The organism is Galbitalea soli (genome assembly GCF_010686725.1).
Lineage (GTDB): Bacteria > Actinomycetota > Actinomycetes > Actinomycetales > Microbacteriaceae > Galbitalea > Galbitalea soli.
The window spans coordinates 863342-919447 of record NZ_JAAGWZ010000001.1; the positions used below are offsets into that span (position 1 = coordinate 863342).

57 protein-coding genes, 1 tRNA gene and 1 other RNA gene (2 of these 59 only partly in view) are annotated in these 56106 nt (G+C 69.0%); 18 read left to right on the forward strand and 41 right to left on the reverse strand.

From position 1 onward, the window contains the following. From rsgA to G3T37_RS04055, 3 genes are all read left to right on the forward strand, one after another. Positions 1 to 45: the end of a ribosome small subunit-dependent GTPase A gene (gene rsgA, locus G3T37_RS04045; protein ID WP_163472166.1), read on the forward strand. The gene continues 984 nt to the left of window position 1, outside the view; 45 of the gene's 1029 nt are visible here — the last part of the coding sequence; its start codon lies beyond the left edge, outside the window; its stop codon occupies positions 43 to 45. 70 nt (positions 46 to 115) lie between these two features. Next, positions 116 to 907: an inositol monophosphatase family protein gene (locus G3T37_RS04050; RefSeq protein WP_163472167.1), complete on the forward strand. Its 792-nt coding sequence runs from the start codon at positions 116 to 118 to the stop codon at positions 905 to 907. After that, on the forward strand, positions 904 to 1395 hold the full coding sequence (locus G3T37_RS04055; protein ID WP_163472168.1) for a septum formation family protein: 492 nt from the start codon (positions 904 to 906) through the stop codon (positions 1393 to 1395). The genes G3T37_RS04050 and G3T37_RS04055 overlap by 4 nt, the downstream gene beginning before the upstream one ends. 32 nt (positions 1396 to 1427) lie before the next feature. Here the strand turns inward: G3T37_RS04055 and G3T37_RS04060 are convergent, their stop codons facing one another. Next, positions 1428 to 2834 (reverse strand): MFS transporter, encoded by a 1407-nt coding sequence (locus tag G3T37_RS04060; RefSeq protein ID WP_338401173.1) that lies wholly within the window; start codon positions 2832 to 2834, stop codon positions 1428 to 1430. Between the two features lie 74 nt (positions 2835 to 2908). Here G3T37_RS04060 and G3T37_RS04065 point away from each other — a divergent pair, with 74 nt between their 5' ends. Next, on the forward strand, positions 2909 to 3313 hold the full coding sequence (locus G3T37_RS04065) for a hypothetical protein (RefSeq protein ID WP_163472169.1): 405 nt from the start codon (positions 2909 to 2911) through the stop codon (positions 3311 to 3313). Positions 3314 to 3334: 21 nt separating this feature from the next. Here G3T37_RS04065 and aceB read toward each other — a convergent pair whose 3' ends face one another. Together aceB and aceA are read right to left on the reverse strand one after the other, a co-directional pair. Continuing rightward, entirely contained in the window at positions 3335 to 4963 is a 1629-nt protein-coding gene (aceB, locus tag G3T37_RS04070) for a malate synthase A (RefSeq protein WP_163472170.1), read from the reverse strand. Between the two features lie 46 nt (positions 4964 to 5009). Beyond that, entirely contained in the window at positions 5010 to 6299 is a 1290-nt protein-coding gene (aceA, locus tag G3T37_RS04075) for an isocitrate lyase (RefSeq protein WP_163472171.1), read from the reverse strand. A gap of 168 nt (positions 6300 to 6467) precedes the next feature. Between aceA and G3T37_RS04080 the strand changes: the two genes are divergently transcribed. Beyond that, positions 6468 to 7943 (forward strand): helix-turn-helix transcriptional regulator, encoded by a 1476-nt coding sequence (locus G3T37_RS04080; RefSeq protein ID WP_163472172.1) that lies wholly within the window; start codon positions 6468 to 6470, stop codon positions 7941 to 7943. A gap of 65 nt (positions 7944 to 8008) precedes the next feature. On the opposite strand, the gene ssrA is transcribed toward G3T37_RS04080, so the two are convergent. From ssrA to prfB, 6 genes are all read right to left on the reverse strand, one after another. Continuing rightward, positions 8009 to 8380, reverse strand: a transfer-messenger RNA (tmRNA) gene (gene ssrA / locus G3T37_RS04085). A 119-nt stretch (positions 8381 to 8499) separates the two neighbouring features. Further along, positions 8500 to 8925 carry a Dabb family protein gene (locus G3T37_RS04090; RefSeq protein ID WP_163472173.1) on the reverse strand — a complete coding sequence of 142 codons (426 nt, stop codon included), beginning with the start codon at positions 8923 to 8925 and terminating at the stop codon, positions 8500 to 8502. 2 nt (positions 8926 to 8927) lie between these two features. Further along, a complete protein-coding gene (gene smpB, locus G3T37_RS04095; RefSeq protein ID WP_163472174.1) occupies positions 8928 to 9404 on the reverse strand; it encodes an SsrA-binding protein SmpB in 477 nt (158 codons plus the stop codon). A 97-nt stretch (positions 9405 to 9501) separates the two neighbouring features. After that, positions 9502 to 10419 (reverse strand): permease-like cell division protein FtsX, encoded by a 918-nt coding sequence (ftsX, locus tag G3T37_RS04100; protein ID WP_163472175.1) that lies wholly within the window; start codon positions 10417 to 10419, stop codon positions 9502 to 9504. After that, positions 10416 to 11153: a cell division ATP-binding protein FtsE gene (gene ftsE, locus G3T37_RS04105; RefSeq protein ID WP_163472176.1), complete on the reverse strand. Its 738-nt coding sequence runs from the start codon at positions 11151 to 11153 to the stop codon at positions 10416 to 10418. Before ftsE ends, ftsX begins: the two co-directional genes overlap by 4 nt. A 94-nt stretch (positions 11154 to 11247) precedes the next feature. Next, the gene (gene prfB / locus G3T37_RS04110) at positions 11248 to 12354 is read right to left on the reverse strand and encodes a peptide chain release factor 2 (protein ID WP_163472177.1); all 1107 of its coding nucleotides are present in this window, start codon (positions 12352 to 12354) and stop codon (positions 11248 to 11250) included. Positions 12355 to 12422: 68 nt separating this feature from the next. Between prfB and G3T37_RS04115 the strand changes: the two genes are divergently transcribed. Beyond that, positions 12423 to 13733: an MFS transporter gene (locus G3T37_RS04115; protein WP_163472178.1), complete on the forward strand. Its 1311-nt coding sequence runs from the start codon at positions 12423 to 12425 to the stop codon at positions 13731 to 13733. On the opposite strand, the gene G3T37_RS04120 is transcribed toward G3T37_RS04115, so the two are convergent. From G3T37_RS04120 to G3T37_RS04135, 4 genes are all read right to left on the reverse strand, one after another. After that, entirely contained in the window at positions 13711 to 14268 is a 558-nt protein-coding gene (locus G3T37_RS04120; RefSeq protein ID WP_163472179.1) for a TIGR03086 family metal-binding protein, read from the reverse strand. The two genes, G3T37_RS04115 and G3T37_RS04120, sit on opposite strands and share 23 nt — an antisense overlap. A gap of 85 nt (positions 14269 to 14353) precedes the next feature. After that, positions 14354 to 14776 (reverse strand): pilus assembly protein TadG-related protein, encoded by a 423-nt coding sequence (locus tag G3T37_RS04125; protein WP_163472180.1) that lies wholly within the window; start codon positions 14774 to 14776, stop codon positions 14354 to 14356. A 59-nt stretch (positions 14777 to 14835) separates the two neighbouring features. Next, positions 14836 to 15267 carry a hypothetical protein gene (locus G3T37_RS04130; RefSeq protein ID WP_163472181.1) on the reverse strand — a complete coding sequence of 144 codons (432 nt, stop codon included), beginning with the start codon at positions 15265 to 15267 and terminating at the stop codon, positions 14836 to 14838. Further along, the gene (locus tag G3T37_RS04135; RefSeq protein WP_338401174.1) at positions 15260 to 15643 is read right to left on the reverse strand and encodes a TadE family protein; all 384 of its coding nucleotides are present in this window, start codon (positions 15641 to 15643) and stop codon (positions 15260 to 15262) included. Before G3T37_RS04135 ends, G3T37_RS04130 begins: the two co-directional genes overlap by 8 nt. On the opposite strand from G3T37_RS04135, the gene G3T37_RS14775 reads away from it, so the two are divergent. After that, on the forward strand, positions 15596 to 15790 hold the full coding sequence (locus tag G3T37_RS14775) for a hypothetical protein (RefSeq protein WP_241732264.1): 195 nt from the start codon (positions 15596 to 15598) through the stop codon (positions 15788 to 15790). The genes G3T37_RS04135 and G3T37_RS14775 overlap by 48 nt on opposite strands. Here the strand turns inward: G3T37_RS14775 and G3T37_RS14540 are convergent. The 5 genes from G3T37_RS14540 to G3T37_RS04155 form a co-directional block, all read right to left on the reverse strand. Beyond that, on the reverse strand, positions 15777 to 15953 hold the full coding sequence (locus tag G3T37_RS14540; RefSeq protein WP_174247726.1) for a hypothetical protein: 177 nt from the start codon (positions 15951 to 15953) through the stop codon (positions 15777 to 15779). The two genes, G3T37_RS14775 and G3T37_RS14540, sit on opposite strands and share 14 nt — an antisense overlap. A gap of 49 nt (positions 15954 to 16002) precedes the next feature. Then, positions 16003 to 16938: a type II secretion system F family protein gene (locus G3T37_RS04140; RefSeq protein WP_338401175.1), complete on the reverse strand. Its 936-nt coding sequence runs from the start codon at positions 16936 to 16938 to the stop codon at positions 16003 to 16005. Beyond that, entirely contained in the window at positions 16935 to 17798 is an 864-nt protein-coding gene (locus G3T37_RS04145) for a type II secretion system F family protein (protein ID WP_163472183.1), read from the reverse strand. Before G3T37_RS04145 ends, G3T37_RS04140 begins: the two co-directional genes overlap by 4 nt. Next, positions 17795 to 19027, reverse strand: a complete 1233-nt coding sequence (locus G3T37_RS04150) for a TadA family conjugal transfer-associated ATPase (protein ID WP_163472184.1) — start codon at positions 19025 to 19027, stop codon at positions 17795 to 17797. Before G3T37_RS04150 ends, G3T37_RS04145 begins: the two co-directional genes overlap by 4 nt. Before the next feature lie 100 nt (positions 19028 to 19127). Further along, positions 19128 to 20759 (reverse strand): alpha-amylase family glycosyl hydrolase, encoded by a 1632-nt coding sequence (locus G3T37_RS04155; protein ID WP_163472185.1) that lies wholly within the window; start codon positions 20757 to 20759, stop codon positions 19128 to 19130. 106 nt (positions 20760 to 20865) lie between these two features. Between G3T37_RS04155 and G3T37_RS04160 the strand changes: the two genes are divergently transcribed. From G3T37_RS04160 to G3T37_RS04170, 3 genes are all read left to right on the forward strand, one after another. Then, positions 20866 to 21876 (forward strand): LacI family DNA-binding transcriptional regulator, encoded by a 1011-nt coding sequence (locus G3T37_RS04160; RefSeq protein ID WP_163472186.1) that lies wholly within the window; start codon positions 20866 to 20868, stop codon positions 21874 to 21876. Between the two features lie 9 nt (positions 21877 to 21885). Continuing rightward, positions 21886 to 21967 (forward strand) — tRNA-Leu (locus G3T37_RS04165). 134 nt (positions 21968 to 22101) lie between these two features. Then, positions 22102 to 22776, forward strand: coding sequence for a VTT domain-containing protein (locus G3T37_RS04170; protein WP_163472187.1), 675 nt, complete (start codon positions 22102 to 22104; stop codon positions 22774 to 22776). Between the two features lie 27 nt (positions 22777 to 22803). On the opposite strand, the gene G3T37_RS04175 is transcribed toward G3T37_RS04170, so the two are convergent. From G3T37_RS04175 to G3T37_RS04200, 6 genes are all read right to left on the reverse strand, one after another. Then, positions 22804 to 23349: a HEAT repeat domain-containing protein gene (locus tag G3T37_RS04175; protein WP_338401176.1), complete on the reverse strand. Its 546-nt coding sequence runs from the start codon at positions 23347 to 23349 to the stop codon at positions 22804 to 22806. A gap of 9 nt (positions 23350 to 23358) precedes the next feature. After that, positions 23359 to 24624, reverse strand: coding sequence for an Nramp family divalent metal transporter (locus G3T37_RS04180; protein WP_163472188.1), 1266 nt, complete (start codon positions 24622 to 24624; stop codon positions 23359 to 23361). A 16-nt stretch (positions 24625 to 24640) separates the two neighbouring features. Continuing rightward, the gene (rdgB, locus tag G3T37_RS04185; RefSeq protein WP_163472189.1) at positions 24641 to 25210 is read right to left on the reverse strand and encodes an RdgB/HAM1 family non-canonical purine NTP pyrophosphatase; all 570 of its coding nucleotides are present in this window, start codon (positions 25208 to 25210) and stop codon (positions 24641 to 24643) included. Then, positions 25207 to 25932, reverse strand: a complete 726-nt coding sequence (gene rph, locus G3T37_RS04190) for a ribonuclease PH (protein ID WP_163472190.1) — start codon at positions 25930 to 25932, stop codon at positions 25207 to 25209. Before rph ends, rdgB begins: the two co-directional genes overlap by 4 nt. An 88-nt stretch (positions 25933 to 26020) precedes the next feature. Next, positions 26021 to 27364 carry a UDP-N-acetylmuramoyl-L-alanine--D-glutamate ligase gene (gene murD / locus G3T37_RS04195; protein WP_163472191.1) on the reverse strand — a complete coding sequence of 448 codons (1344 nt, stop codon included), beginning with the start codon at positions 27362 to 27364 and terminating at the stop codon, positions 26021 to 26023. Then, positions 27351 to 28697, reverse strand: coding sequence for a MurL-like N-terminal domain-containing (locus G3T37_RS04200; protein ID WP_163472192.1), 1347 nt, complete (start codon positions 28695 to 28697; stop codon positions 27351 to 27353). The genes murD and G3T37_RS04200 overlap by 14 nt, the downstream gene beginning before the upstream one ends. Positions 28698 to 28792: 95 nt before the next feature. Between G3T37_RS04200 and G3T37_RS04205 the strand changes: the two genes are divergently transcribed. Further along, positions 28793 to 30091, forward strand: a complete 1299-nt coding sequence (locus G3T37_RS04205; RefSeq protein ID WP_163472193.1) for a nicotinate phosphoribosyltransferase — start codon at positions 28793 to 28795, stop codon at positions 30089 to 30091. 13 nt (positions 30092 to 30104) lie between these two features. Here the strand turns inward: G3T37_RS04205 and G3T37_RS04210 are convergent, their stop codons facing one another. The 3 genes from G3T37_RS04210 to G3T37_RS04220 are packed head-to-tail and all read right to left on the reverse strand — an operon-like array spanning position 30105 to position 32744. Beyond that, on the reverse strand, positions 30105 to 30365 hold the full coding sequence (locus tag G3T37_RS04210) for a DUF3039 domain-containing protein (protein ID WP_163472194.1): 261 nt from the start codon (positions 30363 to 30365) through the stop codon (positions 30105 to 30107). Positions 30366 to 30369: 4 nt separating this feature from the next. Beyond that, complete coding sequence (locus G3T37_RS04215) at positions 30370 to 31941, reverse strand: hypothetical protein (RefSeq protein ID WP_163472195.1); 1572 nt, start codon at positions 31939 to 31941, stop codon at positions 30370 to 30372. Continuing rightward, the gene (locus tag G3T37_RS04220; RefSeq protein ID WP_338401177.1) at positions 31917 to 32744 is read right to left on the reverse strand and encodes an ABC transporter ATP-binding protein; all 828 of its coding nucleotides are present in this window, start codon (positions 32742 to 32744) and stop codon (positions 31917 to 31919) included. Before G3T37_RS04220 ends, G3T37_RS04215 begins: the two co-directional genes overlap by 25 nt. Positions 32745 to 33296: 552 nt before the next feature. Between G3T37_RS04220 and G3T37_RS04225 the strand changes: the two genes are divergently transcribed. From G3T37_RS04225 to G3T37_RS14780, 6 genes are read left to right on the forward strand one after another with little or no spacing between them, the layout of a single operon-like run. Beyond that, positions 33297 to 33989, forward strand: coding sequence for an NTP transferase domain-containing protein (locus tag G3T37_RS04225; protein ID WP_163472197.1), 693 nt, complete (start codon positions 33297 to 33299; stop codon positions 33987 to 33989). A 50-nt stretch (positions 33990 to 34039) separates the two neighbouring features. Continuing rightward, the gene (locus G3T37_RS04230; protein WP_163472198.1) at positions 34040 to 34873 is read left to right on the forward strand and encodes an ABC transporter permease; all 834 of its coding nucleotides are present in this window, start codon (positions 34040 to 34042) and stop codon (positions 34871 to 34873) included. Then, complete coding sequence (locus tag G3T37_RS04235) at positions 34874 to 35653, forward strand: ATP-binding cassette domain-containing protein (protein ID WP_174247728.1); 780 nt, start codon at positions 34874 to 34876, stop codon at positions 35651 to 35653. Continuing rightward, positions 35650 to 36438, forward strand: coding sequence for a hypothetical protein (locus G3T37_RS04240; protein ID WP_163472199.1), 789 nt, complete (start codon positions 35650 to 35652; stop codon positions 36436 to 36438). Before G3T37_RS04235 ends, G3T37_RS04240 begins: the two co-directional genes overlap by 4 nt. A gap of 38 nt (positions 36439 to 36476) precedes the next feature. Beyond that, the gene (locus G3T37_RS04245; RefSeq protein WP_163472200.1) at positions 36477 to 36773 is read left to right on the forward strand and encodes a hypothetical protein; all 297 of its coding nucleotides are present in this window, start codon (positions 36477 to 36479) and stop codon (positions 36771 to 36773) included. Positions 36774 to 36814: 41 nt separating this feature from the next. Continuing rightward, the gene (locus G3T37_RS14780; RefSeq protein ID WP_241732083.1) at positions 36815 to 39607 is read left to right on the forward strand and encodes a CDP-glycerol glycerophosphotransferase family protein; all 2793 of its coding nucleotides are present in this window, start codon (positions 36815 to 36817) and stop codon (positions 39605 to 39607) included. Positions 39608 to 39684: 77 nt separating this feature from the next. Here G3T37_RS14780 and G3T37_RS04260 read toward each other — a convergent pair whose 3' ends face one another. The 6 genes from G3T37_RS04260 to G3T37_RS04285 form a co-directional block, all read right to left on the reverse strand. Next, positions 39685 to 40734: a glycosyltransferase family 2 protein gene (locus tag G3T37_RS04260; RefSeq protein WP_163472201.1), complete on the reverse strand. Its 1050-nt coding sequence runs from the start codon at positions 40732 to 40734 to the stop codon at positions 39685 to 39687. Positions 40735 to 40833: 99 nt separating this feature from the next. Further along, positions 40834 to 42180 carry a S1C family serine protease gene (locus G3T37_RS04265; RefSeq protein ID WP_163472202.1) on the reverse strand — a complete coding sequence of 449 codons (1347 nt, stop codon included), beginning with the start codon at positions 42178 to 42180 and terminating at the stop codon, positions 40834 to 40836. A 143-nt stretch (positions 42181 to 42323) separates the two neighbouring features. Then, a complete protein-coding gene (locus G3T37_RS04270) occupies positions 42324 to 42992 on the reverse strand; it encodes a hypothetical protein (protein ID WP_163472203.1) in 669 nt (222 codons plus the stop codon). 843 nt (positions 42993 to 43835) lie between these two features. Then, positions 43836 to 44381 carry a hypothetical protein gene (locus tag G3T37_RS04275; RefSeq protein WP_163472204.1) on the reverse strand — a complete coding sequence of 182 codons (546 nt, stop codon included), beginning with the start codon at positions 44379 to 44381 and terminating at the stop codon, positions 43836 to 43838. Positions 44382 to 44967: 586 nt separating this feature from the next. Continuing rightward, positions 44968 to 45537 (reverse strand): hypothetical protein, encoded by a 570-nt coding sequence (locus tag G3T37_RS04280; protein WP_163472205.1) that lies wholly within the window; start codon positions 45535 to 45537, stop codon positions 44968 to 44970. A gap of 592 nt (positions 45538 to 46129) precedes the next feature. Further along, positions 46130 to 46732 carry a hypothetical protein gene (locus G3T37_RS04285; protein ID WP_163472206.1) on the reverse strand — a complete coding sequence of 201 codons (603 nt, stop codon included), beginning with the start codon at positions 46730 to 46732 and terminating at the stop codon, positions 46130 to 46132. A 75-nt stretch (positions 46733 to 46807) separates the two neighbouring features. Here G3T37_RS04285 and G3T37_RS04290 point away from each other — a divergent pair, with 75 nt between their 5' ends. Beyond that, a complete protein-coding gene (locus G3T37_RS04290) occupies positions 46808 to 48007 on the forward strand; it encodes an aminotransferase class I/II-fold pyridoxal phosphate-dependent enzyme (protein WP_163472207.1) in 1200 nt (399 codons plus the stop codon). Positions 48008 to 48026: 19 nt separating this feature from the next. Here the strand turns inward: G3T37_RS04290 and G3T37_RS04295 are convergent, their stop codons facing one another. The 8 genes from G3T37_RS04295 to ptsP all read right to left on the reverse strand — a co-directional run. After that, positions 48027 to 49811 carry an ATP-binding protein gene (locus G3T37_RS04295; RefSeq protein WP_241732084.1) on the reverse strand — a complete coding sequence of 595 codons (1785 nt, stop codon included), beginning with the start codon at positions 49809 to 49811 and terminating at the stop codon, positions 48027 to 48029. Then, positions 49808 to 50182, reverse strand: a complete 375-nt coding sequence (locus tag G3T37_RS04300; RefSeq protein ID WP_163472208.1) for a response regulator — start codon at positions 50180 to 50182, stop codon at positions 49808 to 49810. The genes G3T37_RS04295 and G3T37_RS04300 overlap by 4 nt, the downstream gene beginning before the upstream one ends. Further along, positions 50179 to 50562, reverse strand: a complete 384-nt coding sequence (locus G3T37_RS04305) for a response regulator (RefSeq protein ID WP_163472209.1) — start codon at positions 50560 to 50562, stop codon at positions 50179 to 50181. The genes G3T37_RS04300 and G3T37_RS04305 overlap by 4 nt, the downstream gene beginning before the upstream one ends. A 142-nt stretch (positions 50563 to 50704) precedes the next feature. Beyond that, entirely contained in the window at positions 50705 to 51541 is an 837-nt protein-coding gene (locus G3T37_RS04310; RefSeq protein ID WP_163472210.1) for a carbon-nitrogen hydrolase family protein, read from the reverse strand. 71 nt (positions 51542 to 51612) lie between these two features. Then, positions 51613 to 52758 carry a mannitol-1-phosphate 5-dehydrogenase gene (locus tag G3T37_RS04315; RefSeq protein WP_163472586.1) on the reverse strand — a complete coding sequence of 382 codons (1146 nt, stop codon included), beginning with the start codon at positions 52756 to 52758 and terminating at the stop codon, positions 51613 to 51615. An 8-nt stretch (positions 52759 to 52766) separates the two neighbouring features. After that, positions 52767 to 53204: a PTS mannitol transporter subunit IIA gene (locus G3T37_RS04320; protein WP_163472211.1), complete on the reverse strand. Its 438-nt coding sequence runs from the start codon at positions 53202 to 53204 to the stop codon at positions 52767 to 52769. 46 nt (positions 53205 to 53250) lie between these two features. Further along, positions 53251 to 54786 carry a PTS mannitol transporter subunit IIBC gene (locus G3T37_RS04325; RefSeq protein ID WP_163472212.1) on the reverse strand — a complete coding sequence of 512 codons (1536 nt, stop codon included), beginning with the start codon at positions 54784 to 54786 and terminating at the stop codon, positions 53251 to 53253. A 4-nt stretch (positions 54787 to 54790) separates the two neighbouring features. Beyond that, positions 54791 to 56106, reverse strand: partial view of a phosphoenolpyruvate--protein phosphotransferase gene (gene ptsP, locus G3T37_RS04330; protein ID WP_163472213.1) — the 3' portion only. Its footprint extends 364 nt past the window's final position; only the last 1316 of its 1680 coding nucleotides appear in the window; its start codon lies off the right edge, out of view — the gene reads right to left on this strand; it ends in the stop codon at positions 54791 to 54793.

Consider the following 56106-nt stretch of genomic DNA (forward strand, 5'->3'; position numbering starts at 1 on the left):
CTGCGGCTCGACTCCCTGCAGCGGCTCCTCACCACCCTCGCCTGAGCGGCGTCGACACACCCGGCCGCCACCCGGCGTTGGCCGCCCGGCAACCCGACGCGGATACGCTGGTCTCGTGCCCGATTACACGCTCTCCGACGACCTGAGCCTCGCGCTCGCGCTCGCCGCCGCAGCGGACCTGGTCTCGATCGACCGGTTCCGCGCCGCTGACCTCCGGGTCACGACCAAACCCGATCGCACCCCCGTCACGGACGCCGACCAGGCCACCGAGCGGATCATCCGAGAGGGAATCGAGGCCGCACGACCAGCCGACAGCATCCTCGGCGAGGAGTACGGCGGGGAGCGCAGAGCCGGGCGGCAGTGGATCGTGGATCCGATCGATGGCACGGCCAACTACCTCCGTGGTGTGCCCAACTGGGGAACCCTGATCGCTCTCGCGATCGACGGCGTGCCCGTCGTCGGCGTCGTCTCGGCCCCCGCGCTGCGGCAGCGCTGGTGGGCCGCCCGCGGCCACGGCGCCTTCACCGCCGAGCCGGGAGGCGACCCACGCGCGCTCCGGGTGAGCGGGGTCGCGAGCCTCGCGGACGCCTCGGTCAGCTACAACAGCCTCAAGGGCTGGGACGAGGTCGGTCGCATCGACGACGCGATCGCCCTCTCCCGCGCGGCCTGGCGATCCCGCGCGATCGGCGACATGTGGGCCTACATGCTGCTCGCGGAGGGCGCCCTCGACGTCGTGAGCGAGTTCGACCTGCAGCCCTACGACATGGCGGCGCTCATCCCCATCATCGAGGAGGCGGGCGGGCGCTTCACCTCGGTCGACGGCACACCGGGGCCCTGGGGCGGCAGCGCCCTGGCGACCAACGGACTGCTGCACGAGGAGACCGCGACCCTGCTGGGGAGGGCGTGAGCGCGAGCCGCCCGACGATGGCGACCCTGGCGGGTGCCGTCGTGGGGGGCGTGCTGCTCGCTGCGGCGCTCACGGGGTGCGCCGGGCATCCCGCGACTGCGGTGAGCGGCGAGATCGCGACCGGCCGCCTCACCGTCGGCCAGTGCGTGGATGATCGGCACACCGCCGGCACTCTCGCAACGGTGCCCGTGGTGCCGTGCAGCGCCGCCCACGACAGCGAGGTCTTCGACGTCTTCGCCCTCCCGGACGGGGCATTCCCCGGAGACGCGGAGGTCACCCACCGCGCGATCACCGGCTGCTCCGCGGCGTTCACGACGTTCACGGGTGTCGCCCCGGCATCCACCGTCACGCTCGATTTCTCGTGGTTCTTCCCGACCGCGGCGAGCTGGAAGCGCGGCGACCGCGGGATCCAGTGTCTGGTCTTCTCGGTCGGCTCCGGCGGGGGCCCCACCCGCACGATCGGCACGCTGCAGAACGCGGGTCGCTGAGCGCGGCCGACCCCAGCCGAGAGCAGGCGCGGTCAGACGGAGGGCCGCGACGCCGGCCGGATGCTCCCGCCGGCGTCGCGGCTGAGCCGGAGCGCCTCCACGAGCGCCACCGCGGTCAGCAGCGCGACGATCAGGAACGCGACATGGAACGCGGCGACCGCGTCGGTCGCGCCCGTCAACGCGGCAAGCGGTTCCCCCGCTCGCAGCGCGAGCGCCCCGACCGCGACCCCGAACCCCGCGACCACCTGTTGCACCGTCGAGGCGAGGGTGTTCGCGTCCGTCATCTCGGCCTCGGGCACGTCGGCGAAGGCGAGCGTGTTGTAGACGGTGAAACCGGAGGACCGCGCCACCCCGCTCGCGAACAGCAGCACCACCATCAGCACGACGGGCGTCGCCTGATCGACGAAGGCGAGCAGCACCATGCACGCGACGGACCCCGCGCAGGAGGCGACGAGCACGGGCTTGAACCCGAATCGCCGCAGCAGCGCCGTGGTCGCCACCTTGATCGCGAGGTTGCCGGCGAAGAGCACGAGCACGACGGAGCCCGCGGCGACGGGTGACCAGCCGAGGGCATCCTGATAGAACAGGGCCAGCAGGAACGGCATCGCAAGGATCGTCAGACGGAACAGCGAGCCGCCGGCGTGCGGCACCCGGAAGCTCTCCCGCCGGAAGCTGCCGAGGTCGAGCAGCGGGGTCGTGGCCCGGCGCAGGTGCCCGACGGCGAGAGAGGTCACCACGACGCCGATCGCGAGCGCGAGCGTGCCCGCGATCCACTGGGGTCGAGCCTCCGAGAACACGGCCCCGGCGGTGGCGAGCGCGCCCAGCCCGATGCAACTCAGGGCGAAGCCGAGCCAGTCGAACGGACGGCCGCGCTCCGAGCGGATCCGCGGGACGATCCTCAGCGCCACCACGAACGCGATCACGCCGAGCGGCGCATTGAGCAGGAAGATGATCGGCCAGTGGGCATAGCTCGTGATGAGACCACCGACGAAGGGGGCGACGATGGGCGCGACGAGCGCGGGCCACGTGAGCCAGGCGACCGCGCGAACGATGTCCTTCTTCTCGCTCGACCGGAGCACGGCGAGACGACCGACCGGCACCATCATCGCGCCGCCGAGACCCTGAACCACCCGCAGGGCGGTGAGGACCGCGAGAGAGGGGGCGGCGGCACAGGCGAGCGAGGCGAGCGTGAACACCACGATCGCGGTGAGGAAGACGGGACGAACGCCCACGCGATCGGTGAGCCAGCCGGTCGCCGGGATGAACACGGCCAGTGTCAGCAGATAGGCGGTGATCGCGATGCTGATCTCAGCGGAAGCGACGTGGAACGATCGAGCGATGGCGGGAGCCGCGGTGGCGAGGATGGTGCCGTCCAGGTTCTCCATGAAGAACACGCCGGCGACGAGGAGGGTCAGGCCTCGGCGCGCCCCGGTCGTCACGCTGCCAGCCTACTGCCGCGCATCCGGGGCCCGCGTGCCCGCAGCGGGAGCGCTACCGGCGGTGGAATAGGATTTTGCTGCACACAGTTTCGAACGACAAGGCGGGAATCACGCACATGGCCACCGATCGTCTCAGCTACCCGGTCAACAAGCCCCTCGGCGGCCTCATCTTCGTGCTGTTCTGGGTGATCGCCATCGTGGCGTGGAGCCTCGTCGGCCTCTCGAGCGACCACGCCACCCGCGGCTTCATCGCCGATGTCGGCCTGGTCTTCGCCTTCACCGGGCTCGCCGCCCCGTTCCTCACCCTGCGTCAGCTGCGCTTCGCCCTGATCGCGGCCGCGCTGGGGATCATCCTGTTCGCGGTCTTCGGTTTCACGGGGCTCACCGTCTTCGTCTACGCGCTTCGGATCGCCGCCATCTTCCTCGGCGTCATGGCGCCCGTCTACAAGCTCGTCGGCGGGCTGCGCGTCCTGCCGTAGCGGTCCGCGCAGCCCGTCTGATCACGCCGCGATCGCGGCGCGCTCGTTCTCCTCGACGAGGAACTGGCTGTATGCGCTGAGGGTGAGGAAGGTCGGGAAGTCCTCCCCCAGGGTCACCTGACGGAACACCTCCGCCGCGTCGTCCCAGGTATCGGATTCCGTACGGTACCGGGCCAGGGCCTCGGCCAACTGCCGCTCGACCGACTCGTGGGTGATGCGGGTTCCCTCGCGCGTCACGGTGCCCCGGTGCATCCACTGCCACAGCTGGGACCGGCTGATCTCGGCCGTCGCCGCGTCCTCCATCAGGTTGTCGATCGCGGCGGCGCCCACCCCGCGCAGCCAGCTCTCGATGTAGCGCAGCGCGATGGCGACGTTCGCCGCGACGCCGGCATCGGTGACCGTGCCGTCGATCCGGAAGTCCACGAGATCGCGCGCCTCGACGCGCACGTCCTCGCGAAGCCGATCCAGCTGGTTGGGCCGGTCGCCGAGCACCGCGTCGAACTCCTCGCGGGCGGTCGACACGAGGTCAGGATGCGCGACCCAGGTGCCGTCGAACCCGTCGCCGGCCTCGCGGCGCTTGTCCGCGTGCACCTGCTCCAGAGCGCGCGCCGTCACCTCCGGATCGCGTCGGTTCGGGATGAACGCGCTCATGCCGCCGATGGCATGCGCTCCCCTGCGGTGGCAGGTCGAGACGAGCAGTTCGGTGTAGGCGCGCATGAACGGGACCGTCATGGTGATAGCCGCGCGATCCGGCATCACGAAGCCGTCGCCGCGACCGCGGAAGTTCTTGATGATCGAGAAGATGTAGTCCCACCGGCCCGCGTTGAGTCCCGCACAGTGCTCGCGCAGTTCATAGAGGATCTCCTCCATCTCGAACGCCGCCGTGATCGTCTCGATCAGCACCGTCGCGCGGATGGTTCCGTGCGGGATTCCGATGGCGTTCTCGGAGAACGTGAAGATGTCGTCCCAGAGCCTCGCCTCGAGGTGGTTCTCGAGCTTGGGCAGGTAGAAGTACGGCCCGCTCCCCCGCGCGATGAGTTCGGCGGCGTTGTGGAAGAAGTACAGTCCGAAGTCGACGAGCGACCCCGAGGCCGGGCGGGTGAGCCCGGCCGGGTCGATGTACTGGAGGTGTTTCTCGACGAGGTGCCAGCCGCGCGGCCGCATCACGATGGTCGGCGTCTCCTCGCCCAGGCGGTACTCCTTGCCGTCCGCAGTGGTGAAGTCGATCTGCCGGCGGATGGCGTCGTAGAGGGAGAGCTGCCCCTCGATGATGTTGTGCCAGGTGGGGCTGAGGGCATCCTCGTGGTCGGCGAGCCACACCTTCGCGCCCGAGTTCATCGCGTTGATGGTCATCTTGCGGTCGGTGGGGCCGGTGATCTCGACGCGGCGGTCGTGCAATCCCGGCCCCGCGCCGGCTACACGCCAGCCCGGCTCCTCGCGGATGGCACGCGTCTCCGGCAGGAAGCGCAGGTCTCGTCCGTTGTCGATCGCGCGACGGCGGTCCATCCGGGCCGCGAGACGGTCGTGGCGCCGTCCGGAGAAGGCGTCGTGCAGGTGGGTCAGGAAGCGCAGTGCTCCCGGCGTGAGGATCTCGTCGTAGCGGTCACCCGCGGTCGCGAGCACTCGCATTCGGTCGTGTGAGCTGGTCATGGTCGTGAATCCTTCGGTCTGGTCCGGCTGGTGGGCAGCGCGGGGGTCAATGAAACTGGGCCGACTCGGTGGAGCCGACGAGCGCGAGGGTGGCGCTCTCGGGGTTGAGGACCGTCGAGATGCGGTCGAAGTAGCCGGTGCCGACTTCGCGCTGGTGGCGCGTCGCCGTGTAGCCGGCCGCCTCGGAGGCGAATTCCGCCTCCTGAAGCTGCACGTACGCGCTCATGTGGCGCTGGCTGTAGTCCTGCGCGAGCGTGTACATGGAGTGGTTGAGAGCGTGGAACCCCGCGAGGGTGATGAACTGGAACGCGTAGCCCATCGCCGCGAGCTCCCGCTGGAAGGTCGCGATCTGTGCGTCGTCGAGGTGGCGCTTCCAGTTGAAGGAGGGCGAGCAGTTGTAGGCGAGCTTCTTGCCCGGGAATTCCCGATGGATGCTCTCCGCGAAGGTACGCGCCAGCTCGAGGTCTGGCTCCGACGACTCCACCCAGAGCAGGTCGGCGTAGGGCGCGTAGGCGTGCCCGCGGGCCAGCACCGTCTGGATGCCGGGGGTCGTCTCGTAGAACCCCTCCGGCGTGCGATCCCCGGTGAGGAACGGCCGGTCGCGCTCGTCGACATCGCTCGTGACGAGGTTCGCCGCGAGCGAGTCGGTGCGGCCGATGATCACGGTGGGAACACCGGCGACGTCGGCGGCGAGACGCGCGGCGTTGAGAGTGCGGATGTGCTGCGCCGTCGGCACGAGCACCTTCCCGCCCATGTGGCCGCACTTCTTCTCGGAGGCGAGCTGATCCTCCCAGTGCACCCCCGCGGCACCCGCCGCGATCATCGAGGTCATCAACTCGTAGGCGTTGAGCGGCCCTCCGAAGCCGGCCTCGGCATCCGCGACGATCGGTGCGAGCCAGTCGATGGCCGGCCCGCTGTCGCTCGACTCGATCTGGTCGGCGCGCAGGAGCGCGTTATTGATGCGGCGCACGACGGCGGGCACCGAGTTGGCCGGGTAGAGGCTCTGATCCGGGTAGGTCTGACCGCTGAGGTTGGCATCGGCCGCGACCTGCCAGCCGGAGAGGTAGATGGCCTTGAGGCCCGCGCGCACCTGCTGCACGGCCTGGTTGCCGGTGAGGGCGCCGAGGGCCGGCACCCACTCCTCGGTGTGGATGAGGTTCCACAGGTTCTCCGCGCCGCGCCGGGCGAGCGTGTGCTCCTCCTGCACCCGGCCGCGCAGGGCGATCACGTCCGCGGCGGAGTAGTCGCGCACGACGCCGTCCCAGCGCGGGTCGGCGTCCCACTCGGTCTGCAGCTCGGCGGCGGTCTGCGTCTGGTCGCCGGTCCTGGTGTTCATCGTCTGACTCCTTCGTTGGTAGCCGCTGGGCGGTGAGGTCGAGGGCGGGATGATCACCTCGCCTGAAACGACTCTGCGGCAGATCATCCGAAACTTTTCCGCTCTTGCGGCCAGAAGATCTATGATTCTTCTATTTCGGATAATTCCGGGGAATGGCAGGCTGGGCACATGACCTCCACGGCCTTCGACCTCCCGCACGATGGGGACATGCTCGATTCACTGACGATCGGCCGGCGGATCCGCCAGCTGCGCATCGACCGCGGCATGACGCTCGACGACCTGAGCGCGGCCCTCGGGCGTGCGCCGTCGCAGCTGTCGGTGATCGAGAACGGCAAGCGGGAGTTGAAGCTGACCGAACTGCAGCGACTGGCGCGCGCGCTCGGCATCACGGTGGAGGAACTGCTGCGGCAGGAGGCGCCGAGCAAGCGCGCCGCGCTCGAGATCGCGTTGGAACGCGCACAGCGCGGGCCCCTCTTCGCGAGTCTGGGCCTTCCCCCGCTTCCCGTGCGCAAGACCATGAGCGACGAGGTGATCGAGGCGATCCTCGCGCTCCACGACGAACTGCAGCGCCTGCACAGCGAGCGCGCCCTCACCCCCGAGGAGGCGCGGCGGGCGAACACCGAGCTGCGCCGCGCGATGCGCGCGCGCAACAACTACTTTCCCGACCTCGAGGCGACGGCGGCGCGGCTGCTCGCGGCGGTGGGGCACGACGGCGGGCCCCTCTCGCAGCGCGTGACGGCCGACCTTGCGACGCACCTGGGCTTCTCTCTCCACTACGCCCACGACCTGCCCACCTCGACCCGGAGCATCACCGACCTCGAGAACGGCCGCATCTATCTGCCGGTCACCGAGCACGGATCGACCGACCAGCGATCCACGCTCCTGCAGGCGCTCGCGAGCCACGTGCTCGGCCTCGGCGAGCCGGCCGACTACGCCGACTTCCTGCGACAGCGCGTGGAGACCAACTACCTGGCGGGCGCCCTCATGATCCCCGAGCGGAGCGCGGTGGCCTTCCTGCACGCGGCGAAGGAGAAGCGCGAGCTGTCGGTGGAGGACCTTCGGGACGCCTTCGCGGTCACCTATGAGACGGCGGCCCACCGCTTCACCAACCTCGCGACCGAACACCTCGGTATTCCGGTGCACTTCCTGAAGGTGCACGAGAGCGGCACCCTCTCGAAGGCGTACGAGAACGACAACGTGCAGTTTCCGCACGACGCGCTCGGCGCGATCGAGGGTCAGTCGGTGTGCCGTTACTGGAGCGCGCGGCGGGTGTTCGACGTGGAGGACCGGTTCAGCCCGTACCACCAGTACACCGACAAACCGACGGGAACCTACTGGTGCACCTCGCGCATCCAGTCGACCTCGCGCGGGGCGTTCTCGGTGAGCGTGGGAACACCGTTCGCGCACGTCAAATGGTTTCGGGGGCGTGACACGGGCAACCGCTACACCTCGAGCTGTCCCGACGAGGGCTGCTGCCGCCGGCCGCCCGGCGAGCTCTCCGCGCGATGGCAGGGCCACTCGCTGCCGAGTCCGCGGCTCAACGCCACCCTGCTCGCGGCGATGCCGACCGGGGTATTCCCGGGCGTCGACAGCACCGACGTCTTCCGGTTCCTGGAGGGGCACGCGCCCACGACCGCCGGATGACCGGGCAGAGGGGCCGCGGCCCTCAGCCGACGGGCACCCACTCGACAACGCGCGATAGCGACCGATGGTGGAGATGGGGGGAATTGAACCCCCGTCCACTGCTGTAATCCTGCGCCTTCTACGGGCGTAGCTTGTGATGCGTTCTACTCGGCTCTGACCTTTGCCACAAGCATCAGGGTCAACGAGCCCAGTCTGAGTTAGAGTCCCGCGGCGCCCTCAGGCATAACGTCGCAGCAATCTCTCTGAATGATGCCGGAACCCGGGTAGAGAGCATTCCCGGACCGACAGACTTCTAGTGCGCTCGCTTAGGCAGCGAGGGCGAAGTCAGTGCGTGATTTATTGGCACTTATTGTTTGCAGGTGGCGTTAACGAGATAACCCTGCATCCTCGACCCGCTTCTCGCAGTTTTGCAGGCAATGTCGAAACCGATCATCCCCATGCTCGCGTGGCCCACCGGGGTGGCACCTGCGCGGGTCGCTATCGCGCGCTGTTGAGTTGTCAAACGCCGCGCGCATCGCACGCGGCCTTACAGTCTAGAACACCGGAAGGCCCGGTTTCATGCCTGAAAGTCGAAGACCATGACGTCGGCCAGGAAGGGCGCGACCCAGTCCTTGAACGCGTCGTGCTCCGGGTCGTACCGACCGGGCGTCTCCACGACGGGCCGACCGACGTAGAAGTTGCGGTCGCCGAGGGACGCGAACGCGACCGCGAAGGCCCACTCGAACCCGTGGCCGGCGTCCTCAGAGCTCTGCTGCTCTCCGCTGACGATCGAGAGGATGTACGGCTCGCCGTCCTCGCGCCGGGTCGCCGCCAGCGCGTGGAAGCGACGCCCCACCTCGGCGACCTGCTCCGGCGTTACCCCGTCCGCGAAGCGGAAGAACACCGCGTGGGTGACGAGGCCCGGCCGGTAGTCGCGCGCCACGAACTGCTGCTCCCCGACACGCGCGGCTTCCGCACGCGCGGCCTGTGTCCCCGACTCCACGCTCAATCGCCCAGGTTGCGGCGGGCCGACATCGCGCGGTCGGCCTCCCGCCGGTCTTGGCGCTCGCGGAGGGTCTGGCGCTTGTCGTACTCGCGCTTGCCCTTCGCCACGGCGAGCTCAACTTTGGCACGACCATCCGAGAAGTACAGGCTCAGGGGCACGAGCGTGTAGCCGCCCTCCTTCACCTTGTTGTGGATCTTGAGAATCTGTTGCTTGTGCAGGAGGAGCTTGCGCTTTCGACGGGGCGGGTGGTTGTTCCAGGTGCCCTCGTTGTACTCCGGGATGTGCACGGCGTCGAGCCACGCCTCTCCCGCCTCGACGAAGGCGTAGCCGTCGACGAGGGATGCACGACCTGCCCGCAGCGACTTCACCTCGGTTCCCGTGAGTACCAGACCGGCCTCGTAGGTGTCTTCGATGGTGTAGTCGTGGCGGGCCTTGCGATTGGTGGCCACAACCTTCTGGCCACGTTCCCTGGGCACGATTCACTCCGTCATCCACGCCCGGCCGTGTGCCGGGCAGCCCACCAGTCTACCCCGGCCGAGCAGGATCCCTCAGCCGGTGTCGCTCCCGGCGCGGTTAGACCTTCAGGTAGCGACTGATCGCCGCGCCCGCGGAGAGGGAGGCGAGCACCGCTCCCAGCACCACGAGCACGGGCACCACGATCCACGCGTCCTGCGTGCCGACGAGGGTCGTCGTCTGCCCGAGGGTGTTGCCGAGGTAGCCCTTGACGAAGAACTGCACGATCGCGACGATCGCGCCGCCGGCGAGGACCGAGCCGATGAGGGCCGCGAACACCCCCTCGAGAATGAACGGGGTCTGGATGAAGCGATTCGACGCGCCCACCAGCCGCATGATGCCGATCTCCCGCCGCCGGCTGAAGGCGCTCAGCCGGATCGTCGTGGCGATGAGGAGCACGGCGGCGACGAGCATGAGTGCGGCGAGACCGATCGCGGTGTAGCTCGCCGCGTTCAGCACGGCGAAGATCTGGTCGAGGTACCCGCGTTGATCCTCCACGTCCTGCACCCCGGGGAGCCCCTTGAGGCTGTCGATGAGGATCGCGGCCTGGTTCGGGTTGACGAGGTTCACGCGGAAGCTCTCGTTGAGCATCGACGGCTTCGTGAAACTCGCGAGCGGGCTGTCGGCGAACTGCTTCTTGAAGTTCGCGTACGCCTCCGCGTGCGTCTCGAAGTCGTAGTGCTTCACGTAGGGCTTCAGTGTGGTCGAGTCGAGTTGCGCCCGAACCGCGGCGATCTGGTCCTTCGTCGCCTCCGCCTGCGCGCAGTTGCCGCCCGTGTCCGAACTGGTGCAGAGGTAGACGGCGACCTGCGCGCGGTCGTACCAGTACCCCTTCATCTGCCCGATCTGCATCTGCAGCAGGATCGCAGCGCCCACGAAGGTGAGAGAGATGAAGGTGACGAGGATGACCGAGATCACCATCGCGACGTTGCGCCGCAGCCCCTGCGCCGCCTCGCCGATCACGAGTCCGAGTCTCATGGCTGCACCCCGATCGCCTGCTCGGCTTCGAGCCTCTGGATGGGGATCGTCTGGGTCTGGTAGCCGCCGCGCCGTTCATCCCGAACGATCTGGCCCCCGATGAGCTCGATCACCCGACGCTGCATCTGGTCGACGATGCCCGCGTCGTGGGTCGCCATGACAACGGTGGTGCCGCCCAGGTTGATGCGCTCGAGCAGGGTCATGATGCCGGCGCTCGTGGCGGGGTCGAGGTTGCCGGTGGGCTCGTCGGCGAGCAGGATCGCGGGCTTGTTGACGATCGCGCGCGCGATCGCGACGCGCTGCTGCTCGCCGCCGGAGAGTTCGTGGGGGTAGCGGCCCGACTTGCCCGCGAGGCCCACCATCTTGAGGACGTCGGGGACGGCCTCCTGGATGAAGCCGCGACTCTTGCCGATCACCTGCAGGGTGAAGGCCACGTTGTCGAAGACGGTCTTCTGCGGGAGCAGGCGGAAGTCCTGGAACACGACGCCCAGATTGCGGCGGAAGTAGGGAACCTTGCGGCTCGGCAGCCGGTTGACGTGCTGGCCGAGGACATGGATCTGCCCCTTGGTCGGGAACTCCTCTTTGAGGATGAGCCGCAGGAAGCTCGATTTGCCGGAGCCGGATGCGCCCACGAGGAACACGAACTCGCCCTTGAGGATCTCGAGGTTGACCCCGTTCAGGGCCGGGCGCGACGTGCCGGGGTACGACTTGGAGACGGTATCGAATCGAATCATGACGCTTAGAGACTAGGTTGGCATCCGCTCGATGCCCGCAGGACTCGCGGCGTGGCACTCGACTCTCATGGTCGCGTTGCCAGGCGGAGTCGAGCTATTCCTTCGCGCTCTTGCGCCACTTGATTCCGGCGTTGATGAAGCCGTCGAGGTCGCCGTCGAAGACGTTGGAGGGGTTGTTCACCTCGTACTCGGTGCGCAGATCCTTGACCATCTGGTAGGGCGCGAGCACGTAGCTCCGAATCTGGTCGCCCCAGCTCGCCGTGATGTTTCCAGCGAGTTCCTTCTTCTGGGCGGCCTCCTTCTCGCGCTCCAGAATGAGAAGCCGGGACTGCAGCACCCGCATCGCGGCGGCGCGGTTCTGGATCTGGCTCTTCTCGTTCTGCATGGAGACGACCGTGCCGGTGGGGATGTGCGTGATTCGCACCGCGGAGTCGGTCGTGTTGACCGACTGGCCACCGGGACCGCTCGACCGGAACACGTCGACGCGGATTTCGTTCTCGGGGATGTCGATGGACTCGGCCTGCTCCATCAGCGGGATGACCTCCACCGCGGCGAAGCTGGTCTGCCGCTTGCCGGCCGAGTTGAACGGGCTCATCCGCACGAGGCGATGGGTGCCCGCCTCGACGCTGAGGGTGCCGAAGGCGTAGGGGGCGTCGACCTCGATGGTCGCCGACTTGATCCCCGCCTCTTCGGCGTAGCTCGTGTCCATGACGGTGACGGAATACTTGTGCTGCTCCGCCCAGCGGAGGTACATGCGCAACAGCATCTCGGCGAAATCGGAGGCATCGACGCCGCCCGCGCCCGCTCGAATGGTGATGACCGCGGGGTTGGCGTCGAACTCGCCGTTCAGGAGGGTCTGCACCTCGAGGTCGCCGAGGGTCTTCTGAATGCTGAGCAACTCGGCCCGGGCCTCGGCCGCCGCCTCGGCGTCGGCCTCCGCGTTCGCGAGTTCGACCATGATCTCGAGGTCGTCGAGTCGACTCTGGATGCTCGTGATACGGGCCAGCTCGGACTGCCGGTGGCTGAGCGTGCTCGTCACCTTCTGGGCCTTCTCCGTGTCGTCCCAGAGATCGGGAGCCCCGGCCTGCTCGCTCAACTCGGCGATCTCGGCCGTGAGCCGATCCACGTCGATGACGGAGCGGATGTCGGCGAAGGTGGAGCGGAGGCCGGCAATCTCGGCGGTGAAATCTAGCTCATCCATGTCGACCCCAGCCTACCCGAGCGGCCTGCGGCGCCCTCGCGTGGCGGCGCGGCGTACAGTGGAGCGCGATGTCCGATCACGAGCCGCCCTTCCGCTGGCGCTCCATCGCACTCCCGGCGTTCCTCCCCACGCTGCTGTTCTCCACCGGCGAGGGCGCGATCATTCCGATCATCCCGACCGTCGCGCACGGGCTCGGCGCCACGCTCGCCTTCTCGGGATTCGTGGCCGCGCTCATCATGGTCGGCGAGGTGTTCGGCGACATCCCCAGCGGTTGGCTCGTGAACCGGGTCGGCGAGCGCGCGGCGATGATCGGAGGGGCGCTCGTGGCGATGGGCGGACTCGGGGTCGCGGCGATCGCTCCGAATGAGGGGGTGCTCGCGGTGGGCATCCTGCTGGTGGGCCTCGCGACGGCGGTGTTCGCGCTCGCCCGGCACGCCTTCATGACGAGCTTCGTACCGCAGCAGTACCGCGCCCGCGCCCTCTCGACGCTGGGCGGCACCTTCCGGCTGGGTTACTTCGTCGGCCCCTTCCTCGCCGCGGGCGTCATCGGCCTCACCGGGTCGACCGCGGCCGTGTTCTGGGTCGACGTCGTCGCGTGTCTGGGGGCGGCGATCATCCTGCTGAGCACCGCGGATCCGGCCGCGACGCTGGATGCCCGGCGCGCCGAGCACGCGACCGCCGCGTCACCCCACCGCCCCTTCGCCGAGACGCGCGGCGTGAGCGAGGGCCGCGACTTCGTGGAGGCGGAGGCGCACGGACTCTTCCGCACCATCTGGGCGTCGCGCGCGGTCCTCGCGCGTCTCGGCACGGGTGCGGCACTCGTGGGCGGCGTGCGCTCCAGTCGTCAGGTGATCCTGCCGCTCTGGGCGGTGAGCATCGGGATCGCCGACTCCAACACGGCGCTCATCATCGGCATCGCCGGCGCGATCGACTTCGCGCTCTTCTATGCGAGCGGCCAGATCATGGACCGCTGGGGCCGGCTCGCGAGCGTGCTGCCGTCGATGATCGGGCTCGGGCTCGGGCATCTCGCTCTCGCGTTCTCGCACGACCTGCCCGGCGATGTCGTCTGGTTCATCACGGTCGCGATGTTCCTGTCGCTCGCGAACGGCATCGGGAGCGGGATCCTCATGACGCTCGGTGCCGACCTCGCCGACAAGCGGAACCCGGCCCCGTTCCTCGGCGCCTGGCGGTTCACGGCCGATCTGGGCAGCGCCGCGGCTCCCCTCGCGGTGTCGTTCCTCACCGGCATCGCGTCGATCGCTGTCGCGAGCGGCGTCATCGGGGTGCTCGGACTGCTGGGCGCGGGCATCATGTGGCGGTACATCCCGCGCTACCTGCCGCGCGCGCTCTCCGGGGTCAGCGCGGATCGCGCCCGGTGAGGGCGAGCAGGCGGTCCTGCAGGGGAACGTCGTCGCCCAGCTCGACCGGACTCGCGTAGAGTCCGCTCGCCGCGAGGGTGGCGCGCTGCGGCTCGAAGATCGTCCACGTCGCTTCGACGAGCGCGGGGTCGAGGGTCTCATCAGCTCCGACGGCGCGCGCGAGGTCCCAGCTGTGGATCGTCACGTCGGCGACCTGCTCCTTGAGGTAGTCCTCCATGGTGACGGTGTCGCTGGAGAGCTGCACGGATGATCCGCGCGGGGTCGACGACCACGCCTCGGCGGCGGCCGCCGAGTACTTCGCCCACTCCGCGGCGAGGTCGCTGCCGAGTGGTTCGATGAGCTTCTGTGCCTCGTCGATGCTGAGCCCGCGCAGCAGGTGCGGCACCCACTGCTGCTCTTCTGTAACGTGCCGCACGAGGTCGGCGACGTCCCACTCCGCATCCGGGGTGGGCGCGTGCCAGTCGCTCACCGCGGCGATGCGGGTGGCGAATTCCTGGTGAGCGAGAACCTGGAGGGCCAGCCAGTCGGAAGTCATGCTGCAACGATACCGACCCCGCCGGGAGCGTGACGGTCGGTGGACTGTGGGAGGGCCGCGGCGGTGCAGCAGGGCGAGCTCCACCTCAGTGGAACACGGAGCGCGCTACGGAGGTGACCTCGATCCGGATGCCCCGCCCCAGGATCGGGGAGACGATCGGGGGTCGCCACCACGCCGACAGTGTGACGCTCGCGCTCCCGCCGATCGCCTCCGCGCGCACCACGCGAAGCCCGGGGAGGGACATCGGCGCGGAGTGCCGCAGCAGTTCGCGCACGACGCTGTCGACCCGGTCGCTGCGCAGCGGTGCGGACGGCGTCACCGGGCCATGGGGAACGTCGGTGAGTCGGAACGTCTCCGCGGCGGCGAGGGCGGCTCCGTCGGCGACGGTGAACAGCCGCTTGCGTTCGAGGTAGAGCGAGGTCGCCCCCGCGACGAGAAGAACGACGGTGAGGGCCAGGGCGCAGAAGAACGCCGTGAGCGGCAGGGTGGACCCGTGATCATCGGTCACCCGACCGAGCCCGCGTCGCGCGGAGTCTGGGCGCTCCCGACGCGCGCGGGGCCGCGCCATCAGCGCACCCCCGCGAACTCGGAGACGCGCTGAACCGCCGATGCCTCCACCGGGATCGACATCGGTTCGCGCAGGTTCAGCGCGTCGGGAACGAGCGGGAGAGCGGCGCGCGCGATCACGGTCACCCGCACCGTTCCGCCCCGACTGAGGCATCGTGCGGGGCGGGGGCGGCAGTCGATGCGGATCTCGGTGTCACGGTCGCTGACGCCGAAATCGTGGAGGGCGGTTCGCGCCACGAGCACCGCCTGGGCACGGGCGTCTGCGTCGTCGGACCCCTCGGCGACGACTCGTGCCGCACCGCGGGCGGCACCCTCGACCGCCATCGCGGCGCCCTGAATGCTGCCGATGGCGAGCAGGAGGTAGACGATCGGCACGAGCAGGATGAGTCCCGTCGTGACGAACTCGAGGGGCGCGGATCCGCGATCAGTCACCGAGCGACTCCATGACCCCGTGTCCGTGCACGGTGATGCCGCCGGGGGCGCCGATGAGCCCGACGACGGGCAGCGGTGCGCGAACCGTCACGGTGACGATCGTGAGCGGCGAGCGGCCGGCCGCGGGCGCTCCCGATCGCGGGGTGAGCGACGTCGCCGCGCGCGATTCCGACACGTCCCGCGCGTAGCCGCCGCCGATCGCCGTGGTGATGAGCTCCCGGGTGCGGCGTGCCCCGTCGCCCGGGGCGCTGCCCGCGAGCGAGCCGTACCGGGCGCCCTCGGCCGCGGCGTCGAGGAGCGTGTTGCGCACGAGCAGATCCAGTCCGAATTGCATGACCGCCAGCGTCAGCACGGTGAGCAGCGTGCCGACGAGCACGAAGTCGACGACCGCCGAGCCCCGTTCGTGGTCGTGGGTGTGATCGTGGTCTCGCGCGTGGTCACGGTCTCGCGTGTGGTCGTGGCCGCGGTCTCGCCCGTGGTCGCGCTCGCGACCACGCCGGCGTCCCGTGTCAGAACCCCGTGACCCGCGCAATGGCCTGCTGGAAGACGTTGCTGAGGGCGGGGCCCGCGAGGCCCCAGATGATGACGACGAGGCCCGCGGTCATCAGGGTGATGAGCACCCACCCGGGGACGTCACCCCGATCGTCGTCGAGCCGGAGTCGCGCGAGCGGAAGGCGATCGTGCATGGCTGGTCCTTTCTGTTCGGGCACGAGGCGGGTGGATGATCGCCAGCGGTCAGACGGCGAGCCGAAGCACGGCGATCCCGGGGTAGATCGCGATGACGATCGTGGTGGGCAGGATGAGGAAGACGAGGGGAAGCAGCATCGCGATCTCCTTGCGCCCCGCCGACTCGATCAGTTCGCGCTTGGCGTGATCCCGGCAGTCCTGCGCTTGCGCACGGAGGACGTCGACCAGGGGGCTCCCGCGGTCGAGAGCGGCGGTGAGTTGATCGATGAGTCGACTCAGCGGGTCGAGTCGGAGGTCACGGCCCAGCGTGGTCAGCGATGTGGCGAACGGTATCCCCGCGGCCACGTCGCCCACGACCCCGCGCAACTCCGAGGCGAGTTCTCCCGACGACAGTCGCGAGACGCGCCGCACCGCGTCGAAGATCCCCTCCCCCGCGGACAGGCTGAGGGTGAGGAACTCGAGCAGAGTGGGCAGTTCCTCGGTCATCCGGCGAAGTCGCCCGCGCGCACGGAACTGGAGCAGCCACTCGGGCGCGAGGAAGGCGATCGCGCCGGAGACCACGACGATCAGGAGCTGTAGGGCGAGGGGTGCGGGGGCGAAGAGCGACCAGGTCACGGCGAGTGCGCCGCCCCCACCCACGCCGAGGAGGGCCCACATGAGTTGTCGTGCGCGAAAGCGACGAGTCTCCGTCGCGTCGCCGGCCTGACGAAGGCGAGCCGCGAGCTGGTCGTCTGCGCCGCGGATCCCCGCGAGCAGCGCGGTGATGGTTGCGACGGCGGGCCCGACCGTGGCGGTCAGGACGGGGAGCGGATCGCGGGCGCGCCAGTCCAGGAGATCGCGTGCACCGGGTGAGACGTCGACCACGTACGGCGCGACACGGCCGAGGAGCCGTGGCCGATTGAGACGGGGCACGAGCGTGATGAGCATCCAGAGTCCAACCCCGCCGACCAGCCCCAGGAGGGGAGCGATCGACTGCGGAGTCACCGGAACCACCGTCGCTCCAGGGGCAGTCGCCCGACCCGCAGCATGAGTCGATAGGCCAGGAGCGAGACCCCCAGAGCCGAGGCGATGAGGACCCCGCCGCCCGGCGATCGATAGGCCGCTGCGGCCTCCGGCCGAGTGAAGAGCAGAAGGAGCACCACCCAGGGCGCGCTCACCCCGAGACGGGCCGCATTGACCGTCCAGGACTGCCGCGCCTCGACCTCCGACCGCACCGCGGCTTCCTCGCGTAGGTAGTCGCCCAACGACACCAGCACGGCGGGGAGCGAGGCGCCACCGACGTCACGAGACATTCGGAGAGTCTCGATGATGCGATCCGCTGTGGGATCCACGAGCTCGGCCTTGAGGCGGTCGAGGGACGCTGACAGATTGCCGGACAGCCGGTACTCGCGCTCGAATACCGCGAAGGCGGGCCGCAGCGCGGCCGGACCGGAGCTCGCGAGCGCGACGACCCCTTCCGGCAAAGCGGTTCCCGAACGCACCGCAGAGACGAGGTGATCCACCACATCCGGCCACGACGCCCGGCGGGCGTGGCGCTGTGCCGCCGCGCGACGGGCGATCGTGCCGGCGGGGACGACCGCGCCGAGCACGAATGCGACGGCCGCGAGCGCGGGGACGGGCACCACCACGAGCGAGACCCCGGCGCTGAGCGCACCGAGGAAGACGGAGATCGCGCCGACCACTCCCGGAGTGGTGCGCGGCAGTCCAGCGGCCGTCAGCGACTCCCGCGCGCGAAGCGTGAGAGTGGACGCTGGGCGCCCCCTCCGGCGCTCCGGTGGCCAGAGCACCGGCGAGACGCAGAGGACGATGCCGAGGCCGAGCGCCAGACCCCACAGTGCCGTCACAACTGTCCCCGCCCGAGCGCGGTCAGCGGATCCTGGCCCGCCGCGGCGAACTTGGTCCGGCGCTGCGGCACACTGCCCGTCCACTCCACGCGCCCCGCGCGAGTGTCGACGATGACATCCGCCTCGACGACCGCGCCCGAGACCGCGCCCGTCGGTGCGATCACCTGCGCGACTCGACGCTGACCGTTCGCCAACCGCTCGCAATGCACGACGATGTCGACGGTGTGCGCGATCGTCGGCAGCACGAACGAGGCATCGATGTTCCGGCCGGCCAGCAGGGGCAGCGTGGCGAGCTTCACCAGGGCATCCCGCGCCGAGTTCGCGTGGATGGAGCACAGCCCCGGCACCCCGCTGTTCAGGGCGATGAGCAGGTCGAGCGCCTCGGCCTCGCGCACCTCCCCCACCACGATGCGGTCCGGACGCATGCGCAGGGCCTCCTTGATCAGCCTCCGGAGTGAGATCTCCCCGGCTCCCTCGAGGCTGGGCTGGCGGCCCTGCATCGCGACCACGTCGCGCTGGCCGAGTGCGAGTTCGAAGGTGTCTTCCACCGTGATGATGCGCTGATCGGAGGGGACGAGGTCGAGCAGGGCACCGAGGAGCGTGGTCTTTCCGGCCTGTGTCGCCCCCGAGACGAGGATGTTCTGCCCGCTCAGAACGCAGGCACGCAGAAAGGCGGCGGTGGAGTCGGTGACCGAGCCGTTCTCCCGCAGTTGACTCAGGGTTCGCACCGCGCGACTGAACTTGCGAATGTTGACGGCCCAGTGGCGCGCGGTCACATCGGGGATGACGACGTGCAGCCGCGAGCCATCGGGCAGGGAGGCGTCGACGAAGGGCGAGCTCAGGTCGACCCGCCGTCCGCTCCCCCGCAGCATGCGCTCCACGAGGTCGCGCACCTCCCCCTCGCTCAGGGCGATAGGAAGCCTGCTGCTCCGACCGCCGCGGGCGATGAACACGGCGTCGGGTGCGTTGATCCAGATCTCCTCGACCGAGGGGTCGTCGAGCAGGGGTTGCAGCGCCCCGAATCCCGTGAGCGCATCGAGCACCCGTCGCGCCGCACCCGCCTCATCGCCGAGCATCGGCACTGAACCGCCCAGCGCGCGTTCACTGTAGAGCGCGACCTCGTGGTCGACGTAGCGCGCGGCGAGACCTGGATCGCGGTCGAGATCGACCCCCTCGCTGCGGATGCGCTCGCGCACCCGCTCGGTGATCTGGCTGAGGGCGCTCGACATGCCGACCAGCATGGGTGATCCGTGTCAGGGGCGTCGGGAACTATCCACAGGGGTGCGGCATGCGGTGCGCGGCCCGCCTCGGCCGGGCGGGGTCAGCCGGTCATCCCAGCCAGACGGCCCGGTTGGGCTGAAGCGCACCGTCGACCACGGCGCCGTCATCGCTCGCCACGAGCACCGTCGCGCCCGCGGGCAGGATCACCGGCCGCAACCCGAAGTTCACGAGCACCCGCACGCCACCGTTGCTCAGGTCGAGCAGCGACTCCGTCACCCGGTGCCACTCGATCTCGCCCGTGCCGAGCGCGCGCTCCGCACGCAGGGCCAGTGCCGCGCGGTAGAACTCGAGGGTCGAACCGCGGACCCCGGCCTGCCGGTCGACCGCGAGCTCGGCGAACACCGCGGGCTGCGGCAGCCAGGTCAGGCCGCTCGGCCCGAATCCGTACCCCGGGCGGCTCGAATCCCACGGGAGGGGAACGCGGCAGCCGTCGCGGCCGACCTCCTTGCCGGCGGTGCGGAAGAACGCGGGGTCCTGGCGCAGCTGATCGGGGAGGGCCGTGTGCTCCGGCAACCCCAGCTCCTCACCCTCGTAGACGTAGGCGGAACCGGGCAGGGCGAACATGAGGAGGGTCGCGGCGCGCGCTCGGGCGAGGCCGAGCTCGAACAGGGGCTGCTCCTCGTCGGCGGCGATGCCCCGCGGCCACGAGGTGGGGTCGGAGAGGCCGAAGCGCGAGGCGTGGCGCACGACATCGTGATTGGAGAGCACCCACGTCGTGGTCGCCCCGACCGCTGCGTTGGTCGCGAGCGCTGCGTCGATCGCGCGGCGCATGCCGACCGCATCCCAACCGACCGTCATGAAGTCGAAGTTGAACGCCTGCTGCATCTCGTCGGGGCGGATGTAGCGGCTCAGCCGCTCGGCCGGCGACACCCACGCCTCGGCCACGAGCATCCGATCGCCGTACTCCTCGAGCACGGCGTGCCAGCCGCGGTAGATCTCGTGAACGTCGTCCTGGTCCCACATGGGGCCGCGATTGCCCCCGCCCTCGATCATGCCGGCGTTGACCTCGGTGTCGGGCAGCCCGTCGGCCTTGATCAGGCCGTGCGCGACGTCCACCCGGAATCCGTCGACCCCGCGATCGAGCCAGAAGCGGAGGATGTCCTTGAATTCGTCGACGACCACCGGGTTGCGCCAGTTGAGGTCGGGCTGGCTGGAGTCGAAGAGGTGCAGGTACCACTGCCCGTCGTCGAGGCGGGTCCAGGCCGGGCCGCCGAACACGGAGTTCCAGTTGTTGGGCGGGAGTTCGCCGGCGACGCCGCGTCCCGCCCGGAAGATGTAGCGCTCGCGCTCCGGGCTGCCCGCGGGGGCGGCAAGTGCCGCCTGGAACCAGGCGTGCGCGCTCGAGGTGTGGTTGGGGACGAGGTCGACGATGACCCTCATGCCGCGCGCGTGCGCGTCGGTGAGCATCCGGTCGAAGTCGGCGAGGGTTCCGAACAGCGGGTCGACATCGCGATAGTCGGCGACGTCGTAGCCGGCGTCCGCCTGCGGGGAGACGTAGAACGGGGAGAGCCAGATCGCGTCGATGCCGAGGGCTTCGAGATAGTCGAGGTGCTGGAGGACCCCGATGAGGTCGCCGATGCCATCGCCGTTGCCGTCCGCAAAAGAGCGGGGGTAGATCTGGTAGATGACGGCGTCATCCCACCAGGCGGTCGTCACTGCGGTATCGGTGGCGTTTTTCACCGTCCAATGCTGTCATACCCGTAAGCGCTTACCGTGCACGTGGTCGAGCGCGCGGACCCCGATACGCTTGACAGCATCAGCAGCCGACCAGGGTAGGACGTGGGTGATGACGAGCATCGACGATGTGGCCCGCGCCGCTGGCGTGTCCATCGCGACCGTCTCGCGCGCCCTCCGCGGGCTTCCCAACGTGTCGGACGCCACCCGCAGCCGGGTCAAGACGGTCGCGGATGAGCTCGGGTACGTCGCCTCGGCCGGCGCCTCGGGGCTCGCAAGCGGACGCACGCTCACCATGGGCGTCGTCGTGCCGTCGGTGAGCCGGTGGTTCTACCAGATGGCGCTCGAGGGCATCGACGAGGAGCTGCGCCGGGCGAACTATGACATGATGCTGTTCAATCTGGCCGCGCGGAAGGGCGACCGCGAGCGGGTCTTCCACCGTTCGATCCTGCGCAAGCGCACCGACGCCCTGATCGCGCTCTGTCTCGAGTTCACGCCGAGCGAGCGGGAGCAGCTTCTCTCGCTCGGTCATCCGACGATCGTCATCGGCGGCCCGGTGAAAGGCATCCGTCATATCGGAATCGACGAGCGCGCGACCGCGCGCGCGGCGACCCAGCACCTCATCACGCTCGGCCACCGGCGGATCGCGCATGTCGGCGGAGACGACGACGAGGGCCTCAACCGCCGGGTGCCTCTCGACCGACGACGCGGCTTTCGCGACGCCATGGAGGCCGCCGGGCTCGCGGTTCGACCGGAGTGGCTGCTGAGCGGCCGATTCTCGCTCGCCCCCAGCCGCGCGGTGGTGAACGAGATGCTCGCCTCCGCGGAGCGACCGACCGCGATCGTCGCGAACTCCGATGAGATGGCGATCGGGGCGATCATGGCCGCCCACGACAGCGGCTTGCAGGTGCCCGGCGACCTGTCGGTGATCGGCATCGACAACCACGACCTCGCCGAGAGCTTCGGGCTCACCACGATGGCGCAGGACCCGTTCGAGCAGGGTGCGCTGGGCGCGCGGATCCTCCTCGACGACCTCGGCGGAATCGTGCCACCGCGCCGCACCTCGGTGACTGCGCCCAGCCATCTCATCGTGCGAACGAGCACGGCGCCGCCGATACACTGAACCTCGCCCGCGGGAGTGGTGAAATTGGCAGACACGCAGGATTTAGGTTCCTGTGCTTTCGAGCGTGAGGGTTCAAGTCCCTTCTCCCGCACCGAGCGCCGGGGCCGCCGGCGCCGATCTCCAGCCGCTTCGTAGCCCGCTCATCGGAATGCACGAGTAGCCTGTCAGGAACACCCTCACCCGCCGATTCGCCAACGCCGCGAACCGACATCAGGAGAATATTCCGTGCTCAGCACCGCCAGCCTCATTCCATGGCTCAGTCCACACGCCCTCATCGTCGGGGCGGGTCCCTGGGCCCTGCTGGTGGTCTGCGCGATCATCTTCGCCGAGACCGGCCTTCTCATCGGCTTCATCTTCCCCGGTGACACGCTCCTCCTCATCACCGGTCTGCTGACCTTCGGACCGCACCGCGTGATCGCCGTGGACATCTGGTGGGTCGCTCTCGCGATCGGACTCGCAGCGTTCCTCGGCGGCGAGGCGGGCTACTACATCGGCAAGAAGGCGGGCCCGCGGATCTTCGAGCGCAAGGAGACCGGCCTGATCAGCAAAGAGCAGGTGGTGCGCACGAACGCGTTCTTCGAGAAGTACGGCGCCTTCGCGGTCATCCTCGCCCGCTTCGTTCCCGTCGTGCGCACCTTCGCGCCCGTGGCCGCGGGAGTCGGCCGGATGAACTACCGCCGCTACTCGCTCTACAACCTGGTGGGCGCACTCATCTGGGGCGGCGGCATGACGACCCTCGGATACCTGCTCGGCAACATCCGGCCGGTGGCCATCTTCGTCACGAAGTACATCGACCTCGTGCTGCTGGGGGTCGTGGTCGCGACGCTGATCCCGACGATCTTCCACTACGTGCGGTCGCGCGTGCGTGCGCGCCGCACCGCCGCCGAGGGTGCCGAGTAGCTCGTCTCCGACCTGAGGGGGCCCGGTCTAGTCGTCGATCGGCGCGCCGAGGCGCTCGGTCAGCACCGCCAGCGCCGCTCCCGCCTGCCGGCGGACCTCGACCTCGGGGTCGCGAAGCATCCGTTTGACCAGCTTCGCCTGCTCGGCATCGCCCACGCGGGCGATCGCCCGCGCACCCACCGCCCGGACGCGGGCGTTCTCGTCGGTGAGCAGGCGCACGAGGGTTGAGCCGAGCGGCAGCCCGCGCTCCGCGCAGACCCGGCCGCACATCTCGCGCACGCGCCACGCCTGATTGCGGAGGCCCTGCTCGATCGCGGCCGTCGCGGAGTCATCCCACGCGGTGAGCAGGGCGCGCGCACCCCACACCTCCGGCCAGTACAGCGCGGGCGCGCCGTCGAGAATGCCCTGCGCGTGGTGCCCGCCGACCCAGAGCAGGAACTCCTCTCCCTCGTTCGCGCCCATCAGGAGCGCGGCGGCACGGTCGGCGACCTGCGCCTCGCCGAAGCGCGCGATCGCCTCGGCGATGCGGGCGGCGGGGGCGGCGTCGAGGGGGATGTCGTTGGTCTGTGGCACCCCCCAACCCTAATCGGGTGGGGCGACCCCGGCGGGCGCGATCGTGAGCACGATGAGTGCGAGGTTGAGCGCGACCACAAGTACCACGATCACCGCGAGCAGCACCCGGATGACGGGCCGGTTCACCCGCTCCCCCATGAGCGTGCGGTCGCTCGTGAGGCGCATTACGGCGACGAGCGCGAAGGGAATCCCGAAGCTGAGCGCCACCTGGCTGATCACGAGGGCGAGCGTCGGGTCGATCCCGAGAGCGAGGATGACCAGCGCCGGCACGAGCGTCACGAGTCGCCGCACCACGATCGGCACCCTCCGCTGCAACAGGCCGGCCATGATGGTCGCGCCCGCGTAGCTGCCGACCGATGTCGAGGCGAGCCCCGAGGCGAGAAGGCCGATCGCGAACACGAGTCCGATGGTCGGGCCGAGGGACGACACGATCGCCGCGTGGGCGCCCGAGATGGTGTCGGTGGCTCCCACTCCGCGCAGGTTCACCGCGGCGAGAAGGAGCATCCCCAGGTTGACGATGCCCGCGAGTCCCAGCGCGATCCCCACGTCCCACTTCGTCGCGCGCAGGAGGCCCGCGAGCGCGCGGGGCGTCTCTGACACCCCGTGACGGTCGCGCGCGAGGGCGGAGTGCACGTAGATCGCGTGCGGCATGACCGTGGCACCGAGCATGCTCGCCGCCAGCACCACCGAGGAGGGGCCGGCGAATCGCGGCACGAGGCCGCCGACGATGCCCCCGACACTCGGCGGGCCTACGACGAGGCCCGCGAGGAAGCCGATCGCGATGACGCCGAGCATGCCGACGATCACGTACTCGAACGGCCTCTGCCCGTAGCGGCTCTGCCCGGCGAGGAGCGCCATCGAGACGACGCCGACGATGACCCCGCCGAGCACGAGCGGGAGTCCGAAGAGCAGGTTCAGCGCGATCGCGCCGCCGATGACCTCGGCCAGATCCGTCGCCGCGGCCACGACCTCGGCCTGCACCCAGAAGGCGCGTCGCGTTCGGGTGCCCAGCCGGTCGCCCAGCAACTCGGGCAGGCTGCGGCCCGTGACGAGCCCCAGCTTCGCTGACTGGTACTGGATGAGCCCCGCCATCACGTTGGCGACCACGAGCACCCAGACCAGCAGGTAGCCGTACCGCGCGCCGCCGCTGAGGTTGGCGGCGACGTTGCCGGGATCCACGTAGGCGATCGCGGCGACGAAGGCGGGGCCGAGCAGGCCGGCACCGCGGACAGCGCGACGCAGTAGGGGTACCCGCACCGCCTCCGCCCGCCGCATCGCGATCTGCTCCGCGCTACGCCGCGGGGATGCGGTCGAAGAGGCGCGCGAACGCGATCGCGCGATGGCTGATGGCGTTCTTCTCATCGGCCGTGAGCTCGGCGGCGCTCACCGCGACGCCGTCCGGACGGAAGATTGGGTCGTAACCGAAGCCGCCGATCCCCGCGGGGGCGTCGAGAACGACGCCTGGCCACACCCCGAGTTCGACGAACTCGTGCTCCGCGTCGACGTAGGCGGCCGCGCAGGTGAAGGCGGCGGCGCGGTCGCTGCGGCCGGTCATCCGCTCGATCAGGAGGGCCAGGTTGTCGGCGTCGTTGCGCGTGCCCGCGTAGCGTGCCGAGTGGATGCCCGGCGCCCCGTCGAGCGCGTCGACCGAGATGCCAGAGTCGTCGGCGATCGCCGGCAGCCCGGTGTGCGCGTGGGCGGCGCGGGCCTTGATGAGCGCGTTCGCCGCGAAGCTGTCGCCGTCCTCGATCGGCTCGGGGCCGTCGTAGCCGAGCAGCTCGCGGGCACCGAGCCGGGGGCCGAGGATGCGCCTCAGCTCCTCGACCTTGTGGGCGTTGTGGGTGGCGAGCACGATCCTCACGACTCGAGCGCCGCCCGCTGCACCGCGCTCAGCTGCGTCGCGCCGCCGAGGGCGAGGTCGAGGAGCGAGTCCAGCTCGGCCCGGTCGAAGGGCACGCCCTCTGCGGTGCCCTGCACCTCGACGAAGAGACCGCGACCCGTGACGACCACGTTCATGTCGGTCTCTGCCCGCACATCCTCGACGTAGGCGAGGTCGAGCATGGGGGTTCCGTCGATGATGCCGACCGAGACCGCCGCGACGCTGTCGATCAGCGGCGTCGCCTTCTGGGCGATGAACTTGTGCTCGCGGCCCCACTCGATCGCGTCGACGAGCGCGACATAGGCGCCCGTGATGGCCGCGGTGCGGGTGCCGCCGTCGGCCTGGAGCACGTCGCAGTCGATCACGATCGTGTTCTCCCCGAGCGCCTTCGTGTCGACGACGGCGCGGAGGCTGCGACCGATGAGCCGCGAGATCTCGTGCGTGCGCCCGCCGATGCGGCCCTTGACCGACTCGCGGTCCATGCGGGAGTTCGTCGCGCGCGGCAGCATCGCGTACTCGGCGGTGACCCAGCCCTTCCCCTTGCCGGTGAGCCACCGCGGAACGCCGTTGGTGAACGACGCCGTGCAGAGCACCCGGGTGTCGCCGAAGGAGATGAGCGCGGATCCCTCCGCCTGCGTGCTCCAGCCTCGCTCGATGCTGATCGCGCGGAGCTGGTCTGCCTCGCGGCCGTCGGTTCTGGTCATCTCTCTGCCTGCTTCTCTCGGTGGGTCGGGTGGGACGGGAGCGCCGTCCGGCGTCGCCCACCCGGGGTCGGGATGGGGCGAGACCGGTTCAGGAGGTCGCCCGGATCTGGCGGACGAAGTCGGCCGCGCGATCGGCGAAGTCGCGATACACACCGTAGCTGGGTGCGCCGGGCGAGAGCAGCACCGTCCCGCCGGCGGGCGTCAACTGGCGGGCGAGCACCACCGCCTCTGCCATGTCCGCGACCAGGTGCGACGGGATGCCCGTCCGCGCCAACTCCGCCAGAATCCGCTCCCCGCTCGCCGGCAGCCCGATCACCGTCGCCACCGGGTGCCGGGCGAGGTGATCCGCGAGGGGGGCGTAGTCCACCCCGCGGTCCTGTCCCCCCACCAGCAGGGTGAGCGCGGGCGAATCGAAGGCCTTGAGCGCCTCGATCGTCGCGTAGGGACTCGTGGAGAGGGAGTCGTTCACGAACACGAGGTCGGAGTCGTCGGCGATGCGCTCCAGCCGGTTCTCGAGCGGTCGGAACGCGGCGAGCGCCTCCGCCGCGAGCGCCAGCTCGATGTCGACGCCGGTCGCTTCCACGGCGGCGAGAGCCAGGCAGGCGTTGAGGGCGTTGTGTCGCCCCAGCAGAGCGAGCCGTGCCCGCGCGATCACGGGCTCCGCGGCGCGCATGATCCACTCCTCGCCATCGTGCTCGCGCACACCCCAGCGATGCGCCGCACCGACGAGTTCCGGGGTGAGCTGCGGGTGCAGCGCGGCGAGGGTATCGAGCAGCCGCTCGTCCTCCCCGTTCGCGATGACGACCCGCGGTGAGTGCGCGACCAGGTTGAGCTTGTCGCGGTAGTACTCCTCCACGCCGCCGTGCCAGTCGAGGTGCTCGGGGAAGAGCGAGGTCAGCACCGCGATGTCGGGAGACACGGTGAGGCTCTGCGCCTGGTAGCTGGAGAGCTCCACCACGAGGCGGTGCGCCTCCGGCAGGTCGAGCAGCGGCAGACCGATGTTTCCCCCGAGGGCGGCGTCGCCCCCGAGAGCGGTGGTGAGGTGGGCGATGAGCGAGGCGGTCGTGCTCTTGCCCTTGCTGCCGGTCACGGCGGTGGTGCGGTGCGAGTGGTCGGTCATCCAGAGGTCGGTGCCGCTCGTGAGCGGGATGCCGTCAGCGAGCAACCGGGCGACGAGGGGATGCAACGGGCTCACGCCCGGCGACTTCACGACGACCTCTGCCCACGCGCTCGCCTCCGCGGGGTCGGGCGCGATGAGGACCGGGATACGCTCGCCCCACGCGGCGCGCCAGGCGGCGGCGGAGTCGCCGTCGCGGTCATCCGTCGCCCTGATGGTGTCGGAGATCCGGCTCACGACGCGCGCCGCCGCGGCACCCTCACGGCCGGTGCCGACGATGAGGATGCGGCGCCCCGCCAGCTCAGACAATCGCATGGCGCGCCCTCTCGTAGTCCGCGGGCAGCGACTGGGCCGCCGACTCGGCGAACACCTGTGCCTCGAGCACGGGGTCGCCCTGCGGGAGGCCGGGCACCTCGGCGACGAGAGCGCGGAGCACCACGCTCTCGGACCACTCCGGGTCTCGGCTGGCCATGCTCATCGCCACGGTGCACTCGGCCTCCTCGCCGACGCACTCGAACGGCTTGTGGCTGTCGAGGCCGAGCAGGGCACGGTACCCCTGAAGCTGGGTCGCGTCGTCGAACATGTTCTTTCCGACGATTCCGACCAGCCGCTCGCGCGACATGGAGGGGGCGAAGGCGAGGAAGACGAACCTGCACTTGTCGCAGTCTCCGCACCAGCGGGCCTCCCCCGCGCCCATGCGGTACGCGCGATTGCAACTCACGATCGCGCTGTCGTAGCGGGAGGTGTGCGCGTAGCCCTGTGCGATGCGCAACTCGGAGAACGGCCGCAGCAGGGAGAAATAGGCGCCCCGGAGGCCGGCCTGGTCGTCGAGCGCGGCCGCGAGCGCCTCCTCCGCCTCGAGCGACTTCGACCACTGGTGATTGACCTCCTCGCCCTTCCAGAGAAGGGTCGGGTCGGAGGCGGAGCTCTCGTTCGACATGACCACCGGGCCCAGTCCGAGCAGAAGCGACTGCACGACACCGATGAGCGAGTTCATCGCGGTGACCGGAACGTGCCCGTTTAGCGCGCCGTCGGCGTTGAGCGCGATGAGCAGTGGATCGATGCGTCGGGTGACCTCGACGAGCGGCCAGCCACTCACCTCGGCGACACGGCGGATGATCGAATTCGGGTTGACCGCGAACTGCACGGGTGAGAGCCCCGCAGCGGCCAGCGACTCGACCGAGACGACCGAGTCCTTGCCTCCGCCGATCGGCACCAGCGGCTGGGCCGTCGACAGGTCCACGACCGGCCGCCGCGTCGGCGCGGTGGCTCTCGTCTCGATGACGGGCTCGAGGAAACCGGCGAGACCCGCGCGATAGGCGAACTCGGCGAGGCCGAAGCGAAGGGTACGGGCGAGGTAATCGACGGCGCCGACCGTGAGCGCGGGGTGCTCGATCACGAGGCGGGCTGGTGCGGCGGCCTTGTAGTAGCTGAGCCCGAGCACTGCCCCGAGGAGGTCGACGACGGCGTCGACTCGCTCCCAGTCGACGGCGGAGTCGGAGGCGGGGAGCGCGAACTGAACCGTCTCGGTGAAGGCGTGATCGCCCGCGCCGTCGAACGAGTAGTCGAAGCGGGCGAGACCGGTCCGGCGGTCCAGTCGTGCCGATCGATAGCGGAAGGCCGTCACGTCGTCCACGACAAATGTCATTGCACGCCGTCCGTTCCTCGCGTTGCCAGTGCTCGTCAATCTTAGCCAGCGCCCCCGTCGCGCGACGTCCGGTGGCGCTGGCTAGGCTCGGTGCCATGAGCACCGCCCTTCTCACGGATCGCTATGAGCTGACCATGATCGACGCCGCGATCCGCAGCGGCCTGCACGAACGCGAGTGCGTCTTCGAGGTGTTCGGCCGTCGGCTTCCGGATGGCCGGCGGTACGGCATCGTGGCGGGAACCGGGCGCCTGCTCGACCTCATCGATGATTTCCGCTTCGGAACCGAGGAGGTGGACTGGCTGCGGGAGAACGGCGTCGTGAGCGACGCGACCCTGGCCTGGCTCGCCGACTATCGCTTCACGGGAACCATCAGCGGCTACCGCGAGGGCGAGGTGTACTTCCCGGGCTCCCCGATCCTCGTGGTGCAGGGCGGCTTCGCGGAGTGCGTCGTGCTGGAGACGCTGATCCTGAGCGCCCTCAACTACGACAGCGCGGTGGCCAGCGCGGCGGCGCGGATGGTGTCCGCGGCCGACGGCCGACCGCTCGCCGAGATGGGGTCGCGGCGGGCGAACGAACAGGCCGCGGTGGCGGCGACTCGCGCGGCCTACATCGCGGGCTTCTCGGCCAGCAGCAATCTGGAGGCCGGTCGCGAGTGGGGCATCCCCACGATGGGCACGGCCGCGCACGCCTTCACCCTGCTCCACGAATCCGAGGAGGAGGCGTTCCGCGCGCAAGTCGCGGCGCTCGGCACGGGAACGACGCTTCTCGTCGACACCTACGACGTCACGGCCGCCGTCGATCTCGCCGTGCGCGTCGCGGGCACCGGCCTCGGGGCCGTTCGCATCGACAGCGGCGACCTGCCCTCGCAGGTCGCGGCCGTGCGGGCTCAGCTCGACGGGCTCGGGGCCACCGCCACGAAGATCAAGGTGACGAACGATCTGGACGAGTACACGATCGCGGCCCTGCGAGCGGCGCCCGTCGACTCCTACGGTGTGGGTACGAGCGTCGTGACCGGGTCCGGGTTCCCCGCGGTCGGCCTCGTCTACAAGCTAGTGGCGCACCGAGCGGATGACCGAGGGTGGGTTGCGGTGGCGAAGACATCCACCGCGAAGGCGGGGATCGGCGGCCGCAAGCATCCGGTGCGCGTGCTCGTCGACGGCGTGGCGGTGTCGGAGACCATCGTGGTGGGTGACGCCGCTCCACCGGCCGACGGCGGTCGCGCCTTGCTCGTACCGCTCGTGATCGAGGGCACACCGGTCGCGGAACACCGCGGCGCTACGGGCACGAGACTCGCCCGCCAACACCGGGCCCGCGCGGTGGCGGAACTTCCGCGTGACGCGCTGCGCCTGAGCAAGGGCGAGGCGGCTATCCCGACGGTCTATCTGACGAGCTGAGGCGTCGCCCCGGCTACGGCTTCATCTTCTCGTAGACCTCTTTGCAGCTGGGGCAGATCGGGAACTTCTCGGGATCGCGACCCGGCGTCCAGAGCTTTCCGCACAGCGCCCGCACCGGCTTGCCGGTGAGCGCGGATTCCAGGATCTTGTTCTTCGGAACATAGTGCGAGAACCGCTCGTGGTCGCCGTCTTCGAGGTGCTCCTTGGCAATGAGCTCTTCGAGTTCGCGATCGAGTGTGTCGATTCCGCCTCCGGCGTGGTCGGTGTCGCTCATGCCCCTAGTTTCGCATGGTGAAGGCAAGAATCGCAGGCGAGCGCCGCTCGAAGATCCGCCCGCCCAGAAGCACTCCCGCCACGAGGATGACCGTGCCGAGCGCGATCCCGCTCACCAGCGCCGCCCAGCCCCAGTCTCCGCCCTGGATGAGGAACAGGAAGGCGAAGACGAAGGTCGGCCCGGCCAGGACAGCGGTGACGATGAACGACACCGACTGGATGAACGCGGAGGCCGACCCGGCCGCCTGAGGCTGCGCGAAAGGACTGTCGCCCGGCCGCACCGCCGGGTAGGGGAAGGCCGCCGACATCACGCTGGAGAATCCCAGGCCGCTCAGCAGGAGGCCGAGGCCCACGCCGAGAATCGCCGGAAGGGATGCGGGATCACCGAACAGCGAGGAGCAGGTGACGGAGGCGATGACGATCACCGGGATACCCACGACGAGCGCGGGGATCGCTCTGCCGAGCCGGTCGGCGCGGCCGGGAACCGACGAGGCGATGTGCAGCCAGACGGCGGTGTTGTCGTAGGCGATGTCGTTGTGGATCGACCAGCCGAGGAACAGCGCGATGACCGGCACGGGGAGGAGTGCGAGCACGTTCGTCGGCACGCCGCCGATCATGAGCGGGAGCATGAGGATGAGCGGGACGATCGGGATGATCAGGAGGGAGACGTGGTAACGGGCATCCCGCACCCAGTAGGTGAAGCTGCGCGCTGCGACCGCCGCGGTCGGGCTCGACGGGAGGAGCCGGAAGAAGCCGAGCCCGCCGTACCTGCGCGCGTGGGCCTGGCGTTGCGGAGTGACGAGCATGAGCGCGACGAGCGCGCGCCACGCCAGCCACAGGCCGCCGACGAACGCGATCGCGATGAGTTCTTTCAGGAGTGCGGCGCCTACCTGGCCCGCCGCCGCATCGGCCGGCGCCGCCCAGACCGCACCCAGCGGGGTCCAGCCGACGACGCGCGCGACGTCCTCCAGGATGCTGAGGCCGCGATGCTGCCAGTCGACGGTGAGGAGGGAGATGAATCCGGGCGCGAGCAGCAGCAGAATCACGATGCCGAGCACGCCGGTGGCGTCACGCGAGCGACGGGTGGAGAGCAGGAAGGCGGCGAGCGAGGTCGTCACCCGCGCGGAGAGCAGGCACGTCGCCAGGATGACCGCCGCACCGACCACGGCGAACAGAACGGGGAGCAGCCCGCGCGCCCAGGTGACGATCTGCGCGAGGCCGATGAGCGCGACCGCGACGGCGGGAACCCCCACGAGCGACGCGGTCGCGAGCCCGGTCGCGAGGCGCCCCGTGGGAATGTCGTAGACGGCGAAGGTGCGCGGGTCCATCGCGTCGTCGGTGCCGAATACGAGCGGCACGAGCAGAAATCCCAGAACGAGGATCGCGCCGAACACCGTGACCGCGCTGGCCGCGAGCGAGACCGGCGCGAGGCGGAGCCCGAACAGCGCGGAGGCCACGACGAGCGCCATCCCCAGACCGTAGAGCAGCCCCACGATGAGAGCCACGAGCTGCCAGGGGCTGCGCCGGAACGAGTTGCCGAGCAACCGGAGTCTCAGGCGGAGAAGGTGTGCAACCACTCCATGCCCTCCGTGTCGGTGCGGCCACCGGCGAGTTCGACGAAGCGCTCCTCGAGAGTCTTGTCGCCGCGCACCTTCGCCATCGTTCCCGTGTCGAGGACAGCTCCGTCGACGACGACTGCGACGTAGTCGCAGATGCGCTGGATGAGATCCATGCTGTGGCTCGACAGCACCACCGTGCCGCCCGCCGCGACATAGCGCTTGAGGATGGCCGTCACATTCGCCGCCGAGACCGGGTCGACGGACTCGAAGGGCTCGTCGAGCACCAGCAGCCGCGGCGAGTGGATCAGGGCGGCGGCGAGGGCGACCTTCTTGGTCATCCCGGCCGAGTAATCGGTGACGAGTCGGTCGAGGGCGTCTTCGAAACCGAAGGCGTTCGCGAGGTCGGCCGTGCGGGCCACCACGGTGTCGCGGTCGAGTCCGCGAAGCACGCCGGAGTAGTAGAGCAGCTGCGCGCCGGTCAGGCGGTCGAAGAGGCGGAGGCGGTCGGGCAGCACGCCCATGTTGCGCTTCGCCGTCACGGGATCGCCCCAGACATCGGCGCCGTGAACGGTGACGCTGCCCGCGTCGGGCCTCAGGAGCCCGGTGATCATCGAGAGGGTGGTGGTCTTGCCGGCGCCGTTGGGGCCGACGACGCCGAAGAACGACCCCGCGTACACGTCGAGATCGATGCCCGCGACCGCGATCGTGCTGTCGAATCGCTTGCGAAGGCCGCGAATGGCCAGCACGATCTCGCGGGGTACCGCCGGTTCGGCGACGGGTTCCGGCGCGGGCTGCTCGACGGGGGTGGTCGCGACGGCCACCGCCCGTGAGGGAGTCTTCGCCGCTGGCGCCCGCTTCGCGCGAGCCGGTGCCGAGGGGGCAGCTGCCTTCGCAGCGGGAGTCGTGCGGGCCGGCGCCGCGGTGCGCGGCGATCTCGCGGCGGGCGACTTCGCGGCGGGAGTCCTCGCGGCGGGCGACTTCGCGGCGGGCGTCTTCGGGGCAGGTGTCTTCGGGGCAGACTTTTTCGGGGTGGTCGCCTTCGGAGCCGGCGCGGAGTCAGCATCCGCAGCGCCGGGTACGCTCGCGCGATTCGCCGGCGTGGAGGCTCGTCTCACGGGACGAGAGGCGGCAGAGCGAGACGGTCGAGGAGCTGAGGTCGCGTCAGGTTCTGATTCCACGATTCAACCGTACCAAGGGTTGCCTGAGCAGTCTGGACCGCTGTCACGAATGATTAACGTCTCGCAGTATGTCCTGTTCGTTTACAGCTTCGACCGGTAAAGTTGAATGAGCACAACGATGTGTCCATACATACTCCCCATGGTGAACGAGCGGTAAATAGTCCGCCTCCCTGGGCGACATCTAGGAGACGATACGTGAGCACGCAGGTAGTGATCCTCGCCGCAGGCATGGGCAGCCGGCTCGGTCGTTCCCTCCCCAAGCCCCTCACCGAGCTCAGCGACGGCCGCACCATCATGCAGCAGCAGTTCGACAACATCCGCCACGCCTTCGGCGACTCCGCACAGGTCACGATCGTCGTCGGATACAAGCTCGAGCACATCATCGAGGCGTTCCCGCAGGCGAGCTTCGTCTACAACGAGCAGTATGACCAGACCAACACCTCCAAGAGCCTCATGCGCGCGCTGGCCGCATCCGCCCCCGGTGGCGTGCTCTGGATGAACGGCGACGTCGTCTTCGACCCCGAGGCCCTCGAGCGCGCGGCGCGAGTCATCGCCCGGGAGCAGTCGTTCGTCTCGGTCAACACCTCGAAGGTGTCAGACGAAGAAGTGAAGTACACCACCGACGCCGAGGGCTACATCAAAGAGCTCTCCAAGACGGTCGAGGGCGGCCTCGGTGAGGCGGTCGGCATCAACTACATCTCCCGCGACGACAAGGCGACGCTGCTGCGTCAGCTGAAGCGGGTCGACGCCCAGGACTACTTCGAGCGTGGCATAGAGTTGGCCATTGAGCAGGACAAGCTGCGCATTGAGCCGGTCGACATTTCCGACCTCTATGCCGTGGAGATCGACTTCGCCGAAGACCTCGAGAGGGCCAACCTCTTCGTCTGAGCGGGTCGCCTTTGCCGGGCACGGGGTCACTCGACCAGAGTGAGGAACCCGTGACCACCACTGCAGCACCGCGCCGTCAGTGGACGCCTTTCTCCCGGTATCGCCATTCCCTGTGGCTCCTGACCCGGCGCGACCTCAAGGTGCGCTACTCCACCTCGGCTCTCGGCTACTTCTGGTCGATCCTCGATCCGCTCGTCATGGCGGCGATCTACCTCATCGTCTTCACCGTCATCTTCCACCGCAAGGGCGGCGAAGAGCCCTACATCGTCTTCCTGCTCACCGCCCTCCTCCCGTGGATGTGGTTCAACGGCGCGGTCTCGGACTCGACCCGCGCGTTCCTCCGCGAGCAGAAGCTGATCCGTTCCACCAAGATCCCCCGGTCGATCTGGGTGCTCCGGCTCGTCCTGTCCAAGGGCATCGAGTTTCTGGCGAGCATTCCCGTCATCGCGATCTTCGCGATCATCACCCAGTTCCTGCCGAATCCCGCTCAGCACGCTCAGCTGCACTGGGAGGTCGTCTACTCCCTCCTCGCCATCGTTCTCGAGGCGATCCTGATCGTCGGCATCGGCCTCATCGTGGCGCCACTCGTCGTCTTCTTCCGCGACCTCGAGCGCGCCGTCAAGCTGGTTCTGCGCTTCGCGTTCTACGCCTCCCCCATCGTGTACGGGCTCACCGACGCCCGACTGATCAGGCGCGCGAGCGTGGATGTTCTGCTCGCGTTCAACCCGCTGACGGGCATCCTCTCGCTGTATCGGGCCTCGTTCTTCCCCGCGGAACTCGACCCGCTGGCGATCGTGCTGTCCATCGTGCTGTCGCTCGCAATTCTGGGGCTCGGCATGATCGTGTTCCGGCGCAGCATTCGCGCGGTGCTGAAGGAGATCTGAGTGACTGAGACCACGAGCGCCGCTGGCACGACGGCGCAGCCGACGCCGGTCATCCGCGTTCAGGATGCGGGCATCCGATTCCGTCGCAACCGGCTGTCACGCCGCAACTTCAAAGACCTGCTGTCGACCCAGAAGCGGCGCACACGGCCCGGTGAGTTCTGGGCGCTGCGGCACGTCAGCTTCGAGGTGGGGCCCGGCGAGGCGATCGGCGTCGTCGGCCGCAACGGACAGGGCAAGTCCACACTCCTCAAGCTCGTCGCCGAGGTCGTGCTCCCCGACGAGGGCGCCGTGCGCATCACCGGCGGGGTCGCGCCGCTCATCGAGATCACGGGCGGCTTCGTCGACGACCTCACGGTGCGCGACAACGTGTATTTGACGGCCGGCCTGCACGGGATGACCAGGCCAGAGATCGACGCCGCGTTCGACGACATCATCGACTTCGCGGAGATCGGCGACTTTCTCGACACCCCGTACAAGCACCTGTCGAGCGGAATGCGCGTGCGGATCGCGTTCGCCGTGATCTCAAGCCTGGATGAGCCGATCCTGCTCGTGGACGAGGTGCTCGCCGTGGGCGACCGGCGCTTCAAAGACAAGTGCTACACCCGGATCGAGCAGCTGCTGGAGAGCGGACGCACCCTCTTCTTCGTCTCGCACAGCGAGAAGGAACTCCTGCGATTCTGCACGCGCGGCCTCTACCTCGACAAGGGCGCTCTCGTACTCGACGCTCCAATACAAGAGGTTGTGGACCGCTACAACAGCGACTACAACTCGAAACCATGACCCCTCCGCTCCGTCAGCTCCCCTCCGTGCCCACGAACCCCGTCGCGATCCGCGGCGTCGAGAAGCTGCTGAGCGTGCAGCGACCCGTCGTGCTCGCGCACCTGCGCACGATCCGCAAGGCCCACCCGAACGCGTCGCCCGCGGAGGTGATCCGCATCCTGGAGCGCCGCTACGTGGCGGCCGTGACGACGGGCGGGGCGGCGGTCGGCGCGACCGCGGTCATCCCGGGTGTCGGAGTCGTCGCCTCGCTCGCCCTGTCGAGCGTCGAGACCGCCGGGTTCCTGGAGGCGAGCGCGCTGTTCGCGCAGTCGGTGACCGAGGTGCACGGCATCGCGATCGACGATCCCGAGCGGGCCCGCACCCTCGTCATGGCGATGATTCTGGGCAGCGCCGGCAGCGAACTCGTCGAGCAGCTCGCCGGGCAGGTCACCGGCACGGCACCCGCACGCTCCGCGTTCTGGGGCGAGCTCGTCACCAAGAAGCTGCCGCGTTCCGCGCTGTCGCGCATCGGCCAGCAGGTGCGGAAGTCGTTCATCAAGCGATTCGCCGCGAGAACCGGCGGTCACTGGGTGGGACGCGCGCTGCCGTTCGGGATCGGCGCGGTCATCGGCGGATCCGGAAACTTCGTGCTCGGGCGCAGTGTCGTAGCCAGCTCGCGCACCGCGTTCGGGCCGCCACCGTTCGCGTTTCCGCTCGTTCTCGACGCGCGATTCGCCGAGACCGACTCACCCAGCGAACCCACGCCTCCTCCCCACCTCAGCGTGCCCGGCGGCCATCCACAGTAGCGCGGGAGCGGTCGGGGGCCGAGGCTAGATTGGCCGGCATGACCCGATCCCACCTCGCCCCGGTCAGCGATGAGATCGCCTACCGCGTCCCGTGGCACTTCGCGCAGGCGGAGGCGCACTACCGCCTGCGCAACACCGGGGCCGAGACCCTTTCCGGAGTCACCTTCTGGCTTTTCGGCTCGGGCGTCATGCCGGCGAGTGCGCCCGCGACCCTCCATCCGGGCGACGCGCTGCACCTCCACATCACGGGCTCCGACCTCGCACGGGACACCATCGGGATCGTCCGCTGGTTCCGGCTCGACGGCACCGAATACCTGTGGCGGGTGAGCTTCTGATGCGGGCGCGGCGGCCGCACCCGGCTGCTACTGTCGGATCGATGCCCCGCTTCACCTTTTCCCGCGGGAACGCCCTGAAGGTCGCGGCGCTCCCTCTCTACGCGCTGGGCGCGCTCGTGAGCGCGGTGGTTCCCCGCGAGCCCGGCCGCTGGGTGTTCGGCTGCGGGAGCGGTGTCGGCGAGGGCGCGCTCGCCCTCTACCGGGAGGCGGCTGCAGCCGACCCCTCGCTGCGACTCACCTGGCTCGCCCGCGATGAGCGGGATCGGGAGCAGGCGACGGCGCTCGGCATGCGCAGCGTGCGGGCATCGAGCTGGCGCGGCTTCTGGGCGACGCTGCGCGCCTCGGTCGTCGTCGTCACCCACGGCTTCGGCGACGTGAACCGCTTCGGCAGCACAGGGGCCTACGTCGTCCAACTCTGGCACGGCGTGCCGCTCAAGAAGATCCATCTCGACTCACCGGCGACCACTCGCAGTCCCATCCTGTCGGGACTGGGCCTCGTGCGCCGATTCAGCCGCGCCGCCTACGTGCGGGCCGCGCAGCGCATCCGGCTGTTTCCCGCCTCATCCGAACTCGCCGCCGAACGGATTCGGTCGGCGTTCGCGCTTCCCGCCGCCCGCGTGGTCGTCACCGGCGATCCGCGCGACGACGTGCTCTTCGACGGAGGGGCGGGGTTGCGGTCGTCGGCTGCGCGCGGGCGGCTGGCGGAGCTACTGAGCGAGCCCGAGTTCGAGCGGGCGCGCATCCTGCTGTACGCACCGACCTGGCGGGATGGCGCGCCCGACCCTGCGGTACCGACCACCCGGGAGTGGGCGGGAATCGCCGATTATCTCGCCCGCACCGACTCGCTGCTGGTCGTGCGTCCGCACCCGCTGAGTGTGGGCGAGTACGCCGCGGGTATCGCCTCCACACCGCGCGTGCACCTGCTCGCGGCGGCCGCGGTGGGCGACATCACTCCCCTGCTGCCGGCGGTCGATGTCCTCATCACCGACTACTCGTCGATCGCCTTCGACTACGCACTCGTGGGCGGTGTCACCGTGTTCATCGCACCGGATGTCGCCTCGTACGGTGCGACGAGGGGCCTGTACGAGCCCTACGAGGATTTCAGCGGCGGCACCGAGGTCGTCTCGTGGACCGAGCTCCTCGGTCTGCTCGACCGCAGTGACGCCGACCCGCGGGTAGCGGCGAGGCTGCGCCGGCACACGGATGACCTGCTCAGGGTGCACGACTTCCGGGACGGGCACAGCGCCCGTCGCGTCTACGCCGCCATTCGCGCCGACCTCGCGGGCGCGCCGCTCCCCCTGGAACCGGCGCCGGCGCGATCCACGCTCACGATCGATCGGCTGGAGGTGGTGGCGGTGCCGGAGCCGGTCATTCTCGTCGGCGGGCCATCCGCCGCGCTCACCCCGGCCACGCTCTCGCTGGCGGGCACCCGCCACGTGCTCACCGCGGAGATCGGGGTCGACGGCGAGCGATGGTGGGCGCGGCTCCCCCTGCTCTCGGCCCGGTGGGGCGGACCGCCGCTGGCGCCCGCCTCCGGGCTCTACCGATTGCGCGCGCGGGACGCCGGCGGTCGCAGGCTCGACATCGACAATCGAGCCCCGCACGGCGACCCGGTGCTCGTGGAGGGTCACGCGCTCATCGAGTTCCCCGAGTCCACGACCTCGCTCTCGCTCCGCTTCGCGGCGCCGCTGCGCGCCGACGAACGGGGGGCCGACAACCAGTCGCGCCTCGAGCGCGGCTACCGGGCGTGGCGGGGTGTGCCGGGCGACGCGGTGTTCTTCGAGAGCTACTTCGGGCGCAATGCCTCGTGCAACCCGCGCGGGATCGACCGGGCGCTGGCGACACTGAGTCCCGAGAGCACGCGGTACTGGTCGGTCGCGGACGCGTCGGTGGAGGTGCCCGAGGGCGCTGTGGCGGTGATCGAGGGCAGCGCCGAGTGGTGGGCGGCACGGGCATCCGCCCGCCTCATCGTGGTCAACGACTGGCTGCGCAAGAGGTTCGATGCGAAGGCGCACCAGACGGTGCTGCAGACCTGGCACGGCACCCCTCTCAAGCGCATCGCCCTCACCCGACCCGGTTTCCGCCCTCGCGCCGACCTCGCGGCGGTGCGGGAGAGCTCACGCTGGGACATCCTGCTGGCACAGAATCCGTTCAGTGCGGCCGCGCTCGCGCGCGCGTACCAGTTCCGCGGGCCTGTCTGGCAAGAGGGGTATCCGCGCGACGATGTCCTCATCACGGGGGACGCGGCCGCGACGCGACGTCGCCTCGGCATCGCGCCCGGAGCTCGGGTGGTGCTGTACGCGCCGACCTGGCGCGACGATCGGCCCAGCCACGTGGACCACATCGACGTCGCCGCCTTCGCGCGCGGTCTCGGCCCCGAGTTCGTGGTGCTCGTGCGGGCGCACTCCCGGTCGATGCACCCTGGCAGTGATCTGGTCGGGGAGGGAGTGCTCGACGTGACCGGGTATCCCGACATCTCTGATCTCTTCCTCGTCGCCGAGAGCCTCGTGACCGACTACTCCTCGGTGATGTTCGACTTCTCGGTGACGGGCAAGCCGATGTTCTTCTTCGCGCCCGACCTCGACCACTACCGCGACGAACTGCGGGGGTTCTACTTCGACCTCCTCGCGGACTCGCCGGGCCCCGTCGTTGAGGAGTCCCACGAGCTGATCGAACTCGTGCGCGCGCCCGGGTCACGGGCCGAGGAGTACGCGGAGAAGTACGCCGCGTGGCGCGCGCGCTTCAACCCACGCGATGACGGGCACGCCGGCGAGCGCGTTGTCCGGCGTCTCATCGCGGAGGGTCATCTCGGCGAGCCTCGGAAGATCGTCTGACGTCGCGTCTCCGCATCCGGGCCTGCGACGCACTGCGGTCGGTTCTCGGCGCTCAGACGGCTGAGTCGTGAGCGCGGTCAGCCCTCGGTGCGCGAGGTGTCCATGGTGTCGCCGGCGCCGCGAATGATGCCTTTGAGGAATCCGGCACCCCAGCTGAGGTGCATGGTCGGCAACACGAGCACGAAGAGCCAGCGGTCTTTGGGCGAGCGCCCGCGGTCGTAGACGAAACCGATCCACAGCAGCAGCATCACGTAGGCGAAGAGGCCGAGGTGCACGAGCGAGAACAGCAGGCTCAGTTTGCCGTGCAGCACTCCCGTCGCCTGCAGTACCCCGGCGACGACGCTGACGGCCACCGCGATGACGAGAAGGGGCGGGACGAAGAATCGCCACGGGTTGCGCCCCCCGTAGCGTCGCACCAGTTCGGCGCGCCAGACGCCGGTGGTGAAGAACTGCCGGGCGAGCTTGCGCCAGCTCTCCCGCGGCCAGTAGGTGACACGCAGCGTGGGGTCGAACCACACGACGTGCCCGGCGCGCCGTATGCGGAGGTTGAGCTCCCAGTCCTCACCGCGCCGCAGGGTCTCGTCGTAGAGGCCCACTTCGGTGAGGATCTCGCGGCGGAACACGCCGAGGTAGGCGGACTCCGCCGGACCTTCGGGTGCGCCGCCGTGGTAGCTGCCGCCACCGAGGCCGAACTTGCTGTTGTAGGCGCGCGCGGCGGCCCGTTGGAACGGGGTGGTGCCGCTCGCCTCCATCACCCCGCCCACGTTGGCGGCGCCGGTGCGGTGCAGTGTGGCGACGGCGCGGGCGGTGTAGCCCGGCGCGAGTTCGGAGTGCGCGTCGACGCGCACGATGATCGGGTGCGTGCTCGCGGCGACGGCGAGGTTGAGACCGGCGGGGATGTCCGTGCCGGGGTTGTTCACGTAGGTGACCCGCTCATCCGCCGCCGCCAGCCGGTGCACGAGTTCGGTGGTGCCGTCGGTCGACGGACCGAGGGCGAGGATGAGCTGCTGTTCGCCGGGGTAGTCCTGGCTGAGGACGGTGCGCACCGCGTTCTCGACGTAGGCGGCTTCATTGAGGACCGGCATCACGTAGGAGACTCCGGGGTGGGGGTCTTCGGTGGCGGCCATCTGGTCCAATGCGTCGTGCTGGGCAGTCGATCGAGCCTACCAGCGCGCACACGAGGGGCGCGGGAGGGAGCTTTCGCTCCTCCCGCGCCCCGTTGTCGCTTACTTCAGGGTGCCGAGTGTGACGTCGACCTTGCTCGCGGTGCCGCTGCGCACGTAGGTGACGGTCGCCTTGGCTCCGCCTGGCAGCACGCGAACCTGCGCGGTGAGGTCGGTCGCCGAGGTGATCGGAATCCCGTTGAAGTTGGTGATCACGTCGCCCTTCCGAAGGCCCGCGTTCGACGCCGCTCCGCCCGAGACGACGGACTCGATGAGCGCGCCGACGGTGGTTGCGCTGCCGCTCGTCGTGCTGTTGTTGGCGTCGGCGACGGAGGCACCGAGGAGGCCGTGGGTCGCCTTCCCGTTCTTGATGATCTCGTCGGCGATGCGCTTGGCGGCGTTGGAGGGGATCGCGAATCCGACTCCGATGCTGCCGGACTGTGAGCCGGTGGTGGAGGAGTCGCTGGCACTGGCGATGGCGACGTTGACGCCGATCACCTTGCCGTCGCTGTCGAGCAGGGCGCCACCCGAGTTGCCGGGGTTGATCGCCGCGTCGGTTTGGATGACGGAGAGTGAGATGGTGGAGGTCGCCGAGCCCTGGGTCTGGGTGTTGCCCTGACCGGGCATGTCGAAGTTCCAGAAGTCGAACGGTCCGTTCTGGCCGTTGCTGCCGGATCCACCCCCGTTGGTGCTGTCGTCGGGTGTGGTGGGGGCCGCGGAGGACGCGACGGTGATGCTGCGGTTGAGGGCGCTCACGATGCCGTTCGTGACGGTTCCGGCGAGGCCGAGCGGGGCGCCGATCGCGATCGCGCTGTCTCCGACGTTGAGCTTGCTCGAGTCGGCGAATTCGGCCGGCTGGAGCCCGCTGACGTTCTGCAGTTTGATGACCGCGAGGTCGTCGGTCGGGTCGGTGCCGACGAGAGTTGCGGAGTAGAGCCGGCCGTCATTCGTCTCGACCTGGATCTTGGCGGTGGCGACCTCGCCGTCGAGGGTGACGACGTGGGTGTTGGTGAGAACGTATCCGTCCGAGCTCAGAATGATGCCCGAACCGGTTCCAGCGGCGGAGGTGCCGGTGACGCTGATGGTGACGACGGAGGGCGACGCCTTGGCGGCCACGGCCGTGATGGTCGTGGCATTCTTCGCGTCGTTGACGGTGATGCTCGCGGGGTTGGAGTTCGAGCTGGTGGTGGTGGGTTCGGCCGCACGGAAGGCGGCGATGCCCACTCCTCCGCCGACGGCTCCCCCGACGAGTGCTGCGACCGCGGCAACGGCGATGACGGTGCCGACTCCCGCGCGCTTCTTCGGTGAAGGCGTCACGGGCGTGAGGTTCTCGGTCTCCGCGGTCGCTGTGGGCGGTGCGGCGCTGTAGTAGGAAGGGGTGGGCGTCGGCTCTTGGGGCGCGTCGGTCATGGGGAAGAGCTCCTTTCAGCGATGCAAGCATCGTCTGCGAACCTGAACATATTATTTGGCCGGGCTGTACGTCGGCTGGCGGCCAGCATTGTGGCTCAGGAGGTCGGGGCGACCGTCGAAGGTAGCGGCGTGCCGGCGGGTTTTCAGCACCCGGGCCCGCTCGGATCGGTCACGCAATCGGCGTGCACGAGCACGGTGCGCACCAGGTACACACGCTGGGTGATCGGAGTGGCGGGACCCTCGACGGTTCCGTCGACGTCGATCCAGTCGCTCCCGTCGTATCGGTAGGAGACCGCGTAGTGGACGGTCACGGTGGTGGTGACCGAGCCGCGGGCACGATAGACGTGGCTCGTCGCCGTGGTCGTGAGGTCGGGCAGATCGAGGGCCTCCCAGCTCGCTCCGGCCTCGCGCACGGTGGCGACCTCACCGTCGCCATAGTGCCACTCGAATTCCCGCGGAGTGAAGCGCACATCGATGGGCTTGCCGAGCAGTCGACCGTGCCGCAGCTGCGGCGCCCCGTCGACGAAGTAGTTGGTGGGGATGCCCACCGCGGCCCAGAACCCCGGCTCCGACTGCGCGTGCACGCGAGTCGGGTGGAAGGAACGGAGATCGTGGAGGGTGAACGGGCTCGTCACCCAGATGTCGTTGCGCTGGGCGTACTCCGTCGCGACCTGGGTCCAGTCAGTGGGCGTCGGAGACGGTGTGGGCGACGGCGGTACCGCGGAACCTCCCGACCGCTGCGAGCCGGACTGACCACCGCTCGACTTCGACGCGGAGAAGTCAACGGATTGTTCGTGAGGACATGCGTTCATCTTCCGCGATGAAATCTCGCACTCATGTTCACCCCGCGGCGCCCCAATATTCCCCGCTACGGCCGCAACTATCAGGACAGCGGCACCGACGAGCTTCGTCAGCAATAGTCTGCCTTTCCCGCCCCGCGAATCGAGTCGACCCGGAGCGAGGCGCCTGGCTCGTGACTTTGCACGAGAACTGAGATGAGTGACTGCACGGGAGAGGAAGACTCACGCGGAACGATGCGTCCATCTCGTCGGATGAGTGCGGTATCGGACTCGTCTTCGCAGTAGCCAACCGAAACTTCCGTCTCCCCGCTGCTTCCGCTACGCGTCGATACGAGTGTGAACTTCGATTGGTGCGACGCGCCTCGCGAGGCATAGCCGCCAGCTTTGAATGCTCGATAGTCGTCGCTCACAAAGCGAAGCCACGACGCCGTTGCGAGGGAACGAATCGAATCAAGGTCACCGACTCCCGCGTACGCACGATCCTCGGCGAGGGATTCGGCCTTGATGACCCGGGCCGCCTCCTCGAGCAGCGCCTCGTTGCGCTGAGCTGTCGTCTGCGGCGTCGGTGTCGAGAGGTGCAGGGGCCGGGGTGGGGCGTCGCACGCACTCAACAGCATGACGAGCGCCGCGCATCCCACGACCGCGCCGACGCGCCTCGCGGCCGTCCCACTGCTGCGAACACGGCGATGCGGGGCGGGAGGGGACGGGATCACCCGAGCACCGTAGCGAGCCGCCAGCGCGTGAGCCCGGAGTTCTCCACAGGCACCGCGGAAGTCTCCCACTCCTGTTCACCCCACGGCGCCCTGATATTCCCCGCTGCGACCGCAACTATCACGACAGCAGCTACGACACGCGCTAGCAAAAGCTCTCCTCCTTCGATCCTGTCGTCGAGTCGAGACGAAACTGATTGTGGGTCGCGGGACCTCGAAGCAGACTCGCCACGAGAGACGTGCGCGACGATTGAGATCCGGGAGGGAGGGCGTGTCCGTCACGACCGACGACTATTAGGTCTGAGTCGTCCTCGCAGTAGCCAATTTGGACCTCCATCGCGCCGGCGTCATCGGTCGAGGATCCCAATATTCGGAACCTCATGGGGTGAGGTTGTCCTCGAGTAATCAAACCGTTTGCCCGAAACTTTGTGACATCGTCGCGGAGGAAGCGAAAGTGCGACGGAGTCTCATACACGCGCAGTGCGTCGATATCGTCGACACCCGCGTAGACCCGAGTTTCCGCGGCTGTCTCGGCCTTGATGACCCGGGTCGCCTCCTCGAGCAGCGCCTCGTCGCGCTGGGCCGTCGTCTGCGGCGTCAGCGTCGAAAGGTGCGCCGGCTGAGAGGAAGCGGAGCAGGCACTGAGCGAGACGATGACCATCGCGCAGGCGACGAGCCGGAGGGCGGCCAATGGAACGTGCATTTTCCCCGTCAGCAATAGTTGCCATCTGTCGGCTCGAAAGTCCTATCGAGTACCAGTGGCGAATTGGTGCCGGAGCCCCGTCTGAGTACGGCGACGAGAGGGACTAACGGCGATCGCGACCCTCGCGACAGAGCTCGCCCATCCGGACCAATGACGGCCGTCGCCGACTCATCTTCGCAGTACCCAACTCTGACCTCGGTATCTCCCGCGTTTGAGTTCTCGACAGTCAGTAATGTGAAGCCGAAGGGCCTCGAAGCTCCTCGCGTCGTGAATCCTCTGGATCGAAATTTCTTGAGGTCCTCCCTCACCAGGCGATAGAGGGCCGGCGTCTCGAAAAGTCGGAACGATTCACTACGATCAACGCCCGAGTATGCGCGGTCAGTCGCCGCGGTCTCCTCCCGGATTACGTGGGTCGCCTCCTCAAGCAGCTCTTGATCACGCTCGGCCGTCGTCCTCGGGGTTGGCGTCGACAGGTGCAGAGGCCTGGGAGGGGCGTCGCAACTGCTCAGCGCAGTAACGAGCGCCGCGCACACGAGCATCTCGCCGACTCGCGCCGCGATCCGATGTCGCTGTCTCAACACGCGTCCTCCTGGTCCGAGCCGTAGGTAGCGTCAATAAGCGGCGAAGCGCCAGCAGAAGAGGTCAAGATGAGCGTCGTAACGAGCGGAACCAATGGTGACTTAGACTCCCGAGGTAATTCGTGACCATCGTGACCGATCAACGCCGTGTCCGACACGTCGTCGCAGTACCCGACTTTCAGCTCAGTCTGGCCTTCCTTGTTGGTCGATACGCCCGCCAAGATGAATCCGTAAAGGCGCCCGTGCCCGCGCATGACCAACCCCTTTGACCGAAATTTCTTGACGTCATCGCTCACGAAGCGGTAGTGCGACGGCGTCTCGTACTGCCTGAGAGATTCGAGGTCGTCAACGCCGGCGTAGACGCGCTCACTCGCTGCCAGATCGGCTCGGATAACCCCCGCTGCCTCGCTGATGAGAGCCCGCTCCCGCTGAACCGTCGAGGGCGTTGCCGATACGGACGCGTGCGGGGGCCGCGCCAGATTCGCGCAGCCGCTGAGCGCGACGAAAAGTACGGCGCATCCTAGATATACGCTGGCCCGCGTTGGAATGTGGAATGTGCTCAGCAATAGTCCACCGCGATAGAGCTGTCAACGCTGTCGATGCGAGCGAGCGATCCACGCGAAGTCGGCACGAGTACCTTGGCCAGAAGTGGCTGCCGTGCTGCGCCAGTTGACGAAGAAATGTCGTTGCCTCGCTTGTTGACCACCTGAACACCCGAGACGTCCGCGCAGTATCCCACGATGACGCTTCGAGTGCCGTGAGTTGGAATCGAGGCCGAGACGAATGTGACGTTCCCTATTGTCGTCTGCCCGCGCTGTACCACGGCGCTCGCGCGGAAGCCTTGCAAGCCCTTTATCGTCACGGCGAACCACGAGTCAGATTCGTATCGTCGCAGCACTCGAACGTCCTCCACTCCCGCGAACACACGATCCGACGCCGCGTTATCCGCTTTGATGACCCTCGCCGCATCCTGGAGTAGCGCTTGGTCGCGCTGCGCGGCGGTGAGTGGTGCTGACGTCGATGAGTGGGGTGCCCTGGGCTGAGCTGCGCAGCCACTGAGAGCCGCCAGAAGGGCGCAGAGGCTGACCACCCCTCTGCGCACGCGGCGCTTCGAAGGGATGCGATTACCGAGCGCGGATGACGTCCGCCATCGAATTCTCAGCAATAGTTCACGCCCTCCAAGCCGGAGGTGAAGTCGACCAGCGTGGAGGAAGGTGAGCCGACGGTCATGACCACGATTGTCACGAGCGATGCACGAGGTGAACCCGATGCGCGAGGAATCGGGTGTCCATCCCGGCGGAGCAGCGCGGTGTCGGACACGTCGCTGCAATAGCCGACCCGCAACTCGGTCTCGCCTGTTCGCCGCGTGGACATCGTCACGAGGGTGAATGCACTGGCGCGGGCCACCCCGCGTGTGATGAGTCCCGCAGACCTGAACTGGCGAAGCTCCTTGCTCACCGCGCCGAACCACGACGGTGTCGCAAGTGGTCGAAGGGCATCGAGATTGTCGACGCCTGCGAAGATTCGATCCTCGGCGAGGGATTCAGCCTTGATGACCCGGGTCGCCTCCTCGAGCAGCGCCTCGTTGCGCTGGGCCGTCGTCTGTGGTGTCGGTGACGAGAGGTGCAGGGGACGGGGCGGGGCGTCGCAGGCGCTCAGAGCGACGAGGAGCGCCGCGCATCCCACGACCGCGCCGACGCGCCTCGCGGACGTCCCACTGGTGCGAACACGGCGATGCGGGGCGGGAGGGAACGGAAGCACCCCAGCACGGTAGCGAGACGCCGGCGCGTGCGCCCGGAGTTCTCCACAGACACCGCGATGCCGTACATTGGCGCCATGACTGTGAGCGGGGCATGGCAGCGGGCCGCGCGCGGCGCGATGCTGCTGGGCGACGACGGGGTGTCGCGACCGACCATCTTCGCCGAGATGTCGGCGCTCGCCACCAGCAGAGGGGCCATCAACCTCGGTCAGGGGTTCCCCGATGAGGATGGTCCCGCCGAAGTGCTCGACGCGGCGCGACGCGCGATCAGCGACGGACTCAACCAGTATCCGCCGGGTCGCGGGATGCCCGTCCTCCGTGACGCGATCGCCGAACACCAGGCGCGCTTCTACGGTCTCGCCTACGATCCCGACACCGAGGTGCTGGTCACGGCCGGCGCGACGGAAGCGATTGCGGCGAGCATCCTCGCCCTCACGGAGGCGGGGGACGAGGTCGTCACCTTCGAGCCGTTCTACGACGAGTACGGAGCGATCGCCGCGCTCGCCGGCGCGACACACGTGACGGTTCCCCTGCGAGCCCCCGCCTTCCAGCCCGATCTCGACGAGTTGCGCGCGGCCGTCAGCGACCGCACGCGAATCATCCTGATCAACTCACCGCACAACCCGACCGGCACCGTGCTCGGCCGCGAGGCGCTCGAACTCATCGTGGAGCTCGCGCACGCCCACGACGCACTCATCGTGACGGACGAGGTGTACGAACACCTCACCTTCGGCGTGCCGCACATCCCCATCGCCTCCCTGCCCGGCGCACGGGAGCGCACCGTGAGCATCTCGAGCGGCGGGAAGACGTTCAACACCACCGGGTGGAAGATCGGCTGGCTGACCGCACCCGCCGAGATTGTGGACGCAATCGTCGCGGTGAAGCAGTTTCTGACCTACGTGAACGGGGCGCCGTTCCAGCCCGCGATCGCGGCGGGCCTGCGCCTGCCGGATGCGTACTTCCGCCAGATCGCCGGTGTCCTCCAGGGCAAGCGAGACCTCCTCGCGGCGGGCCTCACTCGGGCCGGCTTCCGCGTGAGCAGCCCGCAGGGGGGCTACTTCGTGATCGCGGATGCCGCACCGCTCGGTTATCCGGATGCGGCGGAGCTGTGTCGACGACTGCCGGATCTCGCGGGCGTCGTGGGCGTACCGGTGAGCGCCTTCGTGCGCACCGAGCGAGCACGCGAATACGCGTCGCTCATCCGCTTCGCCTACTGCAAGAAGCTCGAACTCCTCGAGGGCGCCTCGGCCGGACTCGTGCGCCTCGGGGCGCGCTGAGGGGCAGACCCTCCAGCGATCAGCGTGAAGTCGCTTCTTCGAGCGCAGCGGCGGGCGCAGCGCTCGCGACGAGCGGCAACGACATGCTGAACTGCGTGCCGACGCCCTCCTCGCTCTCGACGTTCATCGATCCGCGGTGGGCCGTGACGATCGCCTTCGTGATGGTGAGCCCGAGGCCCACGCCCGGGACCGCGTTGCGGGTCGCCGTCGAGGCACGGAAGAAGCGGGCGAACAGCTGGTCGAGCTCCGACGCGGCGATCCCCATTCCGGTGTCGCGCACCGTGATGACGGCATCGCGGCCCTGCTCGGAGATGGAGACCGTGACGGTTCCACCACGCGGGGTGAACTTGATCGCGTTCGAGATGAGATTGTCACAGGCCTGACCGAGCCGGATGGGGTCGCCGTGCACGAGCGGTGAATCGACGGTGAGGATCTCCTCGACGAGGGTGATGCCCGCCGACGCCGCGACGGGTCGGGCCGACTCGACCGCCGCGGTGACGATCCCCTCCAGCTCCATGTCGTGCGCATCGAGCGGAAATTTGCCCGACTCGACCTGGGCGGTGAAGAGCAGGTCGCCCACCAGACGCAGGAGGCGGTGCGCGTTGCGCTCGGCGACCGCGAGGTACTGCATCTGCTCCTCGGAGAGCGGATACTCGTCGTCGTCCTTCATGAGTTCGAGGTAGCCGAGGATCGAGCTGAGCGGGGTGCGGAGCTCGTGAGAGATGAGCCCGACGAACTCGTCCTTGAGGCGCGAGACCTCCTTGGCCTGAGTGACATCGGCGGCCACGAACAGGTAGCCGACCGTCTCACCCGACTCGTCGGAGCGCTTCGTCACCGAGAGCGATACCGGAACCGAGGTGCCGTCGTCGCGGATGTAGGTCCACTCGCGGCTCTCCGCCTCCCCCAGGCGGGCCGACTCGACGAGCGCGGAGAAGCCCGGGTTCAGTACCGTGGCGCCCGGAGGGTAGTTGAGTTCACGCGCGCGATCCTCGAGCTCCTGCGGAACGTGGAAGTCGAAGACGTACCGCTTGCCCTCGGCCTCCCGCGCGGAAGGCCCGAGCAGCTTCTCGGCTCCCGGGTTCCACGCGTCCACGAGACCGGTCACGTCGGTGCCGATGACGGCCTGCTCGGTGACGGCATCCCACACGCCCCGGAACATCCGCGAGACTCCGCGGAAGTTCGCCTCGCTCTCCTCCAGCTGGGTGGCGTAGTCGAAGGTGCGCTGGAGCATCCGCTCCTTCTCGTCAGCGAGCGCTCGAACCTCGCGGAACTGCGCGCGCGACTGGCGGGCGAGCTCGTTGATGATGGAGGCGAAGATGGCGAAGACGAAGGGCGCGAAGATTCCGCGCAGCAGTTCGGTCGAGTTGGTGGGCCGCGCGATGCCGAAGAGGAACGGCATCATCAGCGCGACGAAGGTGCCCGCCGTCGCGAGCGCGATGTACCACCGCCCCTTCTCCGAAGCGATCCAGACGACGGGAAGGATGATCAGGGAGACGAAGAGCGAGGACGCGGCCCCCGTTCCCGCCCGGAACGCGCCGAAACCGAGCAGATCGACGACCGGGATGATGATGGCGAACTGGTCGAGAGCGCTGACCCGGGTGACGACCGCGGAGAACAGGGTCGCCAGCGTGATGGCCGCGATCCCGGCGAGGATGAAGGCCGGATTCGAGATCTGGAGTCCGCGCACCGAGTACAGCACGACGAGCGCGACGGCGAAGGCCAGCGCGGTCGGCAGCTGCTTGAGTCCCGCCGAGGGGTGGTCCACCGAGAGGTGGGCCATGACGGTCTTCCAGAACTTCCTCATAGGCGGGCCCCCACCTCCTCCGTCAATCGGGCGCTGAGCTCACGCGGGCTGAAGGGCTTGATGAGGTAGCCATTGGCGCCCGCGTCGAGGCCGGCGTTCTGGGCCGACTCGTCGACCGCGGCGGAGAGGAGAAGGATGCGCACGCCCTCGAGCTCGGGGCGCTCACGCACCCTGCGGCAGATCTGGAGGCCGGTCATCCCGGGCATGGAGACGTCGAGGATCGCGAGGTCGGGCACGAGCCGGGAGATGGCATCGAAGGCCGACTCGCCATCACCGAGGTCGGCGACGAGGTCGAGGCCCGCGCGGGCGACCGAGATCTTCACGAGGGTGCGGATGTCGCTGTCATCATCGGCGATCACGACTCTGGTCATGCGGCACTCCACCTCGGTACGCAGTCGCGCAGCACGCGCACGACCTCTGCTCGGTTGAACGGCTTCGGCAGGAAGGCCTCGGCCTCGGGAAACTGGATGGTCGGCAGCACGGAGGTGATCGCGATCGCGCAGTCCGGCAGTTCGGTGCGGACCCGGGCGACGAGATCCCAGCCGTTGATGCCGGGAAGCACGAGGTCGACGACCATCAGGTCGGGCTCGACGCCCGCATAGGCCAGGATCGCGTCTTCGGCGTTCCCGACCGTCATGACAGCGCACCCCGCCCGGGTGAAGTAGGCGTTGAGCAACTCGCGCTGGTCGTCGCTGTCTTCGACGACGAGAACGCGCACGCGGTCGTCACGGATCGACAGATCGGAAATCATGAGAACCGCACCCCCTGCGCTCACTAGAACAGTCCTGCTACCCCCGTAGTGGACTATTCCAGCTTATGGGCAGTGGACACCGCGTGGGGAGGTTTGCCCACCCCGCTTTCGGGTGGTGAGGCCGCGCAGCGCCGGAGAGGTGTCAGCGGGTCGTGACGCGGAAGCGGCGCAGTTCGAGGGCCGGGTTGATGGCGCGGACCTCCTCGACTCGAGCAAGGGAGATCTCGGCCACACCGACCCCCTCGGTCTCGCCGACGGTCGCCAGCTCGACACCCATCGGATCGACGATCATGCTGTTGCCGACGCCGACGGGAGGCATGTGGTCGGCCGCCGCGACATACAGGGTGTTCTCGAGAGCCCGGGCGGTGACGAGGGTGCGCCAGTGGTGCTCCTTGAGCGGGCCCCGCACCCACTCCGAGGGAACCAGCACGAGGTCTACTCCCGCGTCGGCCAGCCTGCGCGTGACCTCCGGGAAGCGGAGGTCGTAGCAGGTCTGCAGGCCGACCGTGAAACCCTCGAAGTGGAAGGTACGCGGGGCCTCGATGGGGCCGGGCCGCACCCACTCCGACTCCCGGTCGCCGAACGCGTCGTAGAGGTGCAGCTTGCGATAGGCGGAGAGGAACTCCCCCTGATCCGACAGCGCGACGAGGGTGTTGGAGAAGCGGTTGGGGTCGTCGATCTGCTCGACGAGCCCGACGACGATGAGAACACCGAGATCGGCGGCGACATCGGCGACCGCCTCGATGAAGTGACCGTGGATCGGCTGCGCGGCGTCGACGAAGTCCCGTCCGAGAGTCGGCGCGAAGAATGACGAGTACTCCGGGAACACGACGAGGCCGGCTCCCCGACGTGCGGCCCGTTCCGCGAGCGCGCGCAGGCGAGCGGCATTCGCGGCCGGATCAGAGCCGGGAGCGAACTGGGCGACCGCGATGCTCGGGTCCCCGGGGGCGGCCTGGACCTCTGCGCGGTGCTTCGTCATCTGCCCAGCCTAGAACGAGCGGGGCACCCGGCGGGAGCGACGGATGACCGGGGCCGCCGAACCGTCGCCTCTCAGGCCCGGCGCGACTGCTCCGCCGCGACGACGGCGACCAGCCGCTCGAACAGCGGATGCCCGTCGGGCACTCCCGTGACCTCGCGAACGAAGGCAGCGGCGCCGGCCCGACTCAGGAGCTCCTGCAACTCGACGCTCTGCGGGTCGTCGGGCACATCGAAGCGCAGTGCTGCGCCGACCGCGCGCAGGAGGGCGTCCACCGGCAGTCCGCGCTCGGCGAGCTCGGCCGCGGGCCCGATGAAGCGCTCGTGGCGACCCAGCTTGCGCAGGGGCTGCCGGCCGACCCTCTCGACGATGTCGGCGAGCTCGGGGTTCGCGAACCGCTGGAGGTTCGTCTCGAGGTAGGCCTGCTGCACCGCCGGGTCGAAGTCGTGCTTGGCGACCAACAGCGCCTTGGTCTCCCCGAGGACGGCGCGGACCTGCTCGGCGACCTCCGGAATGCCGATGGCCTCCGCGATCGAGGACGCCCCCGCGAGGAAGCCGAAGTAGGCCGTCGTCGCGTGGCCGGTGTTGACGGTGAAGAGTTTGCGCTCGATGTAGGGGGCGAGGTCATCCACGAAATGCGCCTCGGGGATGACCGGCGCCTCGTCACCGAACGGCGGCGCCTCGATCGCCCACTCGAAGAACGACTCGACCGTCACGTCGAGCCCCGCGCCCGGTGCTTGGCCCGGCACGATGCGGTCGACCGCGGTGTTCGCGAACACGGCGCGGTGCGCGAAGGCCGGATCGGCGAGTGCCTTGTCGACCTCGGCCTGGAGCAGGTCGGTCGCGTTGATCGCGTTCTCGCACGCCATGACCGCGAGTCGGGGCAGGGCGGGGTCGCGCTGCGCGAGAGCGGCGGCGATGAGGGGAGCGACGAAACGGAGGATGTTCGGCCCGACCGCCGTCGTGACGACCGAGGCGGTGGCGATCTCGGCGACCACCTCGGCCTCGTGCGTCGCGCTGTTGAGGGCCCGATAGTGGTCGACCGTGCTCGTGGTGGCACCGACGCCGACCTCGCGCACCTCGTAGCTCGGCGTTGCGGCCAGCGCGTCGATGAGTTCGGCGTTGACGTCGGCGAAGACCACCTCGTAGCCGGCGTTGTGCAGGATGAGCCCCACGAATCCGCGCCCGATGTTGCCGGCACCGAAGTGCACGGCCTTCAGCGCGCCGGTCATGAGTTCACGTCCCCGAGGAGCGCGAAGACCTCCTCGGGAGATTCAGCGACGAGGAGCCGATCCACTTGCTCCTCGTCGCTGAACACGAGCGCGATCTTGGACAGGACGTCCATGTGACCGCCGTCTTTTCCCGCGATGCCCACGACGAACCGCACGGGGTTGCCACCCCAGTCGATGGGCTCGTCGTAGCGCACGAACGAGAGCGCGGACGCGAGGACCGTGTCCTTGCCCTCGTTCGTGCCATGCGGAATGGCCAGGAAGTTGCCCATGTAGGTCGAGACCAGCACCTCACGGTCGTGCATGTAGCGGGGGTAGTCAGCGGTGACCGCTCCCGTCGCCACGAGGATTCGACCGGCCTCGTCGATCGCCTCGGCCGGCGTGGTCGCCGTTCCGTGGAGACTGATCTGGTCGAGTTCCAACACGTTGCCGCTCATCTGCGGATCCTTCTTCCTACTGATTCCTGGTGATTCCCGTAGTGGGTTACTGCTGCGCCTGCACGAGCGCGACGACCTCGTCGTACTTCGGGCTCGACATGAAATTGTCGACCGAAACGTGCTGGGCGTGCGGCGTCTTCTGCTTGGCGCGCTCGGTGAGCTGCTGCTGCGTGATCACCAGATCGACGTCGTCAGTGAGGTTGGCGATCGCCCGGTTCTCGACGGTCACCCCATCGATGCCGGCCTTCTTGATCTTGTTGCGCAGCACCGTGGCACCCATCGCGCTCGAGCCCATTCCCGCGTCGCAGGCGAAGATGATCGTCTGGATCTTGGAGCCCGTCGCGACGGTTCCCGCAGCGGCGGTCGCCGCACCCTGGCCGAGCAGTGCGCCGACCTGGCTGTCGCGCCCCTTGTTGGCCGCGTTGCGGGCGACCGCGTCGGCGAGCGCCGTGTCTTCGCCGAGGGCGATGGCTTCGAGGTCACGACGGCGGCTGGCCCGGATGATGACCGACGCGACGAGGAACGACACCGCGGCGGAGAACACCACCGAGAGGAGCACGCCGAGCAGACTCGACGGCGGAGCGGCACCGATGACCGCGATGATCGATCCGGGCGACGCAGGGTTGCGCAGACCCGAGTGGAAGATCACGTTCGTCAGCACGCCCGTCGCACCACCGGCGATGGCAGCGACCACCAGCAGCGGCTTGGCGAGAACGTACGGGAAGTAGATCTCGTGGATGCCACCGATGAACTGGATGAGGATCGCCCCGGGGGCGGAGGCACGGAGCAGGCCGACGCCGAACACGGCGAAGGCGAGCAGGATGCCGACACCGGGGCCGGGGTTGGCCTCGATGAGGAACAGGATGGACTGGCCGGCCTTCGACGCCTCGATCGTTCCCAGCGGCGTGAACACGCCGTGGTTGATCGCGTTGTTGAGGAACAGGATCTTGCCGGGCTCGACGAAGAGGCTCGCGAGCGGCAGCAGGTGGCTGTTGACCAGGAAGTGCACGACCGACTCGAGGAAGTTGCTGATCGCGGTCACGACGGGGGCGATGACGAAGAAGGCGACGATCGCGAGGGCCGCGCCGACAATGCCTCCCGAGAAGTTGTCGATCAGCATCTCGAAGCCGGGCCGGATCTTGCCGTCCCAGATGCTGTCCACCTTCTTCATGATCCAGGCGGCACCGGGGCCGACGATCATGGCGCCGAGGAACATCGGGATGCCCGCGCCGATGATGACACCCATCGTGGCGATGGTGCCGATGACGCCACCACGGAAGCCGTAGACCATGCGGCCACCGGTGTTCGCGATGAGGAGCGGGAGCAGGTAGGTGATCATCGGGCCGACGAGCCCGGTGTTGGTCACCTTCGGGTCGAGGCTCCAGCCACCGAGCTGCTGGACCCAGGTGGGCTCGTAGCCCAGCAGGTGCAACCATCCGGTCGGGATGAAGAGGGCAGTGATGAGGCCCCAGGCGATGAAGGCCGCGATGTTCGGGAGAACCATCCCGCTGACGAATGTGCCGAACTTCTGCACACCGACTCGCGCACCTCCGCCGCTTCGTGCTGCGGACGTCGTTGTCATTGTCTTACTCCGATTCTGTGGGTTGTGTGGTGAGGGGGGTTGCTGCAGAGAGCACCGCTGCGCGGGCCTCCACAGCGCTATTTGCCGAGAGAGCTAACTCGGCGAATTCCTGTGCCTGTGCGCGGGTGAACCGCGCGAGCTCGGCTCGCACATCGGCGAGCGCGGCGGGCGACATCGACAGCGAGGTCGCTCCGAGCCCGACGAGCACGACCGCTAGCATCGGGTCGGCCGCCGCCTCACCGCAGATCCCCACCGGCTTGCCGAGGGCGGCACCGGCGCGTCCCACCTCGCCGACGAGCCGCAGCACCGCGGGGTGCCAGGGATCCTGGAAGGATGCGACGGAGCCGAGCAGCCGGTCGGCGGCCAGCGTGTACTGGGTGAGGTCGTTGGTGCCGATGCTCGCGAAGTCGGCGTCGGCGAGGATCCGGTCCGCGAGCAGGGCGGAGGCGGGCACCTCCACCATCACCCCGGCCGTCTTGATGCCGAGTTCGCGGGCGAGCGCTACGAAGTATCGGGTCTCCTCGACCGTCGAGACCATGGGTGCCATGACCCACAGCTCAGCGGTGGTGTCGGCAGCAGCGTTGGCGAGGGCCGTGAGCTGGTCGCGCAGGATGACCTCGTGCGCCCGGAGCGCACGAAGCCCCCGCAGCCCCAGCGCGGGGTTCTCCTCCGGCTCGTCGTTCAGGAACGACAGCGGCTTGTCGGCGCCGGCGTCCAGAGCGCGCACGACGACCTTCTTGCCCGCGAATCCCTGCAGGAGCGCCGTGTACTTGGCCTGCTGCTCCGCGATGGTCGGCGCGTGCTCCGAATCGAGGAAGAGGAATTCGGTGCGGAACAGGCCCACGCCCTCCGCACCCTTCTCGATCGCCTCGGCGAGCTTGTCGACGGAACCCAGGTTGGCGAGCAGGGGCACCGGGGTGCCGTCGGCGAGCGCACCCGGTCCGATGGGAACGTCGGCGACCGCCGCACGGGCGGCGATGGTGGCCTCCGCGGCCGCACGCTCCTCGTCGCTGGGCGCCACCGTGACGACGCCCCGGGAGGCGTCCACGATGACGGTCTCGCCATCCGGGAGGTCGAGTGCCCCCACCGCGCCCACAATGGCGACGATCGCCTTCTCGCGGGCGAGGATCGCCGTGTGCGAGGTGGGACCGCCGTCACTCGTGATGAGCGCGAGCACCTTGTCGAGGTCGAGCAGGGCGGTGTCGGCCGGCGCCAGGTCGCGGGCGATGAGCACGAAGGGATGATCCGGGTCGGGCACGCCCGGAGCGGGAACCCCGCGCAGATGCGCGACGACGCGCTGCGAGACGTCATCGAGGTCGG

What these genes read in the sequence shown, in the direction of transcription:
- aceB (WP_163472170.1), bottom strand. Translation starts at nt 4,963, where the DNA reads ATGACCAGCTCACACGACCGAATGCGAGTGCTCGCGACCGCGGGTGAC.
- aceA (WP_163472171.1), bottom strand. Translation starts at nt 6,299, where the DNA reads ATGAACACCAGGACCGGCGACCAGACGCAGACCGCCGCCGAGCTGCAG.
- G3T37_RS04080 (WP_163472172.1), top strand. Translation starts at nt 6,468, where the DNA reads ATGACCTCCACGGCCTTCGACCTCCCGCACGATGGGGACATGCTCGAT.
- ftsX (WP_163472175.1), bottom strand. Translation starts at nt 10,419, where the DNA reads ATGAGACTCGGACTCGTGATCGGCGAGGCGGCGCAGGGGCTGCGGCGC.
- ftsE (WP_163472176.1), bottom strand. Translation starts at nt 11,153, where the DNA reads ATGATTCGATTCGATACCGTCTCCAAGTCGTACCCCGGCACGTCGCGC.
- prfB (WP_163472177.1), bottom strand. Translation starts at nt 12,354, where the DNA reads ATGGATGAGCTAGATTTCACCGCCGAGATTGCCGGCCTCCGCTCCACC.
- G3T37_RS04115 (WP_163472178.1), top strand. Translation starts at nt 12,423, where the DNA reads ATGTCCGATCACGAGCCGCCCTTCCGCTGGCGCTCCATCGCACTCCCG.
- G3T37_RS04120 (WP_163472179.1), bottom strand. Translation starts at nt 14,268, where the DNA reads ATGACTTCCGACTGGCTGGCCCTCCAGGTTCTCGCTCACCAGGAATTC.
- G3T37_RS14540 (WP_174247726.1), bottom strand. Translation starts at nt 15,953, where the DNA reads ATGCACGATCGCCTTCCGCTCGCGCGACTCCGGCTCGACGACGATCGG.
- G3T37_RS04150 (WP_163472184.1), bottom strand. Translation starts at nt 19,027, where the DNA reads ATGTCGAGCGCCCTCAGCCAGATCACCGAGCGGGTGCGCGAGCGCATC.
- G3T37_RS04160 (WP_163472186.1), top strand. Translation starts at nt 20,866, where the DNA reads ATGACGAGCATCGACGATGTGGCCCGCGCCGCTGGCGTGTCCATCGCG.
- G3T37_RS04180 (WP_163472188.1), bottom strand. Translation starts at nt 24,624, where the DNA reads ATGCGGCGGGCGGAGGCGGTGCGGGTACCCCTACTGCGTCGCGCTGTC.
- rph (WP_163472190.1), bottom strand. Translation starts at nt 25,932, where the DNA reads ATGACCAGAACCGACGGCCGCGAGGCAGACCAGCTCCGCGCGATCAGC.
- murD (WP_163472191.1), bottom strand. Translation starts at nt 27,364, where the DNA reads ATGCGATTGTCTGAGCTGGCGGGGCGCCGCATCCTCATCGTCGGCACC.
- G3T37_RS04200 (WP_163472192.1), bottom strand. Translation starts at nt 28,697, where the DNA reads ATGACATTTGTCGTGGACGACGTGACGGCCTTCCGCTATCGATCGGCA.
- G3T37_RS04205 (WP_163472193.1), top strand. Translation starts at nt 28,793, where the DNA reads ATGAGCACCGCCCTTCTCACGGATCGCTATGAGCTGACCATGATCGAC.
- G3T37_RS04210 (WP_163472194.1), bottom strand. Translation starts at nt 30,365, where the DNA reads ATGAGCGACACCGACCACGCCGGAGGCGGAATCGACACACTCGATCGC.
- G3T37_RS04240 (WP_163472199.1), top strand. Translation starts at nt 35,650, where the DNA reads ATGACCCCTCCGCTCCGTCAGCTCCCCTCCGTGCCCACGAACCCCGTC.
- G3T37_RS04245 (WP_163472200.1), top strand. Translation starts at nt 36,477, where the DNA reads ATGACCCGATCCCACCTCGCCCCGGTCAGCGATGAGATCGCCTACCGC.
- G3T37_RS14780 (WP_241732083.1), top strand. Translation starts at nt 36,815, where the DNA reads ATGCCCCGCTTCACCTTTTCCCGCGGGAACGCCCTGAAGGTCGCGGCG.
- G3T37_RS04260 (WP_163472201.1), bottom strand. Translation starts at nt 40,734, where the DNA reads ATGGCCGCCACCGAAGACCCCCACCCCGGAGTCTCCTACGTGATGCCG.
- G3T37_RS04265 (WP_163472202.1), bottom strand. Translation starts at nt 42,180, where the DNA reads ATGACCGACGCGCCCCAAGAGCCGACGCCCACCCCTTCCTACTACAGC.
- G3T37_RS04270 (WP_163472203.1), bottom strand. Translation starts at nt 42,992, where the DNA reads ATGAACGCATGTCCTCACGAACAATCCGTTGACTTCTCCGCGTCGAAG.
- G3T37_RS04290 (WP_163472207.1), top strand. Translation starts at nt 46,808, where the DNA reads ATGACTGTGAGCGGGGCATGGCAGCGGGCCGCGCGCGGCGCGATGCTG.
- G3T37_RS04295 (WP_241732084.1), bottom strand. Translation starts at nt 49,811, where the DNA reads ATGAGGAAGTTCTGGAAGACCGTCATGGCCCACCTCTCGGTGGACCAC.
- G3T37_RS04300 (WP_163472208.1), bottom strand. Translation starts at nt 50,182, where the DNA reads ATGACCAGAGTCGTGATCGCCGATGATGACAGCGACATCCGCACCCTC.
- G3T37_RS04305 (WP_163472209.1), bottom strand. Translation starts at nt 50,562, where the DNA reads ATGATTTCCGATCTGTCGATCCGTGACGACCGCGTGCGCGTTCTCGTC.
- G3T37_RS04310 (WP_163472210.1), bottom strand. Translation starts at nt 51,541, where the DNA reads ATGACGAAGCACCGCGCAGAGGTCCAGGCCGCCCCCGGGGACCCGAGC.
- G3T37_RS04320 (WP_163472211.1), bottom strand. Translation starts at nt 53,204, where the DNA reads ATGAGCGGCAACGTGTTGGAACTCGACCAGATCAGTCTCCACGGAACG.
- G3T37_RS04325 (WP_163472212.1), bottom strand. Translation starts at nt 54,786, where the DNA reads ATGACAACGACGTCCGCAGCACGAAGCGGCGGAGGTGCGCGAGTCGGT.